Below are 56,686 nucleotides of genomic sequence, written 5' to 3'. Positions count from 1 at the left end.
GATTCCGCTTCATTTTTTTCCACCGTGGTTGCGCCGCGAATGCCTCGCACCTTCATTTTATTCCTCCTTCAATCGCCGCAACGCTTCGCGAATCACACGCTCCTCGACACCTTTTTTCACTTCCACCGTGCCGATGCCTTTGGGTAGAACAAACACGTATTCCCCTTGCCGCGCTTTTTTGTCCCTGCGCATCAGGGTGAGCAATTCCTCATCGGAGAGCGGCTCATCCAAGGTGACGGGCAAACCGTACAACGCGAGCAAACGCCGGGTGAAACCGGACACGTCCCGTGCCGTCCCCACCAGCTCACCCAAAATCGCTTCCCCCACCATTCCAATTGCCACTGCCTCGCCATGCGTCCAACGGCGGTAGCCTGTCGCCGCCTCCAACGCATGGCCAATGGTGTGACCGTAGTTCAAAATGGCGCGCAGACCGGATTCCCGTTCGTCCCGGGCTACTACCTGTGCTTTAATGGCGCATCCGCGTACGATCGCTTCCGTCAGCAGCGTCGGGTCCCTCCGCAACAGCGCTTCATGGTGTTGCTCCAGCCACATCGCGAAATCCGCGTCAGCGATCAGTGCGTGTTTGATCACCTCGGCGAAGCCGGAAGCCAGCTCCCGTTCTGGCAGTGTGGCGAGCGTATCCACGTCGAACAACACCAATTCAGGCTGATGAAACGCACCGATCATATTTTTTCCCAGCGGATGGTTGACCCCGGTTTTCCCGCCTACACTGCTGTCGTGCGCCAACAGCGTCGTGGGGAGTTGCACAAACCGGATGCCGCGCATGTAAACAGCCGCTAAAAACCCGGCCAAATCCCCGACCACCCCGCCGCCGAGCGCCAACACCGCGCTGTCCCGATCCATACCGAAGCGAATCGCTTCTTCCACTAGCCGGGACAACTGATCCAGACTTTTGGAAGCCTCTCCCGCCGGCACCACGCTCATTTGAACCCGGTAACCGGCCGACTCCAACGGTGTCAGCACGCGTTTGCCGTAATGCGGCGCCACACTGGAATCGGTCACGACCAACAGAGAATGTGCAGGCGTGATGTGACGCAGTTGAAGCCAACGGGGTAAATCCGCATACAAACCGGAACCAACCACGATGGGATAGGACCGATCGCCCAACGCCACTTCCAACGTGCGCATGATCAAAATCTCGCCGCCCTTTCCCTGTACCGCTTCAGTTCATCCAGCAATTCATCCATCGTGTCGCTGGAAAATTTCTCGGTCAACGCCCGGGCCACTTCCCATGCCACCACATTTTCCGCGACGACACAGGCGGCGGGCACGGCACAGCTGTCCGAGCGCTCGATACTGGCCAAAAAGGGTTCCTTGCTGTCGATGTCCACACTCCTGAGTGGTTTGTACAGCGTAGGGATCGGTTTCATCACACCGCGTACCACAATCGGCTCGCCCGTCGTCATTCCGCCCTCAAATCCGCCGAGACGGTTGGTACGACGGTAATACCCGCGGGATTCATCCCACATGATCTCGTCATGAACTTGAGATCCTTTCAACCGGGCCGCTTCAAACCCGATACCGATCTCCACGCCTTTGAACGCCTGGATGCTGACGATTGCCTGGGCGATCCGTGCATCCAGCTTCCGATCCCAATGCACGTGCGATCCCAACCCGACCGGCACGCCCTCGACGATCACTTCCACGATGCCGCCCAGGGTATCCCCTTCTTTTTTTGCTTCATCGATCAAACGGATCATTTCCTTTTCAGCCTCCGGGTCCAGACAACGAACCGGGGAAGCCTCAGCACGCGCCACACATTCTTCCAGCGGCAAGTCCACCGGTTGAGCCGTCACTCCCCCAATGCTCACCACATGACCGGCGATGCGAATGCCGCACGTCTCCAACAGCTGGCGCGCCACCGCTCCCGCGGCCACCCGGGCTGCCGTTTCCCTCGCACTGGAACGTTCCAACACATCACGCATGTCCCGATGATTGTATTTGATCGCACCGTTGAGATCCGCATGACCGGGGCGCGGCCGGGAGATTCGCCGTTTTTCCGCTTCTTCCGGTACAGGATCCAAGCTCATGATTTTGCGCCAATGCTGGAAGTCCTTGTTTTCGATCACTAACGTGACCGGCGCTCCGGTCGTTTGTCCGAACCGTACACCCGAGAGAACCTGGACTTGGTCGGACTCGATCTGCATCCGGCGTCCGCGTCCGTATCCTTTTTGGCGCCGGGCCAGCTGTTCGTCCACCTTTTCTTTGGAGAACGGCATACGGCTCGGCAATCCTTCAATAATCACCGTCAATTGGGGGCCATGCGATTCCCCCGCCGTCAAATACCTCATCGTGATCTTCCTCTCCACTTTCGCGCTTTTTAGCTTCTAATTGCTAAAGTATGTTGGTTGCTTGTAATGATACCATACGATGAACCACCTGAAAACGCCTTACCTGTTCCCATCATTGTACAAGAGAAGACGGCATGCTCTCAATACACAAAAAACCGGTGTCTTTTTGACACCGGTGAACGGAAAATTCGTCTCCACACCGAACTCTTAATCCAAGGACGCCAAATCCATCAGCATGAAATGCGCATCTTCCTCAGCAGCGATCTCGATGCTGGAGAGATCAGTTATACGGGCAGTATCTCCCGTTTTTAACGTATGTTCCCCGCTCAACTTTATCCGACCTTCGATCAGAAACAGATACATCAAGCGTCCGTCTTCCTGTTCATGCGTCAATGAACGCCCCGCATCCAACTGCGACAGATACACTGTGACATCCTGATGAATCGACAGTGCGCCTTCCCGGGGCGTGCCGGAGACAACCGGCAGTAACCGGTTGTGTTGCGCTTCTTTAGGAAATGATGCTTGTTCCCAGGAAGGAGTCAGTCCCCTGCGTTCAGGATAAAACCAGATTTGCAGAAAATGGACCGGTCGGTCTTGCGAGTGATTGTACTCCGAATGAAAAATGCCGGTTCCCGCCGTCATCCGTTGTACCTCACCGGCGCGGAGCAAACCTTGGTTACCCATACTGTCCCGGTGCTCCAACACACCGTCGATCACATAGCTGATGATTTCCATGTCCGCGTGGGGATGCATACCGAAACCTTTTCCCGGCTGCACGATGTCGTCGTTAAACACACGGAGCGGCCCGAAATTGAGATTGTTTGGGTCATAATACTCCGCAAACGAGAAACTGTGCCGTGTCTTTAACCAACCATGGTCGGCCGTATATCTTTCTTCAGATGGAATAATGCGAATCATGGCTCCTCACCTCAATCAAACTGCAGAATCAAATGGCTTAATGAACCGTACTGATAACTTTGATGGCACACCCGAGCCGTACGGTTGTCAACACCGGCTCCCATCGCGATAAACAGCGGCAAAAAGTGTTCGGCATCCGATGTGGCACGGAGGGCATGCGGTACCAAGTGTTGATAATCGAAAAGCGAAACGGTGTCCCATTCCCGGATACGGTCGATCAGCCAATCATCAAATTCCTTCGCCCATTCATCGGTTTGACCCTGATCATAAAAGTTCATATAACGGAAATTGTGAACCGTGGCGCCACTGGCGATAATCAGGATGTTACGCCTTTTCAAGGAGGAAAGGGCTGCCCCGATCCGGTACTGCTCCTCAGGTGATAGAGAGGGATTGACGGAAGCCGCAATCACCGGGATGTCGGCCGCCGGGTACATATGGCGCAATATCACCCACACCCCGTGATCCAGCCCCCGATGTGCATTCAGCATCGCCTCAATCTCGTGATCCCGTAGCAGCTTCTGCACTTCTTTGGCGACATTGACCGATCCTTTTGCAGGATAAGTAATCTCGTACAATTCTTTTGGAAAACCACCAAAATCGTGGATGGTATCCTGGGCCTCATCTGTGGCCGTCAATGTCAGCGTCTCGCTTACCCAATGGGCGGTGAATACGAGGATCGCCTCGGGTTGATCCAGTTGTTCCCCCAACCGTCGCAAGTCCCGGGTGTATTCGATGTCCTGCACGGCAAGGAGCGGTGACCCGTGAGCGATGAACAAAGAAGAGGTCAATTTACTTTCCTCCTTAACCGATCAAAACGTGGGAACCGGGTCCGATCAAGGCCACTCCAATTGCCACCGCAATCAGAACCACATTGTATTCGATTCCTCCGGCAGTGATCCAGTAACCGTTTTTCCCGTGCACTTTGAAGATAGCAACCAACATGGTCAGTACGATCAGCGCCGCTCCTAAACTCGTTCCTACACCAGCCGCAAACAATGCCCCACCGATCAACTCAGACAAACCGGCCAGCAACGCCATCCACCAACCGGGACGCAATCCGATCGATTCCATCCACCCGGCCGTTCCTTTCAACCCATGGCCGCCGAACCAACCGAACAGCTTTTGCGCACCATGACCCATAAACGTCAAGCCTACCACCAATCGAATAATCAACAATCCCAGATTCATCATGCCCCATCACTCTCCTTTTGTTTATTGCTATATTTTTATCAGTTATTTACTTTGCATCTGTATCATACGATGATAACTTACTTTTGTCAAGTAACTATGTTAAAATAAAATCCAGGAGGTGATGGTGATGCACCCACATCCTCTTTGTCCCAAATTCGAAGCTGCTTTTGAACTACTGGGGAAGCGGTGGACCGGATTGATCATCCGGGTACTGATGGACGGTCCCCGACGGTTTCGTGACATCTCCGACAGCATTCCTCAAATGAGCGATAAAATGCTGTCCGAACGTTTCAAGGAATTGGAAGCCGCCGGGGTGTTAAAACGCAACATTTATCCGGAAAAGCCCGTGCGGATCGAATATGCGCTTACCGAAAAGGGAAAAGCACTGCGACCGGTGATGGATGCCGTTCAAGCATGGGCCGAAGAATGGGTGGATTCGGAAGGGGAAAAATGAGGATTCGGAGGAGGTCAACCATCTGCGAGGACAGCGGTCGGATAACAATTTCAGCCCGGAGTGATTTCCGGGCTGTTGTTTATCCGATCCATTTGTTGATCGTTTTGTCGTAGGTGATCAGTTCCTGCTCACCAAACCAGAGATTGATTTCCCGTTCCGCGCTTTCCGGGGAATCAGAGCCGTGGATGATGTTCATCCCCACACTGATGCCGAAATCACCGCGAATCGTACCCGGTGCGGCATCAGCGGGATTGGTTTTGCCCATCATTTGCCGGGCTCCAGCGATCACGTTTTGTCCTTGCCACACCATGGCGAACACCGGACCTGACGTGATGAAATCCACCAATTCACCGAAGAACGGCTTCTCTTTGTGCTCGGCATAATGCTTTTCAGCCAGCTCCCGGGAAACCGTCATCAATTTGGCCGCCACGAGCTGATACCCTTTTTTCTCGAAGCGCGACACAATTTCGCCGATGAGTCCGCGTTGTACCCCATCCGGCTTCACCATCACAAACGTCTTTTCCATGGTTTCGCCTCCATGCTATGTAAATCGCCATTGAAAGGGCTACCATGCGGTAGCCCAACGGAATTGTACCAGATTCAGCTGGTCAAAAGCAAACATGTTATCAGAAACTTAACGGACAAGTTCCTTTGTAGCGAAAGTGAGCACACATCCTAATACGTGCGTGTACCGACAAACCTGGCAATCATACGCAACGATTCTCGCGCAGTGCACGGCGGCAAGACGTCCACCATCGACAGCGCCTTCTCCAAATACCGTTCGGCCAGGTTGAGCGAAAACGGTATCCCCTCAGCATGACGGACGCGTGCCAACACTTCGTCCAACGACACTTCTTCACCACGTGAACGCAAAAACGCCAAAATCCGTTCACGATCCTCCCTTTTCCCGAACTGCAAAGTATGAATGACCGGCAATGTCACGTTTCCCTGACGCAAATCACTCCCGGCTGGCTTGCCGAGTTGCTGTTCGTTACCGGTCAGATCCAACACGTCGTCAGTAATCTGAAACGCCATGCCCACATAATATCCGTATCGGTATAATACCCGCACAATCTCCTCGGATGCGTTGCTTGCCAGTGCTCCCAATTGGCAGCTGATCGCCATCAGGAGCGCCGTTTTCCGCTTGATTCGGTGCAGATAACGCAGCAAATGCTGACCGGGGTTGTAAAAATCGCGGATCTGTTCGATTTCCCCCCGGCACATCTGCACGATCGCACGGGACAATATATGGTGAATCCGCGGCTGACCGATCTGGGCAACCACTTCCAAGGCGCGGGCAAATATGAAATCCCCGGTGTACATGGCTACACGGTTGTCCCATTGAGCCTTCACCGTTTTTCTCCCCCGTCGGGTCTCCGCATCGTCGATCACATCATCATGCACCAGTGTGGCCATGTGAATCAGCTCCAGAGGGACGGCGATCCTTTTCAAACGCTCCAGATCATACTTGCCGAACCGCCCTGACAACAATACAAAAACAGGTCGGAGCCGTTTCCCACCAGCATGGAGCAAGTGGCCGGCCGACGCCGCCAGCTGGCTGTCCCGGGATGCGACCGTTGCCGACAGTTCCTGCTCAATCGATTCTAAGTCATTTTTCAGATCCTCATAAATTTCATGGAGTCTCATGACATTCACCTTGGTTCGCCCGTACTTGTGCCCGCAGGCAAATCCAACACCTCAATCCGCACATTCGGGGATAACAGCCCGATCTCGGCGGCACGCCGATAGTATGCTTCCAGCCCTTCCAGTTGAGGCTGGCGCAAATCATAACACAATCCATTGTAATAATTCCGCCAGAACGCCTCATCACCACCCAATTGACGCTGCGCCTCGCGGATAACCGGTGTGGGATCGAGGCGGCTCTGTTCTTTGCTGGCAAAGAACCGTTCATATACGGCATACAACAGATCAGGCCGCTCTTCCACTACTTCTCTGCGCACCGCCCAAACCGCAAACACCATGTCCAATCCGGTCCGTTGGTACCATTCCCACCCCAGATCCAACACGCGGTATCCCGGATTGTCCCACTGAGCCCGAATGGCATCGTCACCGATCAACAAGGCTGCATCCGCCTGCTCCATCATGTCGCCGAGCGAAGGCGGCATGGTGACGTATTCGGGATTTCCCCGCTCAAATCCATTGAGCAGTACCTTGAGCAACGCCACTGACGAAGCCGAGGTGTTGGTAAGCGCGATTTTGGCCGAACGAAGATCGGACAAAGCCGCATCACGCGTAAACAAAAAAATGGAACCGACCCGTCCCCTGGCACTGACTGATAAATCCGGCAAAAGGACGTAGTTCGGATACTGATCGGCATAAGCGAAAGAAGAAATGGGCCCCATGTCGATCTCCCCGGCGGCCATGAGCCGGTTCAGTTGGGACGGCACCATGGGCACCAGCTCCACAGGTAGCCCATCTGAATCAAAATAATGATACAGTGGTAAAACATTCGTAAACGCGATTCGACCGATCCGCAGGGGTCTCATCGCCTTCCCTCCCATCGTCGATACAATTGATGCGGAACCGACATCTGATCAAGCGCCTTACCGGCCACGAACCTCACGATGTCGTCCAGTGTTTCGGGACGGTGGTAGAAAGCCGGCATTGCCGGAACGATTTTGACGCCGATTCTGGAGAGACGTAACATGTTTTCCAAGTGGATAGAAGACAACGGCGTCTCGCGCGGTACCAATACGAGCGGACGCCCTTCCTTGATCATCACGTCCGCTGCCCGCTCCAAGAGATTGGTGGACAATCCCGCAGCCAGCTTCGCCAATGTCCCCATCGAACAGGGGATCACCACCATCCCGTCCACCGGATAAGAACCCGAGGCGATCGAAGCCCCGATATCCTTGATCGGATGATGGACCAGCCGTCCGGGCAGATTCCGCCACCGATCACGAAAAGCCCCCTCCCGGGCGGACACGTCCCAATCGTGCTCTTCCTTCAGTACCCGCCAGGCGGCTTCGGTCACCACCAGATGAACTTCGTGTCCCTGACGAAGCAGTTCTTCCAACAAACACAATGCATAGGGGGCGCCGCTCGCCCCCGTCATGCCCACCACAAACCGTTTGGCACTCATCTCAATATCACATCCGCCATCGCAAAGAGAAACACAATCACGCTCAATACGCCGTTCATCGTGAAAAAGGCTGTGTTCAGACGGGATAAATCGTCGGGTGACACGATTCGGTGCTCATAATACAGAATCGCTAATGCGATCAAGACGCCGGCACCGTACCACGCACTGAGCGGTGTGATCTGGATCAGCAAAATCAGGCCGATGGCGGTTCCGACATGCATCCATGCCGAATAACGGAGTGCACGGGCCAGACCGAATCGTGCAGGAATGGAATATAACCCTTCCTGGCGATCGAAATCGATGTCTTGACACGCATAGATGACATCAAACCCTGCCGTCCACAACGCCACCGTCACAAACAACAGCCAAGCCGTCCCATCCAGTTGCCCGGTGGCTGCCACCCACCCGCCCATGGGGGCCAAACCGATCGCCGCACCCAGCACCAAATGACAAGCCCAGGTAAACCGCTTGGTATAGGAGTAAACGGTCAACACCAACACAGCGATTGGCATCAGCTGGACGGCCAATGGGTTCAGTTGCCAGGCGGCCACAAACAGCAATAGGAACGAGACAAGCACAAAGACCCAAACGGCCGGAACGGAAATTTTTCCCGCCGGAATCTCCCGCTGTGTCGTTCGCGGGTTTTTCGCGTCGATATGGCGGTCGATCAGCCGGTTGAGCGCCATCGCCGCACTGCGCGCACCCACCATGGCCACGGTGATCCAACCGACTTCTCGCCAGGTGGGCAAACCTCCCTCCACCATCACATTCCCCAATACGGCACCCAGATAGGCGAATGGCAAAGCAAACACGGTATGTTCAAACTTGATCATATTGAGAATGATCCTGAGCTTTTGCCACCATCTCATCCTGCATCGACCTTTCTATCTCTCATACATCCCGTTTCTTGATGCCGATGTGCACAGCCGCAATCCCGCCGGTCAACGGAAAGACCCGCACCGATTCAAATACACCTTCTTCTTCCATGATGCGCGCCAATTCCTTGTAATCGGGAAATTGAGCCAATGATTCCGGCAACCAACGGTATTGCTCGTACCGTCCTGCCAACCATTTGCCCAGCAAGGGCAGAATCCGTCGAAAGTACAGATAGTACACCGCGCGAAACGGCGCCCAGGTCGGCTTGGACAATTCCAGGGAAACGACCTGACCGCCCGGCTTGACCACACGGGCCATTTCGCGCAACACGTGACGATAATCCGGCACGTTGCGCAAGGCGAAGCCGATCGTCGCATGGTCGAAGGTGTTGTCTGCAAAAGGCAATGCCATCGCGTTGCCGTGAATCAAACGGATTTGCTGGTCAAGTCCCCTTTCGCCAATTTTTCTTTCCGCCACTTTCAGCATGTTTTGGCTGAAATCCAGCCCCACGATCTCTCCCGTTCCCGACGCCTCCGCCAGCGCGATCGCCCAGTCGCCCGTCCCGCAACAGACGTCAATGGCGGTATCGCCCGGCTTGACCGCCATCACCTTCATGGTGAACTTGCGCCATGCCTTGTGACGCCTGAAACTGAGGATCGTGTTCATCCGGTCATATCGATGTGCGATACTTTCAAAGACACTGTGGACAAACTGTTCTTTCGACCGAGACATTTGATCCTGATCCACCGACATGATTTCACCCTTCCCGGAGTAGCGGCTCTCCCAATACCGGAGCAAATCTACGCTGGATCGCCTCCGCCCATTCTTGGCGCTCTTCCGACAGCTTCATTCCTTCCAGCCAAGATTGGATTTCCTCCAACAAAACGGCCGGAACCGAATCGTCGGACAACCACGGAAATGTCTCTTTCACGCGGGGCGAGACGAGGTAATCGAGCGCCATCAAACGCTCCGCCAGCGGGCGCCATGAATGGTCCCACCGGTTTTCTGCATGAAAAAAATCGGCCAACGCCGCAAGCAATTCGCCCCGGATTCGCCGAATCAATGGAAGCCACACCGAGGATGACGTTCGTGTATCGTCGCGCAACGCATACAAACGCATTTTCGCTTCGTTGATGCGGCAGGTTGCCTGGGCCAAACATGCTACGGCTTCCACTTCTCCCTGCTCGCTCAATAAACGGTAAAACTGACTGGAATAATAATCACCGGCCAAGACGGTGAGTTGACGTATGCGCATTTGCTCTTCCGTTTTCGGCTTGTCCAGCGAGACCGTTTCGTGAATGTCCAAGGCCATTTGCAATAAAGCAGTCGCCGTACACAACCGGCGAATCCGCGAAATGGGCAGTTCATGCGACTTCAACATCATATAAAGTACCTGTACAAAAAAAGATGGCACATGAGGTCGGCCGAGACAGCGCTTGACAAACGGGTTTTCTGCATATTGAGCGATCTCTTCCACGATGGATTCCCATTCGGTATGTACGGACGTCATGTCGCGCCCCCCACCTACAGACAAATCGATGACATGTTCTTCTTGTCCAGTATACCATAATTTTGACGAAGCGACACGAATCACCTCTTCCTGAAGGGATCATCAGTATCGTTTCACCTCAAAGAACCGTTCCAGATATTGCTGGTACGACCGTTCGGACTCCTGTTGCACCGCGGGACTCTTACGCAAATCCCCCCGTGTCGCCCGCACTGTCATCAGTGGTGCGGGAGTGGCCGGCGATGCATCATATACCGTCAGACGAACCGATTCCACATTGTCCGTCTGTGTAAGTGTACGTTGTATCAAAAGGTACATTTCCCGATACCGCTCATTCGTCAAACGGGTGGTCGACAAATCCAGTGTTAAACTGTTGCGCTCCCACTCTACGTGGTGAAGCCGCATATTCATCGATTGACGGGATAGAAAATCGACCAACGTTCCTTCCGTCAAATGCATCGGCTGTTCCACCCGAAAAACGGGAAGAGAACCGCTCCCATGCTTTGATAACACCGGTGCCAATGACAACAATGCCGCCAACATCACGGACAAAAACACCGACGCAAACAACGCCCGGGCCAAGCGCTTCAATGCCCATCCCCCTTTTCCCGTCCTGAGATCATTGTATCGGAACGGTGGGGAAATCATGCCTCCCGGTGTTCACTCTTCCGTATCGATCGTTCCATATCGCGTCAAAATGGTCGCTTTGCCGCGAACCTTGATCGCCGAAGTGTGTTCCGTAAATTGCGCGATCATCACTTCTCCTTTGTCCAGCTTTTCCGAGTGATGAAACCGCGTATCCTTACCCCGTGTCAACCCGATCACGTTGACCCCGTTTTCTTTCGCCTTGATCACGATATAATCGCTTGTAATCGGTTCCATCCCCATCGCCTCCTCTATTGATCAATCACACTATGCCTTAATCGCCGACACCTTGTCAATGGAGAATCGACAATAAAAGAAAAGACCCTCCGACCGTTTCGGAGAGTCTGGTTTGGTCGGGCTAGCCGGATTTGAACCGACGACCTCTTGCGCCCCATGCAAGCGCGCTACCAAGCTGCGCCATAGCCCGACATCGTTCCAAGATATATTCTGATACAGAAGCGACGTTTATAAATATATCTCGGAACTGTGTTTCTGTCAAGAGATGTCGGGCAAATTTTTTTAGCGAATCCCGATCAGGCTGAGCGCCTCCGCACGGGCTGCTGCATTTTCGGCGAATATGCCACGAACGGCCGATGTGACGGTTTTGGAGCCCGGCTTTTTCACGCCCCGCATCGTCATGCACATATGTTCGGCCTCCACCACGACAATCACGCCGTGAGGATCCAGTTTTTCCATGATTGCATCCGCCACGGTGGCAGTGATGCGCTCCTGCAGTTGCGGACGTCGTGCAACAGCCTCCACCGCCCGAGCCAATTTGCTGAGACCGGTCACACGACCGCCACGTGGAATGTATCCGACATGTGCTTTTCCGTAAAACGGAACCAAATGGTGTTCGCACATGGAGAAAAACGGAATGTCCTTCACCAATACCAATTCTTCATGGTCTTCGCTGAATATGACCGAAAAATATTCGCCGGGATCCTGATCCAATCCGGCAAACACTTCCTCATACATTCGTGCCACACGAGCTGGCGTATCCCTCAGACCTTCCCGATCCGGATCCTCTCCGATCGCCTCCAAGATCATCCGCACCGCGGTCTGAATCTTTTCGTGATCCACTCGCATATTTTATTTCGCCTCCACATAGTCTGTCCGTTTGAGCCTGATTCCTATCCCGACTGTCCGCTGGCGCAAATCATCGAAACGTCCCCGCCATTATACCATAAAATAAAAAGGCCCGGGATACGGGCCTTGACGTTCATATGTACCCCCACAGGCCGAATACCTGTGATTAGTACTTTTCATTACTTGTTCACTTCGTCCTTCAGCGCTTTGCCCGGTTTGAAAGCCGGAACCTTGCTGGCCGGAATGGTGATTTCTTTTCCGGTTTGCGGGTTGCGCCCTTTACGGGCAGCGCGTTCACGGACTTCAAAGTTGCCAAACCCGATCAGTTGCACTTTCTCACCGTTTTTCAGCGCTTCGGTGATGGCTTCCAACACGGCCTCAACGGATTGGGTGGCATCTTTCTTCGTCATTTGGGTTTTTTCCGCCACTTTGGCAATCAATTCCGTCTTGTTCACAACCCTCACCTCCTCTCTCACGAGACCCCCTTCTTTCACCGCCTACCGCACCTTCCAAATCTGGAAAGTAGGCGATCCTAAGGCGGTCGTGAGGGACAAACCTATAGTAATACAGACAGTGGGGAGAATTCAAGGGGATTCGCGTGTTTCTTTGCGAAAAACAAAGCAAAAAAAGCACTCCGAATGAGCGCTTTTTGAAAATGAATCCATTTTTATAAGATGATGGCGATCAGTCCGCCCGAACCTTCATTGATGATCCGCTCCAATGTCTCTTGTAGTTTGTACCGGGCATTTTCCGGCATCATCGACAATTTGGCTTGAATGCCTTCCCTTACGATTGAATTGAGCGACCTGCCGAAAATGTCCGATTCCCAAATTTTCAGAGGATCCTGTTCAAAGTCGCGCATCAGGTAGTTGACCAGTTCTTCGCTCTGCCTTTCCGATCCGATGATGGGGGCAAACTCGGAATGCACGTTCACCTTGATCATATGAATCGACGGTGCTGTCGCCTTGAGCCGGACCCCAAATCGGGAACCCTGTTTGATCAGTTCCGGCTCATCCAGCGTCATTTCGTCCAGCGTAGGCGCGGCTACCCCGTAACCAGTTGTCCGGACCATCTTCAGCGCTTCGGCTACCTTGTCATATTCCTTTTTGGCCCGCGTGAACTCCACCATCAACTCCAATAGGTGATCCTTACCGCGAATTTCAACTCCGACCACCTCAGTCAGAATTCGATCGTACAACTCATCCGGCGCGTAAAGATCGATCTCGGCAATCCCTTGACCCATGTCCATGCCGGAAAGAGCGGCCCGGTCGATAAAGTCGTAGTGCGCGAATTGTTCCACCACAGCATCGACATCGCGCAGACGACGGATATCCTTCACCGTTTCACGGACGGAGTTCTCAAATTCCTGGCGCAGCCAGTGGTCCTCATCCAGCACCATCACCCAGCTCGGCAGATTGACGTTCACTTCATGAACCGGAAACTCGAAGAGCACTTCTTTCATCACTTGCAGGATCTCTTCTTCACCCATATTGGCCACTGACAGCGCCATCACGGGGATGTCGTATTTCTCGGTCAGCTCCTGTCGGAGTGCCTGCGTTTTCTCCGAATAGGGACGGTTTGAATTGAGTACCATGATGAACGGCTTGCCGACTTCTTTCAGCTCCTCGACCACCCGCTCCTCCACTTCTTCATACGCATAGCGGGGGATGTCGGTAATGCTGCCGTCCGTCGTCACCACCACACCCAACGTGGAATGCTCCTGAATCACCTTGCGCGTGCCGACTTCGGCCGCTTCCTGGAAAGGAACGGGATCGTCAAACCAAGGGGTGTTGATCATACGTGGGCCGTTATCATCCTCATAACCTTTGGCCCCTTCGATCGCGTAGCCGACGCAGTCCACTAAACGGACATTGATGTCCAATCCTTCGCTGACATGAATGTTGACCGCCTGATTGGGAACGAATTTGGGCTCGATCGTCGTGATCGTCTTGCCCGCCCCACTATGCGGCAGCTCATCAGTTGCCCGAATGCGTTCGGATTCTTCGCTGATGTTGGGTATCACTACTTGTTCCATAAACCGCTTGATAAACGTCGACTTCCCGGTGCGCACCGCACCGACCACCCCGAGGTAAATATCCCCTCCCGTTCGTTCCGCAATATCTTTGAAGATATCGATTTTTTTCACGAGAACCCCTCCTTCAATGGTTCCGTTACCATGATCAACGGAAATGTCGCCGGTGCGAAAAGGGCGCTCCCCTCCCCTCCGCTGTTCCCGTACGATTTTTGGACACTATAAATATATGAGGTCATTTCCCCTTTATGATACCGGTCAAAAAAAAGAGCCGCATTTTGCGGCTGAGAATCGGACAAGCGGTTGAAACCTCCCGTGATTTCGAGTGTGTATCTGGTAATTCCGTGAGGACGCAGGTGGAGCGAACCCGGGAAAGCATTCGGACAATACTCAGCATACAGGCTCTAGCAGAGGAGGGTCCGAATTTCCCGTTGTGAGCTTCAGACGGGAAATCGGAGCCCGTTGGACTTTTACCGCTGATCACCAACGAAACGGCGATTGGGGAGTTTGATCATCTTTTTCTTGTAGTTTGGTGCGAAACCCGACGACTTTCACCGATGCTGACAGCCTTCCAAGCAGAAAAGCGGCCAATACCAACACCACGGTCAATGCATTTGTCTCCATCCGCCTCAATCCTTTGCGTTTAAAATCAGATCCGTTTGCTTTCACATGTATGAATACCAGGAGACAAATATGCTTAGCGTGATCACCCCGTGACTTGCCCAGTGAATATCATCCGCATCGGAAACCGTTACCGCCTGACTGATCACACAACTTAGCCAACGGATTTACCGGACACGTTCCAAGACCGGCTCCCCTTTTTTCAACCGCATCGGTGGTGTATGCGCCGGAAGGTACAACGACTGTTTTTCCAACCACCCTACCATGTCGGTCCCTTCGGGGAGACGCTTCGAAGACTGCTGCAGGTATTGCATGACATCCATTCGGTAATCCACGTACAGCCGCCCTTTGTCGTCAATCAACAGAGGAAGCTGCAAATGAGGATGGTATGGACTGGGAATCGTCACCGGGTCCGTCTGCAACACCCGGTAGTCGATCGTATAGAACCCATTGCCTACCACGGAGGCGAATGGCCATTTTCCGTTTTTCTCACGATAAACCTGTATGGCCGGCTGAAGCTCCCGCAGCTTTTCCGTCACCCGCAAATCATACAGACGGACCGCCAACTGCTTGTCCACCACCGTCAGCACATAGAGGAAATCCCCACCCTCCTCAAACGCACTGGGCGGAATCTGGCTGATATAACCTTGCAGTTTGGAAAAATCGATGATGTATTTCCCATACAAAAATGGTGCTTGCGGCGCCCTTTCCTTGATGGGCAACCGATTCCTCTCATTTTTTCGATACGCATCCACCGCTGCCTGTACCGTCGACACATGCTGAGGGAGATGTGCGACGTCCTGACGCAGATTCTGGGGATACATGCACCCCGTCATCATCAGAAAGCTGACGAATACACTGATCCACCCGATCCACCGTTTCATCGTCCATCCTCCTCTTACAAAAACGAGCGCAACCCGAACAAAAAAGCCAATATGAAGGCCAAGAAGGCAAAAATTTTCCAGAACCCCTGCCAGATTCTCCTCTGGCTCAATCTGGACAGTGCGATCAGAAAATTGGCCAACACCAACAAAAACAGCGCCATCATCACATCCACGATATCGTTCCCTCCCCGTTTCTCCTACAGTATAGCAAATCCACGGATGCCTACCAACGAAACGGGCGACTGTCCTTACTCTTCTCTGGTGCAAACGCATAGGATAGGATGACAAAAGCCCGAGTGGAGGAAATTTCGTTGAAACCGAAAAATACGCGTATCAAAAAAGCAAAACCGAGTCCCCGTCGTCGCGCGCAAACTCGCAAGCCCCGACAATCCCCGACCAAACCGGTTCAAGCCGAACCGCTCTCTTCTCTCAATCTCGCCAGCATCATTTCCGGGTTTGCCAATGTCCGTTCGACCATCCAAGACTTAAGTCAATCAATCCAGCGGATCGAACGCATCATGGATTCGGCGTTTCGAATGTTTGAACTGGCTCAAACCTATATGGGCAACAGAAATGGGCCACGCCGCCCTCTCTTTCCCTTTGGTCCGCCCGGAGGCTTCCGAAACCGTCCACCGTCTCTGCCGTTTTCAGACGACAACCGCGATAATCCCGGTCCTTTTTCTCCGCCGGGATTATCGGGCAATCTCGATTTGAGTCAACTGTGGAATCTGCTGCAATCCCCGATATTGCAAAGCCTTCTGAGATCGTTTGCCAAAGTGAGCGAATTGCCCGGACCCGAAGATGAGCGACAGCAAAAACAGGGGTAACGCTAGTTGCGTTACCCCTTTCATTTACCCCATTACCGCTTCAGCCAACTGAGTCTGGTCCCTAACCCGAATTCTAAGAGCTGATTTGGATCGGTAATGGTGAGCTGTACTTTCAGGATATGACGTTCTCCACAATCCTGGCACCCAACCAATCGCCCAATCCTACCATCCCTGTACAATTTCCTCCATCTCATTTGTCTTGCCGCGACACATCAAATCCTCGACCGCTTGGCGAGGATCTTTCCGGTCGAACAGCACTGCGTGCAATTCGTTGGTGATGGGCATCTCCACCTGATATTGCTGGGCCAAACGGTAAGCGGCCCGGGTCGTTTTCACACCCTCGACCACCATCCCCATACGTTCGAGTACCTCATCTAAGCTCATGCCCTGGCTGAGCATGTGACCCGCACGCCAGTTACGGCTGTGACGACTGGTGCACGTGACCACCAGGTCCCCCACACCAGCCAGTCCGGCAAATGTGATCGGACGGGCCCCCATCGCCATGCCCAATCGGGTAATCTCAGCCAACCCGCGTGTGACCAAGGCGGCTTTGGCATTGTCTCCGAAGCCCAGTCCGTCAGATAAACCCGCACCCAATGCGATGATATTTTTGAGTGATCCCCCGATTTCCACTCCCACCATATCGGGATTGGTGTAGACGCGGAAATACGGATTGATCAGGTAGGACTGAGCCAGCTCTGCCGTTTGTTGCCGCTCGGATGAAACCACAACAGTCGTGGGTGATTTTTTCGCCACTTCTTCCGCATGGCTCGGTCCTGACAATACCGCTATCTTCTCCCGAAGCCCGGTTGGCAGTTCTTCCTTCAACACTTCCGACATCCGTTTGAGTGAATCCAGTTCAAATCCTTTTGACGCATGGATAATCAAGGCGTCCTTCCGCAAATGGGGTGCCGCCGCACGCGCCACTTCACGCATCGACTGCGACGGAACCACGAAAAGCACCATCTCCCGGTCGCGTATCGCTCCTTCTATTGATGTCGTGGCACGAATGGACCGGGGCAAATGGACATCGGGTATGTATCGGGAATTGCGGTGATGCTCATTGATTTCCTGCACCGTAGATTCCCGTCGTGCCCACATGATCACTTCAAAACCATTGTCCGCCAATACCGTCGCCAAGACAGTTCCCCAACTGCCCGCTCCCAGCACGGCGGCCGTTTTCTTTCCCATGGACTTCCCTCCATCCGATCATTCCTATCATCGATCCTTCGATTCCAACCGGCGTTCAGTTCCAGCAAGCAACGCGCGAATGTTGCGGGAATGACGGATGACGGCCAGCAGTGCGATCACCAGACTCACCGAAAAATACGGTGAAGGATAGCCGATCCAGCCAATCATGATCGGCAAACCGACAACGAAGATCAACGAGCCAAGCGAAACATAACGCGTCAAGATGATGGAGGCGATAGCGAAAATCCCGGCAATCAGTGCTGCCTGAAAAGTCAGAACCGCCATCACACCGATAGTGGTGGCAATACCCTTTCCTCCGCGAAAGCCCAGGAATATCGGCCAATTATGCCCCACAATCGCCGCCAAGCCGCACAAGATCATGGCAGCAGGGGAGCCGTCCAACCAGTACCCCAAACCGACTGCCAGCATTCCCTTGACGCCGTCCAACAGAAAAACCAAGGCAGCCGGCCCTTTTCCCACTACACGCAATGTATTGGTGGCTCCCGCATTGCCGCTGCCATATTGCCGGATATCGATCCCCCTGGCCAACCGTACGATTACATAGCTGAAACTGATGGAACCGATGAGATAAGACAACAATACTGCTAGGCCAATCATAATCGTCTCCCCTCAAACCACGTGTTTCCTCTTGTTCTATTCGTTTCGTTTACGCAACAACAACCGTATGGGCGTTCCGTGGAAACCGAACGCTTCGCGCAGCCGATTTTCCAGATACCGTTGATAACTGAAATGCGCCAGCTCGGGATCATTGACAAACAACACGAATGTCGGCGGTTTCACGGACACCTGGGTGCCATACAAAATCCGCAGACGTTTCCCTTTGTCCGAAGGTGGTGGTGTCGTCAGTACGGCATCGGTCAACACTTCGTTCAGCACAGAAGTGGACACGCGCATCGCATGCTGTTCGGCTACCTCATTCACCATCGGCAAAATTGTATGCACCCGCCGCTTCGTTTTTGCCGAGACGAACAGGCTGGGCGCATAATCCATGAAGTGGAACTCGTCCCGAATCTCCCGGCGAAAACGGTCCATCGTCTTGTCATCTTTTTCGACCGCGTCCCACTTATTCACCACAAAAATGGATGCCCGTCCGGCTTCATGCGCATAACCGGCAATCCGCTTGTCCTGCTCGGCAATTCCACGTTCCCCGTCCAACACCACCAAGACGACATCGGAACGTTCAATTGCTTTGAGCGCACGGAGCACGCTGTACTTCTCGGTGGTTTCGTACACCCGTCCTTTTTTACGCATACCTGCAGTATCGATCAGTACATACTTTTGTCCGTCCCGCTCAAACGGCGTGTCGATCGCGTCCCGGGTTGTACCCGCCACCGGACTGACAATCACGCGTTCTTCTCCCAAGATCGCATTCACCAACGACGATTTGCCGACGTTGGGCCGTCCGATCAAACAGACACGAATCGTATCCTCGTCGTATTCTTCCTCTTCCAGATCGGGGAACAACTCGACGATGCGGTCCAGCAAATCACCCGTCCCCGTACCATGCAAGGCAGAGATCGGAAACACATCTCCAAATCCCATTTGGTAAAAATCATAAATTACTTCCCGATGGCTGGGATGATCCACCTTGTTCACCCCGACGACCACCGGTTTGTTGGAACGATGAAGCAGACGCGCCACTTCTTCGTCGGTCGCGGTCATCCCTGCCTGACCGTCGACGAGAAACAGAATGACGTGTGCCTCTTCGATCGCCAACTCGGCCTGATGTCGGATATGCTCCAACATCTCGTCATCGCCGCCAAACTCCAATCCACCAGTGTCAATCAGATGGAAGGAGCGCCCGTTCCATTCACCTCGGCAATAGATCCGATCCCGGGTGATCCCTGGTTTATCTTCCACGATCGCGATTCTTTCCCCTGCTATTCGGTTGAAAATGGTCGATTTCCCCACATTGGGTCGACCTACAATGGCTACTACTGGCAAACTCATCTGCTACCTCTCCTCAGATCGTACAAATCCGAACCTGTCAGCCAGACATACCTTATCTTATCCGTAAAAACACGATTAATCAACCAGAAACCGGCCTCAACTGCTTTCTCCAACCCTGGGGGATGTTTTCCCATCCTGGATACACTTGTGGGAAACCGTCCGCCCTCGTTATTCGGATCTGTGAATGACCGGACACACCCTTGACAAATCCATGGCTTCTCCTGCCCCATGTAACTGCTGTTTTACCTGTTTCACCAAAGCGACCAATGTCGGGTAACTGCGTGTGATACCCCAAGCTGCGATCGGGCGGCCGATGAAACTAAGACCATAACGCCGAGACAAAGCTCCTCCCACTTTGGTCATGAACGTGATACAGTGCAACGCGCCAACAAAGTGAAAAGACTCGGGATCGGCTCCCTCCAACGCCAACATCGACTTGATCGTTTGAAGCGCTGCCGCGGACTGGCCACCCAAGCCCAATGTATATACGCAAAACCCTTTTTCGTCCTTTCCTTTGTAAAAAAGAGACCCGAGATATCGGTCGTCGGATCGATCGAAATCGGGTAGTGCCATAATCTCGTGCACCCCGGGAATCCGTGAATCCGGCAGTTTCCCCAAATGAATGGCGGCGGCGATCACGGAAGAATGGGCACTGCCGTAACAATGGTAGATGATGTTCACCGTTTCAGCTCCTTTGCCACTTGCGGAAACAGGCGCTGCACTTGTTTTTCCAGCTCCCGCCATGACCGCACACGTGGACTGCGGGATGTCAAAAGGATCATTTCCCAGTCAAGCGGAGAAGATCCGACCAGCGGCAGGAAATAATGGAGTGCCCTCTCCACGATCTTTCCGTTTTGTCTGACACCCCCGAAAAACAAAGCATGACCATCCTCACTCGAACCGGCGGGCCACAACCGGCCCACCTGTGCCCAATCCATGCCTGTTTTTCGTCCCCATGTTACGACGTCCGCCGGTACCCCATCTTTCTGCCAGCGATGGGAATCCCCATAAGCCGCCACCAACGCAGCAGCTCCGTCATCCTCACTGAGATAAATCCTTCTTTTCACGAATGCTTCACGACGATGATGGTCTCCGGCTCCAGTTCATGTACCATCCCGTCCAATATTTGGCCCAGAGTCGCACCCAACTTCTGCACCTCTTCTGTTGATTGTGCCAAAAATACGGGAACCGCGCCATTGCCTATACGGTTAGGTTTACAGGAAACAACAGCCAATATCGATTGCGCAATGGTGATATCGATCATGACTATCCCCTCCTGACCGACGAAGTGTTGCGATGCTGGGTCTCTGCCGGCATACGGATGGCACTTTCCAGTACGGGTACACGAGCCACGGCCTCGAGGATTTTTTGCTCATCCTTTTCATGCGGTAACACCAAAATTCCTAATCGTCCGTCATCCAGCTTTCGTTTGGCGATCGGTACCAATCCGGCATCCCCGGTATCGCGGTAGACCCCCAGTCTGGCCGAAACATCGTGTAGAATCGCCTGTCGTTGTCCCAGGTTGGCCAAGGTAACCACACTAACGCCATCCAACGGCCGAACCACCACACCCACCCCGTGTTGTTCAATCCTTTCCCGATCCTTTTTCAGTCCCACGTTCATCAAATGAATGTCGTCCACAAACAGGTTAGCCCCCTCCCAACGCAAGTTTCCGAGGCGGATTTCAGCAATTTCCCGCAGGACTTTCCCCGTGCGCAGTCGGGCTGCCGCGAGGATCATGACCAATCCCGTGATTACGCCACCGTACCAGCGATGGCTGATCACCACGGCAAGGGAAGTGATAAACGAAGAAAAAATGACTAAATAGTTTCGCCCCTCAAATACCATGGCGATTCCCTCGATATAAGAAGCACCACGAGGCACCAGTTCCATATGATCCAGTTTGGACATTGTTTCACGTTCCATGTTGCGTACTTCGCGAAATTGTTGTGCTGCCAGGGCCAAAAACGTGATGGCCGTATAGTTGCGGTCCAACAATGCGGGGACAGCAACTGCACCCATACCAGCGGCGATCAGCCCCAACGACAAATGCATCACGTGCCCGTGCGGGTATGTGGGGTAGTGTCGATAATCCGTCCGCAACATGAGGAGTCGTGTCACAAAACCGGCCAACACACCGATGATCACCGCCCACGTATACAGATCCAAACGCATCAGCCCTTGCATCATCCAATCAAAACCTCCCCATCCTGATCAACGCGTTGTTCGAAACAGCCGTACACGAACCCAATCGACCGCAGATTTCCCACACACATGCACGGTCAACCATCCCGCCAGGAAGAGCATCACCATATCCATCCATGCCCCGTGTCCGATTTGAAGCGGCCGAAACATCTGGCGATGAAGCATCAACCATATTCCGTCTGCTATTAACAGTCCACCCAGAACGGCGACTGTTCGATCAATCCAGTTTTTGTGCCCTGTCCACAAAAGCAACCATAGCAAACCCAACATGACCCCATGGACCCAGATGCCCGTAAATGACGGACGAGTCCAGGACCATTCCCTGATCAGAAAGAAAACCACACCGGTCATTGCTATACTTACCAACAGCTTTCCCCATTCATGAAGATCACTTTTGGTCAACAATACCAAAAATCCCGCCGCCAACCACAACCAGGATAATTGAACATGCACATCCGGCGTGATTTGCACTTCCAACGGAAATACCAATCCCCATGATAACAACCATCTTCGGAATCGTTTTGCATCTTCCACGTGAAATGCTTGATGGATCTGCGGCAACCAACCGGTGACTGATAAAATCCATACGGTCCAGACGCAAAGTTGCGCCGGAATACCCGGTGCCAATGTCAAAACGCTCCTTTAAATGAAAAAATGATTCCATCTCACCGTATCATGTAGTATGCGCCTTGATCCGTTTTTTAGCATGAAAAAAACCGGCGAGTGAAAGCTCGCCGGTTTTCGGGCCTTGGCCGGAAGACTTATTTCAAGCGGCGGAGTTGGTCACCAAACACATCGCCCAACGTGACATTCAATCCGCCGTTATTGTTGTTTCGATCGATGTTTTGCAATTCTTTGCGCGCTTCTTCCTGTTCGGCATCTTTGATGCTGAGGCTGATCCGTTTTTGTTCCGGCATCATATCCAGCACCTTAACGCGCACTTCTTGCCCTTCTTCCAATACTTCCGCCGGTGTAGCGATATGCTTACGGGAAATTTGCGAGATGTGAACCAAGCCTTCCACGCCCGGATACACTTCGACAAAGGCGCCGAAGGAGACCAGACGTTTTACGGTACCGGTAACCACATCGCCGGTTTTGATCTCATCCCCCACTTTTTCCCACGGACCCGGTTGCGTTTCCTTGATGCTCAGGCTGATCCGCTCGTTGTCGCGGTCCACTTTAAGTACTTTCACCTGTACTTTGTCACCTTCGGTCAGCACGTCGGACGGATGTTCCACCCGGTTCCAAGCCAACTCGGACACATGAACCAGACCATCCACGCCCCCGATATCCACGAAAGCGCCGAAGTCGGTAATCCGTTGAACGGTTCCTTCGATCACTTGACCTTCCTGCAAGCTCTCGAGGGTGGCTTGTTTCTTCTTCTCTGCTTCCTCTTCCAAAACCGCTTTATGGGACAGGATCAGCTTGTTTTTGGAAGGATCGATTTCGATGACTTTCAGCGGCAAGGTGCGTCCTTTGTAATCGGAGAAATCTTCCACAAAATGACGCTCCACCAAGGAGGCCGGGATAAAGCCACGAACGCCGACATCTACGACCAGACCGCCTTTGACGATGTCAGCCACGGTCGCTTCCAGCGTTTCACCGGATTCAAATTTCCGTTGCAGTTCCGCCCAAGCGCGTTCGGCATCCACCGCACGTTTGGACAGGATCAATTTATCTTCCTCGTCGTTGACGCGCAGCACTTTGACCTCCACTTCCTGTCCTTCCTGCAAAACGTCGGACACTCGATCCACATGGAGGCTGGACAACTCTGAAATCGGGATCACACCGTCAAATTTGTATCCGACGTCCACCAATGCCTGGTTGTCCTCCACCTTGGTCACTTTGCCCTTGACCACATCTCCACGCTTCAACGGAGTCACTTCTGCCATTTCGGATTTCATTTCTTCCACCATGACGACAACCTCCTCATTTCCCTGCAAGCTGATCAGTCAATCTATCCTCTCCAAAAATTAGAGAGCGAATGAATACGAACGACCCGCTCGCCAATCGGCATTCGACGAGCTGATCCCGATGACAGGGATCGTTTTACGTGATGGCTGTTCCTTCCCCATCACAACCCCTTACGATCCGGCATTTGATCGAAAACAAACGGGTGATTCTCACTGATTCACAAGAATGGGGAAATGCCCACTCCCGGATTTTTTAAGAAGAAATGCGCTTTCTTCCTTTCAGGATACCCAACACCATCGGGATCAGAATGACCACTACACCGATCATTCCGACGACTGCACCTATTTTTCCCAATCGCCAAGCAACAGAGAGCAGGAAGAAACCGACTAAAACGAGGGGTATCATTCGCGGAAGCCGTTTGACGACCGTCAGCGGTTGCTGCCGCAAACGGAGTGACAACAGGAGCCATATAACCAGAACCGCCCCTATCATCACTTTCATTGTTTGCTTCCTTCCTCAATCAGATGGCGGATTTCCTGCATGATCCGTTTGGTCGCTTCCTTGGTCGTCTCTGTGCTCACCTTGGCCTTTAACCACGGTGTCAGATCAACGGGGGCACCGAAACGGACACGGATGGGACGAAACAATCGGTACGGGCCGATGATCGCTGCCGGTACGACGGTCGCATTGCTTTTTAAAGCGAGGAATGCCGCACCAGGTCTGCCATCACCCAATTTCCCGGTTTTTGAACGTGTCCCTTCCGGAAAAATGACCAAAACCCGATTCTGTTCCAACAGTGTCAGAGCCTGTTTGATTGCACGTTTATCGGATGCTCCCCGTTTGACGGGAAACGCTCCCAAAGCTTGTATCAGCCGCCCGAGCAGCGGTACGCGAAACAACTCCTCTTTGGCCATGAAATGCACCTTGCGCTGAAGTGCCGAACCGACCAACGGAGGATCGAGATTTCCGATATGATTGCAACAGACGATAACAGGGCCGTTAGAAGGGATGTGATGCGCCCCATCAACTTTCCAACGGTACACCAAGGTGAAAAAACAACGGCACACCCAACGCGCAAATAGATATAACATCTTACTCTCCACCGCCCACTTTGGTTCGACAGAGTTCCAAAATTCGCTCCACCACATCGTTGATGGAATGGGACGTGGTGTCGATTTCCACTGCATCATCCGCTTTGCGCAAGGGGGCGTGTTCCCGAGTGGTGTCTGCTTCGTCCCGTCGTTGGATCGCCTCTTTCAATTCCTCCAAATCCGCGGTAAAACCGCGACGCATCATTTCCAAATAACGCCGACGGGCCCGCTCCTCGATGGAAGCGGTCAAAAACACTTTCACATCGGCATCGGGCAACACGTAGGTGCCAATGTCCCGGCCATCCATGACGACGCCGGTCGTTTGTGCAATGGCCCGTTGTTTCTCCACTAATGCCTCCCGGACACCGGGGATTCGGGCCACTGCCGACACGTGGGCTGTCACCTCGGGGGAGCGGATCTCTTCGGTTACACGGACACCGTCCACCCAAATGTCTGTCGGCTGAATATCGATTTTGGTCCGCTGCGCCAAACGCGTCACGGCCAATTCATCCGACGGATCCACCTGCTCGCGCAGGACTTTCCAAGTGATCGCCCGATACATGGCACCGGTATCGACGTATGTGAGTCCCAGTCGTTCCGCTACTTGTCGGGCGACCGTACTCTTCCCGGCACCTGCCGGGCCGTCGATCGCGACTGAAAAAGACTTCATGCACATGATTCCTCCCGTGACTTGCTCCAAACGACTAAAGCACCAGAGGCGCCATCGTGGGCTTCTCGCTTCATCTGACGTGGCAACCCACTTCCATCCACGATGGCTTCCGTCCAAGCCTGGATAAGCGGGATGAAATGAAAACGAGCAGGTCGAGCCTGCTCGATTGTGGATAACTTTATTCGATTCAACTCGATTTCAAGTGATCCCCTATCGAAAAACTCCGACCGTGAGACAGACAGCGATTTCGCAATCCGCTATGTATTCCTTTGTTGTCAACTCTGATTTTAGGTTACCACAAAACCCAATCCCGCGCAATGACCTTCTCCATTTTTTTCTGTCATTTTCCCCATGGGTTAAGTAGTATCTTTGTCCACGTCCAAAATAGAACAAAGGACAGGGACCGAATCCCTGGAGAATTCCCGGGATCAACGGTCCCATTTCATATTTCGCTTACGTAATGGAATGGATCGTCACAGCGTTGTCGTATCAGCCTTTTTCACTTTATCAACGAATTCTTCCCGTCCGTTGTCCGCATTGATAAAAATGCGGTACTGGTCGTCTCCCAACCATCCGACAAACTCGTAGCACAGGACGGGATTGCCGTCTTCGCCATAGATGACCGCAAGATTGCTCTTCTCCAGATTGAGCCGGGGATTGACCGCCTTTTCCGCCTGCTTCGCAGACAGACGGGGACGGTAAACTTGTTTCATCACAGGATGATTGAACACGTAATCATTGGCTTGCAGCGCCATGATCTCTCCATTGTCCAACGCTACCTTCACCGTGACGGATTCCGGGTAAATCAACGCTCCCCGTTCTTGGTGGACAAACGTAAATGTAGCCGTCCGTTGCGAGGAATCATACGAAATGGCTCGCATCGTTGGATAGCCCAGCCGGTTTAAAAACCGCATTGCACGCTGCTGTGCTTCCCCGATTGACAACCGTTGCCGCTCCACCGGTCTGTCGAACATCAACCACACCAAATAACCGCCCTTTTTGGTGAAGTCCGCATAGACCATGTGACCATCCTCCCGCTTCAAACGGGCGGAGTACGTTTGAAAGTCCCCTTTGCGGTTTTCCGTCACGACAATGCCCCGCGTCGTCGGTCGACCCAGCACAAACGCCAGTTTGTTTTTCACCTCCTGCACCGTTGCCGGCTTTCCGGGAAGCCGTACATATTGTTGTTTTTTCCTGGCTTCCTGGTTGTGGATGGTGGGTCCCCAATCCACTTCGGAATAAGCATCCATCGTATTGTCCACTTTGCGGAACCCATCAATGATGGTCGTATCCATCTTCTTCCCTTCCGTGGCCTGCGCCAATTCCACGTCCATCCAACGCAAATTGCGCGACAACACCTGGGACTGCACTTTTTGCAAATCCGTCTGCACTTGACTGGCCCGTTCGTACAATGCCCGGAGTGTTCCCCACTCTTTATCCGTCAACGGTTGTTTATCAAGATCCCTTAATCCGATGTGAAATGTGAAATTGCCCACCTTGGACAGAAAATCTTCCGTCTTGTTAAATGGCATCAATGTGAGCGGCAGTTGTGCGAGATCACTCTGCGCGGCATAAGTGAGCCGCCAGACATTGGTCAAGCAGTTTGCCATGGACGGTCGCGTTTGCAGAACCAATGTTTTGCCCAATTCATCCTGCAATTGATCCATGTGAAAATTAAGCTCGTGAAAAGCCCGCTGATACTGGTTTTCCGCTTTGATCAGTACTGCATTCTTATCCTGGTTCTCTTGATAACCCCACACCACCGTACCGATCAGCGCGATCACGGCGATGGGAAACAATATCGCAGCTATGCGTCTGTACACGTCATGACTCCTCCCTCTTTAACGGCAGAAAATATGTTTGCCGATCCGTTTGACCTGCGGACGATTCCAGATCCATCCGGATGTGGCTGTAGCCGGATTGAAATAGTACAAACATCCTGGCACCGGATTCCATCCGTTGATCGCGTCCATCGCTGCTTTTTTGGCGGTGGCATTAGGGGTCAACCAAATTTGACCGTCCGATACCGCCGTAAACGCTCCGGGCTGGAAGATGACACCCGGGATACTGTTGGGAAACCTGGGTGACGCCACTCGATTCAGAATGACGGCGCCGATGGCGACCTGCCCGATATACGGCTCTCCTCTTGCTTCCCCGTAAATGGCATTGGCGAGCAACTGGATATCGTTTACAGAATACTTTCCGCTGTATTTACCTACATGGGCGGCGGAAGTGTCAAGGGAACCGGTGATACAGAAAATTAGAGTGAAACAACCGACCAAGAGTAATACGCGCACCGGAAACTTCCGCTTCATGATTTCCCCTCCATGCCGACTGAAATTTCCTTTGGAGGTAGTCTGAACCGATGATTCCCCCTTTATGCAACAAAAAAAAGCCGGTTGCAACCGGCTGTAACTAGTTGACAGTGTCTTGTGAGACACCGTCTCTGAGAAACATTCAAGTGAAGCATGTAGTTTGTCAGCATCGCTCGGTGTGGATATCAAAGTCGGTTTGATTATCACACAAACATTGCTTAAAACCTGTTTCGATTTGTCCCTTTCTCATGCGACCTTTGAGTATGAACCGTTCTCCACACCGTTTGCAACGAATCCGTACCCAGTATTTGTCTTTGCTCATAATCCGTTCACCCTGCTCCGTTCCCATCGTGTATCATCATTATTACCCAAATTCACAACCTACGATACAGATACTTTACCCGATATGTGTTCGGCAATTTTTTCCCCATGGAAGCGCCCATTTTCGATGAAAATCTTGTTGGCATCATGTCCTGCCGCGATTACTCCCGCGATATAAAGACCCGGTACGTTGGTCTCCATGGTGTCGGGATTATGGGTTGGCTCTCCCGTTTCCGGATCGAACGTCACACCCAATCTTTCCATCAGGGAACGGTCCGGTCGGTATCCCGTCATCGCAAATACCGCGTCATTGGCAATTTCCAATCGCCGGCCATCCTGTTCCAGAACGACTGAATCTGGTTTGATTTCCCGTACTTCGCTGTTCCAATACATAGTGATCCAGCCTTTGCGGATCGCACTTTCGATTACCGGCTTCAACCACGCTTTGACACTGTCGGTAAACGCCGAGCGGCGATAGGACATCGTCACTTTTGCCCCGGCCCGATGGAGCTCCAACGCGGCGATCACCGCCGAGTTTTTCCCTCCGACCACCAACACTTCCAATCCGGAAAACGGATGTCCTTCCTCAAAATAATGGTGCACTTTGGGCAGATCTTCTCCGGGAATGCCCATCAGGTTGGGATTGTCGTAATAACCGGTGGCAATGACGACATGACGGGTTCGATAACGAAGGGATTGACCGTTTTTCTCCGTCAGCACCTCAAAAATGCCATCGTCGCTTTTATCCACGCGTACCACTTTTTCGTACGTATGAATGCGTAAATCAAATTTCTCCGCTACCGTGCGATAATAGACCAACGCCTCATGACGGGTCGGCTTTTCACGCGCGGTCACGAACGGTACATCCCCGATTTCCAGCAATTCCGGCGTGCTGAAAAAGGTCATGTGTGTGGGAAAATGATAAATCGAATTGACCAAGCATCCTTTTTCAATCACCAACGGGGAAAGCCCCCGGTTTTTGGCTTCCACCGCAACGGACAATCCGCACGGTCCCGCTCCGATGATGATCAGGTCTTCCATCGTTTCACCACCCCTGATAATGAAAACACCCTGAGACAGGGTGTTTTCTGTTCAGCATTTCTTTATTATTATATTATACCCAACCACGGAAACGGGAGGCTTCGGCCATTTTTCGAACGCCCACCATGTATGCGGCAAGGCGCATGTCCACGTTGCGGGATTGCGCTGTATGGTAGACGTTTTCAAACGCTTTGACCATGATTTCTTCCAGTTTCCGCTCCACTTCTTCTTCGGACCAGTAATAGCCCTGATTGTTCTGTACCCATTCGAAATACGAAACCGTCACGCCGCCTGCACTGGCCAACACGTCAGGTACAAGCAAAATCCCCCGCTCGTGCAGGATGCGTGTCGCTTCCAAGGTGGTCGGGCCGTTGGCCGCTTCGACGACAATGTCGGCACGTATGCGATGCGCATTGGACGCGGTGATTTGGTTTTCCACCGCAGCCGGTACCAAGATGTCACAATCCAACTCCAGCAATTCCTGGTTGGTGATTGTATCTTTAAACAGCTTGGTTACCGTGCCGAACGAATCACGTCGATCGAGAAGATAGTCGATATCCAAGCCGTTTTCATCATACAAACCGCCGTAGGCATCAGAAATACCGATAATCTTGGCCCCCGCATCACTCATGAACTTCGCGAGGAAGCTGCCGGCATTGCCGAACCCTTGGATCACGACCCTGGCGTTTTTGATGTCCAGGTTGCGCTTCTTGGCCGCTTCGCGGATCATGATCGTCACGCCTTTGGCCGTCGCCGTCTCCCTGCCTCGAGATCCTCCCAGCACCAGCGGTTTGCCGGTGATGAATCCGGGAGAGTCAAATTCGCGGATTCGGCTGTATTCATCCATCATCCACGCCATGATTTGTGAGTTGGTAAACACATCCGGCGCGGGAATATCTTTGGTTGGACCTACAATTTGGCTGATTGCACGAACATAGCCGCGTGAAAGCCGTTCCAATTCACGGAAGGACATCTGCCGCGGATCGCAGACGATACCGCCTTTCCCACCACCGTACGGCAGATCCACAATTCCCGCTTTCAAACTCATCCAAATCGAAAGCGCTTTCACTTCATTTTCCGTTACATCCGGGTGAAAACGCACGCCTCCTTTGGTTGGACCGACCGCGTCGTTGTGCTGTGCGCGGTAGCCGGTAAACACCTTGACGGAACCATCGTCCATCCGTACCGGAATCCGGACCGTCAACACGCGCAAGGGCTCCTTCAACAGTTCGTAGACATGCTCCGGATAACCCAGCTTTTCCAGCGCCTGTTTGATCACGACCTGCGTGGATGCGAGTACGTCGAGGTTTTCTTTCGATTCCACGGATTCGTTGGTCCTCTCAGACTGTTGTCCCATCCCTAACCACCTCAAAAAAAAAGTTCCCATCAGTTCAATGCTCAGTATACACTTTTTTTCGAAAAAACATGGGGCGTCCTTACACAGTATACAACACATCCTCCATGGAAGGAACACCATTTGTCTTGACGAATCCATGAAAGGAATCAAAATCGATTTTAGGGAACGCTTACTGGAAACAGAGAAAATAGTGAAAGAACATCGCCGGCATCCGTATCCCCTTGGGATCGTGCCGGCCGGAAGAAAGGATCGAACCACATGACGCGAACAGCTTTACTTGTTTTCGCCCATCCCGATGATGAAACGTTTACGTGTGGCGGGACCATCGCCAAATACGCCAAAGATCCCGGGGTGCGAATCGTACTGTATTGCGCCACGCGGGGCGAAGCCGGCAAGGTGGGAGATCCTCCCTTGTGCCGTCCTGAAGAGTTGGGCAATGTGCGCGAAAGCGAATTGGCACGTGCAGCGGAAATTCTCGGTATCGATACAGTCATCCAGCGAGATTTCGGCGACGGGAAGCTATCACAATTGCCCGATGATGTGTTGGTCAAGGACATTTTGCAAGTGATGGAGAAAGTTCACCCTGACGTCATCGTCACTTTCCCGCCTGAAGGCATCTCGGGCCATGCCGACCACCGCGCATTGCACCAAGCTGTCGTGCAAGCCTGTAATCAGGCAAAAAACCGCCTGAATTTCAAATTGTACTATATAGTCATCCCTCAATCAGCAGTACCTGAAGGAGGATCCATTTACACCACACCTGACGATGCCATCACCACATCTGTCGATGTGACGGCCCAACGGCCAGCGATAATGGAAGCATTGCGCCAACACCGCACCCAGCATTTATCCATCGAACGCGTGTTTCCGGGCGTGTTGGCCGGGGATTGGCAACGTCTGCGCACGACGGAATATTATCAACTGGCAATGCAAAACGGTCGCTGGCTGTTACGACCGGATTTGACGGAAACAGATTGGTGGGGATGAGTTTCTCGAAAACCAACCTGAATAAACAAGAGGGGCCAACTTCCCTTTCACATCAGGAGTCGGCCCCTCTTACTTGTATAAACTTCAAACATACGCACCGGACCGATGCGTACGTCTATTTACCAAAATAGCGGTTCAATTGCTCGATTGCATGTTCCATCATCACCGGTTTTCCGTATTCAGCCAACATATGTTCGGTCACTGTAGAAGGCTCTCCGAATTCGGTCAGAATAGCGATGACGGCTTGCAGATCATCCGTTTGGATTTCTTCGTCAAATACGAGGAAGTATTGATTCTGGTAAGCGTACACCTTGCCGCCCCCGCGGATCAAAGACTTCAAGCGGATCGCCGCCTGAACGAGGTCTTCGAAATCGGAAAAGCGGAAAATGATCTGCTCACTTTCCTCCAGCGTCACTTCTAACTCATACATGTCGTCCACATCGAGATCGTCATCTGTCTCAGGGGTACGACCGCGGGTGACGACAACCACCATCCCCTGCGTCGGAAGGGCAAACACTTCTACCGCCACAGGCCCCGAAATCTCGAACCCCAGCTCTTGATACGCCTGTTCCATCATGTCGTTGAACAGTTCGTGCACCTTGGGGATATCTCGCCACATGTCCTCTTTGTTGATCCCACGATCTAGTAGATCGTCCATGGATAAGTAGAAGCGGACCTTGTCACGTCCTAAACGCTCGACGCGCATGGGTTTACCCTCCCTCGCTGGAGACCTGCTCCATACAGCGTATGAGGGTGAATTCCGTTTCGTTACGCAATCAGGTCTCCATTTTTCTCTCTTTAATTCCATAATACATCATATGTGCGGGAAATGCACCTAACTAAACATCCTGCTGCATATAAAAAAAGAACCCTTTGGACGGGTTTTCGTCGAATCCGCATGCCAATCATATGGAGGGGGCACCCGGAATCGAACCGGGGATAAGGGATTTGCAGTCCCGTGCCTTACCACTTGGCTATGCCCCCATGTTTGGCAGGGGCGGTAGGAATCGAACCCACACTAGAGGTTTTGGAGACCTCCGTTCTACCATTAAACTACGCCCCTGCGTGATGGTAGCGGCGGAGGGCCTCGAACCCCCGACCTTACGGGTATGAACCGTACGCTCTAGCCAACTGAGCTACGCCGCCACACATGGCGGAGAGAGCGGGATTCGAACCCGCGCGGGGTCATTCGACCCCCTAACGGTTTAGCAAACCGTCCCCTTCGGCCACTTGGGTATCTCTCCGCTTCTAGTGATGTGACAATTTTTATCTTAGTATGATTGTCTGACTGTGTCAAGGGGGATTTGGGGAGGTATCAGAGAGCCCTTTCGCCGCGTCCCGCCTAGAAGTAGCTTTATAGTTCCCCCACCCGAGCGCTCGCCACTTTCGATAGAGGAGCCACCCTTCCCGCCCCCCAAACAGCATCAAGAACGTTATGGCGTGTCCTCCCAGCTGAGAGATCCCGTACCATCCCAATCCGACCCCGGCCGCACAGCGAATCAACTCACGCCGGCGGAGGGGATGACTCCATGGAAACGGCCACTCCCACATCCGGACAAAGGAACGGATGATCCATCGAGCCACCACAAACGAACAAGGCAGAAAACTGGCCATAAAAAACCAATACGGCCATGATAAATACCGTTGCCAACCCTGCCGATCATCCGGAAACAACCACACCGTCACCAACCACCACCCGGTCACACCGGCCAACTCCAGCCATCCCCGCAAACGCATCCGTTTCCCTCCTCCGTCTTTTTCCATGTATATCGCGAACGGGTTCGCGGAATAACACTTCATTGAAGCCCATCCGATTCCAAAAGGATTCGAACGCCGGTGATACAATCGATGACAAAATGAGCAATGATTGCGGGAACCAGTGATCCGCTCCATTCGACCAACACGCCGAACCCCAGACTGACTGCAAACACCAACAACATCAGCGGAATTCGCTTCCAATAGCGAAAATGTACCAGAGTGAACAACAGACTGGAACCCCACAGCCCGATCAAAGATTGTAAAGCACCGCGAAACAAGAGCTCTTCCGCCACCGCTACCAGACAAGCGATCCACACGATGTGTACAAGCGAGCGCCCTTGAAACAACAACCGGTTGATCCCACCGTCATCCCACCAATGAGCGGGAGCCATTCTTGTCAACACAATGTCCACTGCTACCACCAACAGCCCAAAGCCCAGTCCGCTCCCCCACAGAACGGGATCTTGCCAGTAAAACAGGCAACGCCATCCTTCATCCACCCACTGTAGAAGGATAAAGCCTGTCAGCATCAATATTGCTTGTGACGCATACAAATGGAACAACAGCCGGCGGGAATCGACTTTTTGATTGGACTGCAACACGTTTCACCCCTTTATGTCTTACATTCCCAACAATCGGCAAAATTCATGGTAGTTTGCCCGTTTTCGTTCATCGACTTGCAATTCTATACAACTCGTTCTAAAATGGGGTGTGAAACAGATTAGGTTCTATTGGGGACTATATGGGAGGAGATTTTTTCACATGCGTACTTGGGTAGACAAAGACACTTGCATCGCTTGTGGTGCTTGCGGCGCGACCGCTCCTGACGTGTACGACTACGACGAAGACGGCATCGCTTACGTCATCCTGGACGACAACACCGGTACGGCTGATGTGCCGGAAGAACTGTGGGACGATGTGCGCGATGCACAAGAAGGTTGCCCCACAGACTCCATCAAAGTAGAAGAATAAACCGACGAAAAGCTGCTCGATCAGAGCAGCTTTTTTCAGGTCAATCAGTGTCAGCATCCAGATACAGGCGTACCGCCGCCAGCCCGTCATCCACGTTGACAACGCGACGAAATCCCTGGTTGAGCAGGTAATTGGCGGCATATATGCTGCGGATGCCATGGGCACAAAGCACATACACCGTTTTGTCCCGTTCCAGCTCGTGCAACCGATTGGGAAGATGTTGCAGTGGGATCAAGACCGCACCGTCCAGATGATCCACTTCCCATTCCTCAGGTTCACGCACATCCAAGACAATCCCGTCCAGTTCTCCTCTCCGGTATCGACGGGCGAACATTTCCGGTGATATATGGTACTGCTCCTGAGAATCCATCCCAACGCCTCTTTCCTTTGGAGTCTCCCATCCATTGTATCATGATTTCAACCAAAACGGGTTTGCTTCCGAACGTCAATCCGACTACAATGGTGGTTAGAGCGAGACTGACAATTCCGATGGTCCCGTTCGGTGGAAACTTCTGTACATAAGGAGGATAAACAAATCATGGCTCAACAAGAATTGATCGTGGATGCCTTTATTGAAATTCCGTCCGGCAGTCAAAACAAGTACGAATACGACAAGGAAAAAGGTGTGTTCCGTCTGGACCGCGTGTTGTACTCTCCTATGCACTACCCGACTGAATACGGATATCTGGAATCCACCCTGGCCGAAGACGGCGATCCGTTGGACATCCTGGTATTGACCACCTTCCCCACCTTCCCGGGATGCGTCATCCGCTCGCGCGTGATCGGTGTTCTGTTGATGTCCGACGATAAAGGCCAAGATGAAAAACTGTTGGCGGTACCTGCAGACGACCCGCGTTGGGATCACGTGAAATCCTTGGATGACGTCGCTCCGCACGTGTTGAAAGAAATCGAGCACTTTTTCCAAGTATACAAGGATCTGGAGAACAAAGAAACCAAAATCGAAGGCTGGAAGGATGCCCAATTTGCAGCAGACCTGTATCAAGCCTGCCTCAAACGTTATCAAGAGCAGAAGTAATGCAAAGCCCCGGCAAAAGCCGGGGTTTCTTGTTACCTAACCATCCTTTTATCCGCCTATATAGGACATTTCCACCTTTTTGCGGTCGCGGACCCGGGTGTTTTTTAATCGCTCATCGGAATAGCGGTCCCGTCGATGGTTCCAGACGTCGCGGATGCGTGCCTCCAGTTCGTCGTCGCTCTCTCCCGAGCGCAACGGGCCGCGGAGGTCGTATCCCTCGGAAGCGAACAGACAGGTGTACAGCCGTCCGTCGGCGGACAGTCGCGCCCGGGTGCAAGTGGAACAAAAGGATTCCGTCACCGAGGAGATCACCCCGACCTCCTCATCTGTTCCTCGGTAACGGTAGCGGGAAGCGACTTCGCCGTAATAATTGGGTTCCACCGGTTCCAAGGGCATTTCCTTGTGAATCCGCTCGATGATCTCCCGTTTGGACACCACCTGATCCAAGTTCCACCCGTTACTGTTGCCCACGTCCATAAATTCGATGAAGCGCAGAATATGCCCCGTTCCGCGAAAATGGCGGGCCATGGGGATGATCTGCCCGTCATTGACACCCTTTTGGACAACCATGTTGACCTTTACCTTCAGTCCGGCCTGACTGGCCGCCTCGATTCCCTCCAACACTGGTCGGACAGCGGACCGCCCCCCGTTTATTTTGGCAAAGATTTCGTCGTCAAGCGCATCCAAACTGACGTTGACCCGCTGCAGTCCGGCTTCTTTAAGGGCGCGGGCGTGCTTGGCGAGTAAGGAGCCATTGGTCGTCAGGGCAATATCTCGAATCCCTTTCACGCTGGACAGCATCCGGATCAGATCGGGCAGCCCTTTTCTGAGCAGGGGTTCGCCTCCGGTGATCCGGATCTTTTCTACGCCCAGCTTGACAAAGATCCGCACCAATCGGGTGATTTCCTCAAATCGGAGAAGCGCCTTCCGCGAGAGAAACTGGTAATCGGGGCCAAACACTTCTTCAGGCATGCAGTACCGGCAACGAAAATTGCAACGGTCCGTCACGGAAATACGCAAATCCCGAAGCGGACGGCCCAATGCATCTTTGATTTCAGCCATCTTCTCACGCTGCTCTCACTTCGTAGCAGCCTTGTCACCTCTCATTCTCTTCATTTTTCCGAGACAACACACTTTGAGAACGTTTAGTTTATGTTTCTCGGTCGTTATATGGCGGTTGGGATTCCGATTCCTTTAGTGAGATGTTAGGAGTTGTGGTGACGAAGACTCCCACTATGTAAAATCATGAGAGCGAGAGGTGAAACTAGGGTACCGGTAGCCGGTATACGCTCATGCGGATAAATATATGCAAGAGCAGAAGGAAAACATCGGTGGTGTGATGACACACCTTGGATAGTTTGGTTCATTCTGTTCCCAAGCGATCCCCGCGTCTCCCACGAACCATGTTCGAACTGCTGTCACGCGGACGGAAGGCAAGTCTCCTGGCACTTTCATAAGCCTGTGGGGTGTCAATATCCAGTACGACACCCGGATCTTCCACTGACAGAATCGTCCGGTGCCGTACAGTACGAAGAACCTCCTTCGCTCCCCCATCCCCCTTCAGTCTTGCCAAATTCATCGACCTGATATTGCCCAAAAAAACGGGGTGACCGGGGATACCCCGGAAGCACGGCCGGACGACAATGGGCTCAGGCTCTCGAAGGGTGCGAAGCTGTTTGAGGCCGCTTTCAAAGATCCACCGGATCGTTTCTACCGCAACCAGCGGTTGATCGCCCAAAAACACCATCGCCGATTGGTATCGGCCTTCTCCGATTGCCAACCCGGCCAAAAGGGACGTACTCTGTCCAGCGGCGTAATCCCGGTTGACCACCCAGCGGAAGCGATCGTCCTCTATCCGGATCAAGCGCCGGATCTCCTTCGCCCGGTGACCGATCACGGCAACCACCTCCGGGAAGGGGAGTGTAAGCGTCTTCCGGATTACCTGCTCCAACAACGGCATGCCTCCCCAGTCGAGGAGTTGTTTCGGTGTCCCCATTCTCGAAGATGTCCCCGCAGCGAGGATCAGAGCAAACACACCGCTCTCCATGGTCAACACCTTTCGGCATCAGTTTTCAAAATTGCCACGGCACCCAGCCATCTCCTCACCTCAATAACGAACCCATCACAACCAGAGGTACACCGGCCGCGATCATTTTCGGACGGGTTGATGAATGTTGTCCCTCCCCCGCAAAAACCCGCCTGCACAACCCTTTCTAAACGCCAGGATCTCCGACAATATGCTGATTGCCACCTCCTGCGGGGTCTCGGCGCCAATATCTAAGCCGACGGGGTTATACATCCGGGCCAGCTTCTCTTCCCCGAAGGTTACCCCTTCCTTTTCCAATGCCTCCAACATCCGTTGACAGCGGGATCGTGGCCCGAGCACGCCCACATAAGGAGCGGGTGAGTTCAAGGCAAGACGGATGGCGACCCGGTCACGCTCCAGATGGTGGTTCATCACAACAACATACGTCCGTTTTCCGATAATCACCCGCTCCTCCCATAAACCCGCATCGGCCAGAATGATCCGGGCTCCCGGAAAGCGATCCTCCGTGGCGTAGGCCGGGCGCGGATCGACCACCGTCGTTTTGAACCCCGACTGGACGGCTAATTTCACCAGAGGGATCGCGTCATGGCCAGCTCCGAAAATCATCAGTTCCGACGGAGGGAGGTTGACGTCGACGAAAACCTCCGCTTGCCTGCCTCCGGGCAAGGAAAATATGCAGGTCTCCGATTGGGGATGCAAGGTGTCCAGTTTTTTCCGTGCCCATTCAACAGCCAACCTGTTCAATGCCTCATCTCCCAGGTCTCCGAGGGGTTCGCCGTTTTCTGGAATGAAGAGACGGACCCCGGAAGGAAGATCCGGAGAAGGAGAAAACGCCAGCAACGTGCACAACACGGCCGCCTGCTCTTCCTTGAGACATTCAGTCCACGCGGCAAAGGGGTCTTTCCCCGGGTTACGCCGACCATTTTCATTCCGTACGTTCATGAGGATGCCTCCTTCCCCGCGAACCCCCGCTCCTTCACATCCTTTCCATCGGATGATCGGGGAACATCCGCTTCGTTTGTCGTCTCGTTCCACGAAACCGGCTCAATCAAGACATCGACGGTACCCGGGCACCCCAGCCCCAATCCCCACACGAGATCCTCATCCAAATCGTAACGTTTCATCACAGGGTGACCGTCGGCCATCACTTGTTTGGCCACTTCTGCTACGTCCGGTTCCAGGCAGCCGCCAGAGATCACACCTGTCATTTTTCCTTCCTCGTCGATCAGCATTTTTGCACCTTCCCGGCGATAGGCGGATCCCTTCACGCGGACAACGGTGGCCAACGCCATCTTTCTGCCCGCCCGTCTCCCCTCTTCCATTGCCAGAGCGATTTCCTGATTCTCTTTCACGTCCGTTATCACCTCCGGTAATGGATGTATGAGGCTAATTGCTGGGAGGAGGCCGGATAAAGGCCCCGAAATGCTCCCTAGATGATCGGATCAGCTTTCACTTCCCTGTAAAAGTCAATACGGGTTTCATTGAGGCACTACATGTGTATGCACGGTAAATGGGGTCACTGGCGAAGAGACAGGTCGGAAAACCTGACCTTCAACCGCCTCTCGCCAGCTGTCCAAGTCGTGTACATCGACGAACCGATGGATGTATGGCATCGCCACGGACATTCCGCTCGAGATTGGCTCATAGCCCGGGTCGCCGAGCAGGGGATTGAGCCAAACCACATGCCGCACGCGTTCGGAAAGCGTCTTCATAGCGGAGCGCAGGCGCTCGGGATGACCGGCGTCAAACCCGTCCGACGCGATGATCACAGAAGTATGTTGCAGCAACAGACCGCCATATCTGTGCTGCAGCTCCTCAAGCGCTTCTCCGATGCGCGTCCCGCCCTTCAGTTCTGCCAGTTCCGAGACTGGAATTCCCTGTACCGCTTTGCGCGCTACCAGATGTGTGACGCGCTTGAGCCAAGTTGAGAAGACGAACACCTCGCAGCGCAGGCGCAGACGCGTAAACGACCACGCGAGAGAAGTCATGAACGGGGCGTGCTCCTTCATCGATCCGGAAATGTCGATCATAAGCACAACCGACGGCCGATCTGGTCGGTACTGTTGCCAATGCAGACGGAGCGGTTCTCCCGCGTAACGAACGCTCTCGCGCATCGTCGCGCGCAGATTCACCCGATCGCGCCCACCACGGCGAAACCGTCGTCCCGGCGGGCGGTCGAATTGCCGTACAGCCCGCTTGGAGACGGCCAACACCGCGCGCAGCTGAGACGGATCGGCCTGCAGGGCGTAGCGTTCTCCCTGACTCGGACTGGATCCCGGCTGCATGGAGAAACTCACTGTGGGCGGGCGATCCTGCGTCTCGGTCAAACCACGCGAATGTCCAGACCGCTCATCCGCCTGAATCCGTTTCTTTTCTTCCAGCCTCGTACCCGGGTTCAAAAAGTGACGTTTGAACAGATGAGGAAACGAACCCCACTCAACCGGCGAACGGGCGTAGACAGAGCGCAGCGCAAACATAAGTCCCTCCGGCACTGACAGGTCCGCCTCCGCCAAGCACCTGAGCGCGGTCAATGTCTCCGGCGTGCCAACGCGAAACCCGTGTTTTCGCAAAAAAGGGGTAAAATCCTGAACCTGACGAATCACCGCTGCGGTCATCCCCGTCAGTCCGTTCAGGTCTATGCGTTCCACAACAAGGCCAGTCCTTTCTCTCGTACCAGTTCCAGGTCTTCCTGTGTCTTCAACAAGCATCCGAGCGTCAGGCGGGTGACTGATTCGTCCAGCTCTCCTGCCGCCAGATCGGCAACCGCACGCGCCCAATCGATCGACTCTGCCAATCCGGGCGGTTTGAGGAGCGACCACTTTCGCAACCGGCGCACCGCGCGCGCAATCTGACGGGCGACAGTCGGAGCCACGTCGGGTACATGAAGGGCAATGATAGCCGCCTCCTGCTCTACACTCGGATAATCTAACCAATAGTAGAGACAGCGCCTCCGCAATGCATCCGATAAATCGCGCGTGCGATTGGACGTCAGAATCACCGTTGGTGGCACTTCAGCCCGAAACGAACCACGTTCCGGAATGGTGATCTGAAACTCTGACAGAAACTCCAGCAATAGAGCTTCAAATTCCTCGTCCGCCCGATCCACCTCATCGATCAACAGAACGGGGGCGGGCTTTGTCTTCAAAGCACGCAGCAATGGCCGTTCAATCAAGAAGTGGTCGGTATAGATGTCAGGCGCCGCACCCCCGGCCTCACCGGAAAACGTGGCCCTGGTCAGCAACAGCTGTTTGGGGTAATCCCAATCGTACAGAGCATGTGCAGCATCCAAACCCTCGTAGCATTGCAGTCGAATCAACTCCACACCGCGAACCACCGACACTGCCTTGGCCAGCTCGGTTTTACCGACACCGGCCGGCCCCTCCAACAGCAGTGGTCGGTTCAAACGCTGTGCCAGGTAAAGAACCATAGCCAGTCCTTCGTCAGCCACGTACTTGGCATTCTGCAAACATTTCCGCAACTTCTCCACACGATCGTCCACCATTCCGTCCCTCCGCACGGCATCCCCGGATTGTCAATCAGTCGACTCAGGTTCCGCCGTCTCCGTCGACGTCGCTGCCACCTGTTCTGACACAGACGAGAGCGCTTCGCGCAAATTGGCGAACAGCTTTTCCGTGATCTTTCTGGCTTCATTGTCAATCATCCGACCGCCGAGACTGGCGATCGGCCCGCTGATCGCAGCGTCACACCGCCAATCCAGTTTCGTTCCACCACTTTCCGTATCACTGAGCGTCAGTTTCGCCTTCATATCGACACGGCTGCCCATACCCCCGCCTCGTACGGAGAGTTCAGCAGACTCTTCCGGCTCGGTCACGGTCACTTCAACCGTCAAGTTGAACTTGCCTCGAACGGGCCCAACACCGACACGGACAAGCGTGTGAAAACGGGTCTCGCTCTCCACATCCAACTTCAAAAGATCTGGAACACACGGCCCCATCCGCTGCGGATCCATGACGAACTCCCACACAGTCTGACGCGGCAAATCGATGACAAAGTCTCCTTGATACGTGCGCAACTGTATCCCTCCTTGCCGGAATCGATCGACTTCACTTTATCGGGCAATCGCGTACGTTTCCGGTTCTTGTTGAAACTTCCGTAAACAGTGAGGACAACAGAATCCGTACGTCTTTCCTTCATGCACCGTACGATAAGGCGTGCTATCGAGATCGACACGCATTCCGCAGACCGGATCGACACCCGTCCCCAGCCGCTGCGACGTGGACACGTGCGCAGCCTTCTCGGCAGACGTCTCAGAGATACTCATATTGGATGGTGGGTGGTAGCGGACCTCCACCTGACGGCGCCGCCTCTCGATCATCTGTGCGAAGATGCTGAGTGCGATCTCCTGCGGTCCCACAGCGCCGATGTCGTAACCGGCAGGCGCGACGACGAAATCGCAAAACTCTGCCGACGCTCCCGCGCTGAGCAGCGCTTCCCGCAATGAGCGCCAGCGTTTCGGACTGATGACCACACCGGCGTAAGCCAGCGGGAACTTCTGAAGCGCCAGCAGTCCAACGTCGTCGTATTGCCCCATCGTCGCCACCACCGCGTACATCTTGGGCTCATACACCTGTGACAAGTTTCGTTTCAACCGTTCTGCCGGATCATCGCCATTCTCTTCCATTTGCTCCAAGGCCAGACGCCGAGAAAACCACCCAAACTTCGGGGCCAGTTCCTCCAACGCCAAGGCAACGGGAGAATCTCCGATCACGACCAGGAGCGGATCCGGTAACTTCGGTTCGATAAACAATTCCACCTCGCCCTCTGATTGGCAGGTCATCGGCAAAACCGTTACCCCCTCCTCCACCTCGGCGGGTGGATTGGCGGTAATGAGCAGTAATTGGCTCTGGCCCGTTTTGAGACACTGCTGAGCTTGATCTGTCACCAATCCACGTGTACATTGACCTCCGACAAATCCGAACATCCGGCCGTCGGAAGTAACAACAGCCTTGTCACCCACGTTGGCCGAACTGGGTCGGACACGACGAACCACGGTCACCACAGCGTAAGGTTCCCGTCGCTCCTCCAACAAGCGAATCTCGTCCGGTATCGTGTGCATCCGCGTGATCCGGCAGAGGAACCCCCTGCCGGAACCACCTCCTTACCCATCTTTTTCTGTGAATCCTGCGCCTGCCCATACCGGATCATCCGCTCCTGCGCTGATCGACGCAAAAACAAGCCGGGGGCGGCCCTCACGCGGTCGGGAGAAGCCGTCTTTCGCCCCGTCCGTCCTCTGTTCAAGCTGTGTCACTCGGTCACTCCATGCTCGCGCAGGATTTTCCACACCTTCCACGGGAATATGGGCATGTCAATATGTTCGACCCCCAGCGGTGCCAGGGCGTCCACCACCGCGTTTACAAACGCCGCCGGCGAGCCAACGTTCGGTGACTCACCCACACCCTTCGCCCCGATAGGATGGTGAGGTGAGGGCGTCACGGTCCGATCGGTCTCCCACTTCGGGGTGTCCAACGCGGTCGGGACCAAGTAATCCATCCAGTTCGTCGCCAGACAGTTTCCGTCCTCGTCGAAGGGAATATCCTGCATGAACGCAATCGCAAAGCCTTCCGTCAATCCCCCGTGCACCTGTCCCTCAACGATCATTGGGTTGATCACGGTGCCACAATCGTCGACAGCGAGAAAACGGCGAACTTTGACTGCGCCCGTTCCCTTGTCGATGTCGACGACCGCGATATATGCTCCGTGAGGAAAAGTGAGATTGGGTGGATCATAATAGTACGTAGCTTCCAGCCCTGGCTCCATTCCCTCCGGCACATTGGTGTACGCCGCAAATGCGATGTCTTTCATCGTGACAGTCCTGCTGGCAAGGCCTTTGGCGGAAAATGCTACGCCATCAAAAACCACATCCTCTTCCCCCACTTCCAGCAGGTGTGCCGCAATTTTCTTTGCCTTTTCGCGGATCCGCCGGGCGCAGAGCGCAGCGGCACCACCGGCAGTCGGGGTGGATCGGCTGGCGTAGGTTCCCAGTCCGTAAGGGGCGGTATCGGTATCCCCCTCTTCGACGATGACATCGTCCGTACTTAGCCCCAACTCCTGTGCGATAATCTGGGCGAACGTCGTCTCATGCCCCTGACCCTGATGGCGTACCCCCAACCGGGCAATCACTTTTCCCGTCGGATGGACGCGAATTTGGGCGCTGTCGAACATCTTGATCCCCATGATGTCGAAGGTGTGGCTAGGCCCCGCACCGACAACCTCGGTGAAGGTGGAAATACCGATGCCCATCAATTCCCCGCGGGCCCGCTTTTCTGCCTGTTCCTTGCGTAACTCTTCGTAGCCGATTTTCTCCAACGCCAGAGCCAGCGTTTTCTCGTAGTCGCCGCTGTCATAGGTCCAGCCCGTCGGCGACTTATACGGGAACTGTTCCTTACGGATGAAGTTGCGTTTCCGCAACTCAGCTGGATCGACGCCTACACGGCGAGCGAGTACATCCATCACGCGCTCGATCAAATACGCAGCCTCGGTCACACGGAACGAACAGCGGTAGGCGACCCCGCCTGGAGCCTTGTTCGTATACACGCCGTCGACCTCGACGAACGCTTCCTTGAAGTTGTAGGAGCCCGTAACGATGCTGAACAATCCAGCCGGGAATTTGGACGGATCGGCCGCTGCGTCAAAGGCTCCGTGATCGGCAATCGTTTTTACCCGCAGCGCCAACACCCGCCCGTCTTCCTCAGCGGCGATCTCGGCAGTCATATGGTAATCACGCGCAAAGCCAGTACTGGTGGTGTTTTCGGTGCGCGTTTCGATCCACTTGACGGGTTTGCCCAGCTTGAGCGAGGCCACGACTGCGCAAACATATCCGGGATAAACGGGGACCTTGTTGCCGAAACCGCCCCCGACGTCCGGCGAAATCACGCGAATCTGGTGCTCCGGCAGGCCGCTGACCAACGACAAGACAGTGCGGTGGGCATGCGGTGCCTGGGACGTCACGTACCATGTCAGCTTGCCGGTCGCCGTATTGTAGTCGGCGATACAGCCGCACGGTTCGAGCGGCGACGGATGGACGCGGGGAAAACGCACATCCTGCTTGACCACCACCGGCGCGTTCCGGAACAGTTCTTCCGTCGCTTCCTTGTCGCCCGCCTCCCAGTGAAAAATGAGGTTGGACTTCTGCTCCCTGTCCTCACGCAGAATCGGAGCGTCCGGCTCAAGCGCCTTGAACGGATCGACGACAACGGGAAGCGGTTCGTAATCGACATAGACAAGCTGTGCGGCATCTACAGCCTGCTCGCGCGTCTCGGCGATAACCGCAGCCACCTCCTGATACTGATACAGCACCTTCCCGGTCGCCAGCACCATTTGTTGGTCATTGGCCATGGTAGGCATCCAGGCCAAGTTCATGGCCGCCAGATCTTCACCGGTGATCACCAGCTTGACGCCCGGCGCTTGCATCGCCTCCGAAGTATCTATGCTCTTGATCCGAGCATGCGCGTACGGACTGCGAACCAAACACATGTACAGCATACCGGGTAACACGATATCATCGATATAACGACCCTTGCCGCGGATGAAACGCGGGTCCTCCTTACGCCCGACGGACTTCCCCAATGGGCGCAACTCAGTCTGACGAACTGCCACTGGCTGCCACCTCCTTGGAAGGTTCAGCAGATGCATCGGCCAATTTTGACGCAGCCGATCGGATGGCTTTCACGATGTTCATATATCCCGTGCAACGGCAGAGGTTTCCAGAAATGCCCCTCCGGATCTCCTCTTCCGACGGGTCCGGATTAGTTTGCAACAGAGCGTAACCGGACATCAGCATACCAGGAGTACAGTAGCCGCATTGCAGACCATGCTCCTCCCAAAAAGCCGTTTGCAACGGATGCAACTCGCCATCCTGTTCCAACCCTTCGACTGTCATCACATCACGTCCGTCTGCCTGAACAGCCAACACCGTACACGATTTGACTGCCTTGCCGTCGAGTAGTACCGTGCAGGCACCGCAACTGGTCGTATCGCATCCAACGTGTGTACCGGTAAGCCCCAGGTCATCCCGCAAATAGTAGACCAGCAGCTTCCGCGGCTCCACATCTGATTCATATGTCTGCCCGTTGACGCGAACCCGGATCTTCATCGGAGTACCACCTCTCCCTGCAGTTCTTTGGCGATATCGGACAATCCCCGCTTGGCGAACACGCGCAGGACGTCTCTTTTGTACTCCGCGCTGCCGCGCAGATCGTCCGTTGGATCGGAATCTTCCGGAACCAAGCGGGAGACAGCCTCAATCGTCTCCGGAGTCAGTTTCTTGCCCAGCAAATACTCCTCCGCACGCTTCCCGCGCAACGGAACCGGACCGCAGGCGCAAATGCCAAATCCCGCCACGGTTACGATCCCATCGGAATCCAGCTCAACGTGGATGGCGAGTCCCGCAATCGCAAAGTCGCCGGCTTTCCGTTCAATCTTCAAATACCGTCCGGCTGCTCTGCCCGTCGGCGTCGGAACGAGTACCGCCGTGGCAATCTCGTTCTCCTCCAGCGCCGGGGTAAACGTGTCCACGAAAAAGTCGTCGATGGGAATCTGCCGTTTCCCACCGGGACCAACCGCCTCCACTTGGGCATGCAATGCCAACATGGCCGCCCCCCAGTCAGAGGCTGGATCGGCGTGCGCCAGCGACCCGCAGACCGTGCCCAAGTTGCGCACCAGAGGATCGGCAATCCAGACGGCTGTTTCGGCCAACAACGGATACCGATCCCTCAACTCAGCCGCATGCTCCAGCTCCGAGTGTCTGGTCAACGCTCCGATCCGAAGGAAACTGTTTTCCTCCCGCCACCCTTTTAACTCGTCAATGCCGTTGATGTCGATCAGGATCGGTGGCGCGGCCACGCGCAGTTTCATCATCGGCAGCAGACTTTGTCCTCCTGCGAGCAACTTCGCGTCGTAGCCGTATCGCTGCAACAGTTCGACCGCTTCCCCCAGTGTGGTAGGAGCAATGTACTCAAACGAGTTCGGAAACAACGCAGAACCTCCTTTGCTTGTAGTTGCGTTGCGGCAGCGGACGAATGGACGTTGTCAATCCCGAACATTTTACAGATCGGCCTGACTTGATTGTCTGCAACAATGAGAGTCACGATGATCATCCTAGAACTCGCAAATACCCCGACAACTTTTTGGTACTCAGTAGAAATGCAAGCGTTTTCATAGAAGGGTGAGTTATAGAAAGGTAAGTTGGGGAAAGATGGAATTTGGATCCGGATCAATTTCAGAAGTAACGTATTTCGCGACCGATCCTGAGTCGTCTTAACGCCGGACGCCCACAACGCTTTTGGATGAGGTGTTCTCCTATTTTTATAATAAGGAGAATAAACAATATAGTCAATTATTTTTACCTGTTTATAATTATGAAAAGTATGGGACAGAAAGACTCACCGACCGCTTCAATTTTCAAGTCAATCGTTAGTATCCATCGTCAAGCAACACGGCTTCCACTTCAGCCGGAGCATCTCTAATGCTGTTTCAGACGAGCCGCGTGCCTGTTTCCCCACATCTCTCCATCTCCCCGGGCATCTCTCGCAGTCGAGAGACAGGAGACAACAAAATCCAACCCATGGCTGAAAGCGTGCCCAATGCACCGATCACCAACGTAATCCGCAAACCGAAATACGAGCCCAGCATCCCGCCCAACAAAGCCCCGAATGGGGCGGCGGCCGTCACGATGAAACGATAGCAGGCATTGACCCGACCCAGTATGTGTTCAGGTATGATCGCCTGCCGCAAACTGATCACATGCACATTGGAAACCACCAGACCCACTCCGCTGAGAAAAAAGGAGAGCATAAGCGCCGGCACCGTCACATACCACGGTCCACCTACGGCCGGCACCAACAATGGGGCGACACATGCCACCCACATCGCACCCGTGATCGAACGGCCGACGGTCAACCGACGCCCGATCCAACCGGCAAGCAACGAGCCCGCCAACGCTCCCACGCTGGAAGCGGCCATGATCCAACCCAACCAGTCCGGTCCGAGGTGCAACTCCCGCGTCATGAACAATACGTACACAGCCCAACAAACCTGACTGAAAAAATTGTAGGTGGCCGCCTCCCCCGCGATGGCGCGGAGATACGGATCGGACAATACGATGTGTATCCCCTCCCCGATACCGGAAAATAACGGCGGTACAGACGAACAAGACGGTGTCGGTTCTTTTTTTCGGATCGCTGCGAGGAAACAGGCGGAAAGCAGATAAGATACCGCATCCAGCAGGATGACGATCGGGGCGGTCATCATGCCGATCAACACACCGGCCAAACCGGGACCACCAATTTGCGCGATCGAAGCGCTGACTTGCAGTTTGCTGTTTCCTTCCACCAACCTTTCCCTGTCCACCAATGAAGGCAAATACGACTGATACGCCAAGTCGAAGCACACGGTCAACACCCCTACTGACAACGTGACAAAATACAAATACTCAATCCGGAGGATGCCGAGCAGGGCACTGACCGGGATGAACCCGAGCAGCACCGCCCGTCCGATATTGGCGACGATCAGGATCGGTCGGCGTTTGACACGGTCCACCCAAACACCGACCCACAGCGTCAGCAGCAGATACGGCAGTAAGGGAGCGGCATTGAGCATGCCCATCTGAGCCGGAGTCGCCCCAAGCGTGTCCGCAGCCGCCAGCGGCAATGCCAACGCGGTGATTTGCGTGCCGAACAGCGAGATCGTTTCCCCTGTCCAAAACTTCAGGAAGTCCGCCTCTCTCCACAATCCGCTCATTGGCCCGTTTGATTTGCACATGTGCTTCCCACCTTGTTTGTAATCATCTAAATTATTTATACTTATTACAACAAATGAGGATTCTCATCCTTTCGATGACAAAGGGGAAGTGTTTCATGCGATTTTTGTTCATGGATTTTCTCAACAGCGAATGGCGAGACGGGATTCGAGACGACTCCCTGGAAGACCGATTGGACAAGCCCGGCTGGTGGGAAAATGTGATGGCTGATTGGGGGATGACAGTGAACCGACCGATCACAGAGACGGATCGAAAAGAGTTAAAAGCGCTCCGTTCTCGGCTACGTGTTTGGGTGGAAAAATTGGCTGAGGGAAAACAATTAAATGAAGAGGACTTACATCAAATCAACACATACTTGCGCCAAGTCCCAGTTTACAGAGTATTGGACTCGAAAAATGGCGGATATGGCTGGAAACTGCTTCCCGACCAATCGGACTGGCGATGGGTAGCTTCGGAAATCGTCGCCTCCTTGGCCGAATTGCTCGTCCGGCATGATGCGGGACGCATCCGAATTTGTGAAAACCGCCAATGTTTGTGGGTGTTTTACGACGAAAGCAGAAACCGAAGCCGCCGCTGGTGCGATCACCGCACATGCGGAAACCGGATGAACGTGCGCAAACACCGCCAGCGGAAACGGCACAGCAAAGGAGGACAACCGGAAAATGAATGAATCGAAGCAAACCATTTAACAAAATAATTTCGACCAAATTCAATCAGCTCATCTTCAAGCTCCGTATCCTCATCTTCCTCCTCGTCTAACTGTAACTCATCAAAGTCGATGTATTGAGTAAGATCCACCGAGATTATATGGAGTGGATGAGGATAGGGGTGCGAGATACTTTCGACTGAATAGGCCACCACAGCTAAAAACTCACCATCCAGCTCAGTATCAAAAAAGAGACAATTCGTTTTTCAAGATGATTTTTTGCTAAAACTTCCTTTATACCGACAAGAGTTTTTTCCTTCTTCTCATGAATACTTTCCATCACTTTTTCCCTTAAAAGTTGCCAATCCAACTTATTCACCTCTTAGACCCCCATCCCGAGATATCTATACAATTTCAGTCATGCCGGCGCTCGCTTTCATCCCAACCCTGAAGGACTGGGTTTTCCCGCTCGCTCTTGATAAAAAAACAGGACACCGTCAAACACGATGTCCACTAAACCCACATCATTCTTCCGGCAGCAACAACCCCAACTGTCGTGACAACTCGTAATGCAAGGATTGGACACCCGCGGAAAAGCGAATGACAACCTTGCGTCCGGGGGCGACCCCGCCGATCGGCGCCACTTCGATGACCTCTCCTTCTCCCCATTTAACGTGCCGGATCCGATCACCCACGCGGACGGCCTCGCCGTGAAACTTCTGCTGCGGCTGCGGACGCCGTGATGAAGATACCGATACAGACACGGATGGCATCCGCTTCCCTTCCTCGGCCGTTCCCTCCTTCCGATCCGATCCGCCTGCAAATCCCATCTCCCGCAAAAACGGAGACGGTGCCACCCGTTTGCCTTGACGTGTCCGACTGACCGACAGGAACAGCTCCCTTCTCGCCCGCGTGATGCCCACATACAACAATCTCCGTTCCTCTTCCCACGCTTCCGCTTTTTTGTGTTCAGGCACCTGCAAACTGCGTCGATGCGGAAGTACCATGCTATGTAGGCCAATCAGGAATACACGGTCAAATTCCAGCCCTTTCGCCCGGTGAAACGTCATCAAGTGCACACGGGGTTGTTCCGGTCGATGGGATACGACCTCATTCACTTTGGTAACATGGTGCAACAGCTCGTCCCGACCGGAAAACTGAGTCGCCGCTACCGCCAGCTCCTCCACAGGTTCCTTCACCGCGGATTCGTCATTGCCGGTATCTTGGGCAAACGATGAGAGAAACGCATCGTAACCGATTTGTTCCCGGATATAGGCAACTGCCTCTGAGGCATTCATCCCTCGCAACGCTGCCACATCCATAGCCAACTTCTGCAACAGCCGCCGCTGGTAGGATTCCAAACCGGGAAGATCCGCCAATGCTTGTAACAGCGATTGACCCGTCTTTTGGGAGATTGTCCACACCTGATCCATCCAATCCTCCCCGAACAGATACCGCTTCGGTTTGTTGATGATCCGTACCAGTGCATCCAAATCGTTCGGATTATCTGCCAACCGCAGATAAGCCATGACGTCGAGCACTTGCCAACGACGGTAAAAAGACGCATCCCCCTCCGCCACCGCAAACGGCACATCCGCCCGCACCAACGCGTCGATCATCGCGCGGGCCTGGGTCGACGTCCGATACAGTACCGCCGTTTCCACCCCGTCGTCCAATCGGGCGAGAATCTGCCGCGCCTCTTCTTCCTCGTCGGCCGGCTCCATCCACACCGGGTCGGGTCCCTGTTTGCCTGTACCGGTCAATGTTTTTTCTTGTCTGCGGCGATTATGGCGAATCAATCGTTGGCCCAGTGCGATGACTGATTCGGTGGAGCGGTAATTGGTGGACAGTACAATGGTTCGGCAGGGAGAAAACCATGTGCGAACCTCCTGCATCAATCGCGGGTCACTGCCGCGAAAGGAATAGATCGCCTGATCGTCATCCCCGACGACAAACAGATTGCCGCTGGGCGGAGCAAGTATACGCAATGTCTCAAATTGCACCCGGTTGATGTCCTGAAATTCATCTACCAGGACATGTTCCCAATAACCGCACCACACGGATTGTTGCCGGGGGTCCTGAAGCAATCGATACGTTTCAACGAGGATGTCGTCGTAATCCCACACTCCGCTCAGTTGTTTGCGCGATTCATACGCTTGGTACAGGTCGCGAAACAGGATGTTCTTCTCCTTTTTCACCTTTAACCGATCGGGCAAGATCAAATTCCCTTTGCACAAACCGATCTGGTTGAGCAAAGTGGATACCGCCTCATCATCGGCCAGCTGTTCCCGCTCGATCAACAGTTGCCGCAACCACTGCGTCTGCTCCGTTTCCTTCAGCAAACGCGGAACGGAACGTCCTGACCGACGCAACAGGGATAAAAAAAGGGAATGAAATGTGCCGATCCACAATCCGCTGAGCGGTCTTCCCGCCGCTTGCACCAAACGATTTTTCATTTCCCTTGCGGCGGCACGCGTGAAGGTGACCACCATCAGCCGTTCGGGTGACACCCCTTGTTCCAACAAATACAGCACACGGCGCGTCAACACCGTCGTTTTGCCGCTTCCAGGACCCGCAAACACAACAGCAGCCCCTTCCCCGTGCGTCACTGCAGCCTTCTGACTGTCGTTGAGATCCGCCGTCAAAAAGGTCCCGGTTCCCTGCATGCTCCCCCCTCCTTCATCTCCAATTTCCGAGACAAGTCCGATATGGCGCCCCTCCATCGTATCACAAAGAAAATTGAGCTGAACAGAGAGCGAAGACAATTCGGCCACTTTTCACGCCAAGACAAGCGAATAACGAACGTTCCATTCCTCAACGACAATAAACGTTCACATTTTAAGCTGTTGACACCTTTATGTGTCCATGGTAAAGTAAATCCCAAACTTTCCGATAAGCTTGAATCCCGTGTTAACAGCGAGGATGGAGCCAAGCGGTAAAACGGAACCCTCAGAGAGCCGGTGGTTGCTGCGAACCGGTGGTCCGTTGCCGTGGAGCACTCTGGAGCTGTCCGGCTGAACCCTTGAGCAGGCAGTAGGCCGGAACGGCGGAGCCGTTATCCCAGGGTCGCCTTTGGGCAGACCCACCGAGGCTGCAAGTGCAAACTTGCGGCGAATGAGGGTGGCACCACGAGCCTCTCGTCCCTCACCTGCCATAGGAGTAGGTGTGCAGACGAGAGGCTTTTTGATTGTGTTCAAATTTCGGGAGGAGGAAACAGTATGCCGCTCGCAGACAAAACGCATTTGCGCATCCCTGGTCCCACACCGATCCCCCCTCGGGTGCAATGGGCCATGAATCAACCGATGATCGGACATCGCAGCGGGGAATGTTCCCGTTTGGTGGTAGAAAACAGCCGACGGTTACAACCCGTGTTCGGAACAGACCAACCGGTACTCATCGTCACCGGCAGCGGGACGTCGGCTCTGGAAGCGGCCGTCGTAAACGCGGTCGCCCCCGGAGAGGAAGCGGCCGTTGTCGTCACGGGCGCGTTTGGTGATCGATTCGCCAAGATCGTCACGCGCTACGGGATTACGTTGCGTCGTTTGGACATTCCCTGGAGTGAAGCCTGTCAACCGGAAGTACTGGCTGAGTTCCTCCAGCAGCATCCGCAGGTCAAAGCGGTATTTCTCACCTACTGCGAAACGTCCACTGGTGTGCTCAACCCGATCCGTGAGCTTGCCCGTACCGTTCACCAACATTCCGACGCGCTTGTGATCGTCGACGGCGTCAGCTGTTTGGGTGCAGTGGACTGCCGGATGGACGAATGGGGCGTCGACATCATGGTGACCGGTTCACAAAAAGCATTGATGTTGCCACCCGGTCTGGCATTTATCGCTGTCAGCGACCGGGCATGGGAAGTGATCGAGCGCAATCCACGGTCACGGTTTTACCTGGACCTCATCGCCTATCGCGACAATTTGACCAAGCAGACTACCCCATACACACCGGCCGTTTCATTGCTGTTCGGCTTGAAAGAAGTGCTCAACCTGATCCAAGAAGAAGGATTTTCCGCCATCGTGGCGCGCCACCGCCTGATGATGGAGATGTCACGCGCCGGGATTCGCGCATTGGGTTTGGAACTGTTGGCCCCGGATGCGTTCGCTTCTCCCACCGTAACCGCGGTCAAAGGCGGAGGGCAACTGGATGTGGAAGCATTCCGGAAAGAATTGCGCCAGATCGGCGTCGTCGTCGCCGGTGGACAACAACACCTGAAAGGAAAGATTTTCCGCATCGGTCACATGGGGTACTGCGATCCGCTGGACGTATTGACCGTTTTCAACGCCATCGAACTGGCATTGTTCCGCCTGGGCGTGCCGGTTGAACTGGGTTCCGCCGTAAAAGCTTGCGAGGAGGTATGGGCAAATGTATCGCGTACTCATCACGGATCCGCTCAGTGATCAAGGCATTGAGCGTCTGCTCGAGGCAGAAGACGTAGAGGTCGTGAAAAAGACTGGCCTGAGCCCTGAGGAATTGTTGGTCGAGATTGAACATGCCGACGCTTTGCTCGTCCGCAGCCAGACCAAGGTCACCGCCGAAGTGATCCAGGCCGGCAAAAAACTAAAAGCCATCGGCCGCGCCGGGGTGGGTGTCGACAACATCGATGTTGCCGCTGCCACCAGCCGCGGAGTGGTGGTGGTGAACGCACCGGACGGCAACACGATCTCCACAGCGGAACACACCTTTGCCATGTTGATCGCACTGGCGCGCAATATTCCGCAAGCATACCGGTCGACCATCAGTGGCGAATGGAAACGGAAGCAGTTCGTCGGCGTGGAACTGCGCAAGAAAACCCTCGGGATCGTAGGTTTGGGCCGCATCGGAACAGAGGTGGCCAAACGGGCTCACGCATTCGGCATGAAAGTGGTCGCTTTCGACCCGTATCTGACTGCGGAACGTGCCAAAAAAATCGGCGTCACCCAGGCCACCTTGGACGAATTGTACGCCCAAGCGGATTTTATTACCGTTCATACGCCTTTGACCAAAGAAACCCGCCACCTGATCAACCAGGAAGCGTTTGAAAAAATGAAAACCGGCGTACGCATCGTCAACTGCGCCCGCGGCGGTATCATTGACGAGCACGCGCTGTTGGAAGCGATCCAGACCGGAAAAGTGGCTGGTGCCGCGCTGGACGTGTTTGAACAAGAACCGCCCGGCAATCACCCGCTATTCGACTTGCCGCAGGTGATCGTCACCCCGCATTTGGGCGCCTCCACCGTGGAAGCTCAAGAGAACGTAGCGATTGACGTATCGGAAGAGATCCTTCACATCTTGCGGGGTGAACCGTTTAAAAACGCCGTCAACCTGCCGTCCATCCCGGTGGAGTTGCAGGAAAAACTGGCGCCGTATCAAACCCTGGCCGAAAGCCTCGGCCGGTTTATCGCCCAGGCTGCGCCGGGTGCGTTGCATACGGTGACCGTCACGTATTCGGGCGAACTGACGGAACTGGACACCGCACCGCTCACCCGAATGATCATCAAGGGCGCCCTGTCCTATCACCTGTCTGACGTCAACTATGTGAATGCATCATTCCTGGCGCAACAGCGCGGTGTGAACATCACCGAACAAAAAACGTCGCAAACGCGCGGATTCACCAACCTGATCACTGTGGAGATCACCACCGATCAAGAACAGCGGAAAGTATCAGGCACCCTGCTCAACGGCTTCGGACCGCGCATCGTCAAAGTGGATGAGTATCCGATCGACGTAGTACCGGAAGGACATTTGCTGCTTATCCAGCACCAGGACCAACCCGGCGTGATCGGTCGGGTGGGTACCCTTCTCGGGACCCGTAACGTCAACATCGCCTCGATGCAGGTGGGACGCAAACAAATCGGAGGACAAGCCATCATGATGTTGACCGTCGACAAACCGGTCTCCCCCGACATCCTGGCGCAGTTGGCGCAATTGGACGATATTCGTTCAGTCAGGGAAATCGATCTTTAAACTACTCCGGCCCGTTCAGCAGCTGATACAGATAAGATTCTTCTCCCAACAATGGACTCCTTCGCCAAAGCGAAGGAGTTTTGTTTGATGTTCAGTGCCTGCCGCTCGCCTTGTCTCCTTCGCTCGGCGCGTGTTACCATGACGATATTGATCAGACATGACGTTTCACACACACAGCCTAAGGAGGGAGTTATACATGAGCGAACAACGCGTTGCCGTCGTTACAGGTGCCAGCAAAGGATTGGGCAAAGCGATCACCTTGCGGCTGGCAGAAGGCGGTATCACTGTCGTGGCATGCGCACGCAGTGAAGGATTGTTAAAGGAATTGGCCAAAAATAATCCGGAACGGATCCTTCCGTTTGTCTGCGATGTAACCAAAGAGGCGGAAGTGCGGGATGCGATCGCCTACACTGTGGAGACATGCGGTCGATTGGACATCTTGGTCAACAACGCCGGATTGGGCCGATTCGCTCCCGTTCACGAATTGTCCGTAGAGGATTGGGATGCCATGATGAACGTCAACCTCAAAGGCGCCTTTCTTTTCTCAAAACATGCGATCCCGCATCTGATCCGACATAAGGGACATATCGTCAACATCTCCAGCGTTGCCGGTACAGTCACCTTTGCGGGAGGCGGCGCCTACTGTGCTTCCAAATTCGGCCTGATGGCATTGAACGACGTGCTGACGCAGGAATTGAAACCACATGAAGTGAAAGTGACGGCGATTTGCCCCGGATCGATTAAAACGGAGTTTTTCGGGGGTTCCGTCAAACCGTACTACCTTGAACCGGAACACGTCGCGGAAACGGTTTGGCATGTCGTCACCGCACCGCCCGGTGTCATTTACAATCAGGTGATCATGCGCCCGCAAGTCCCGCCGACAGAGCAAAAGAAATGAAAAAATGGACGCGGATCAACCGCGTCCTTTTTCACTCTCTCCCGTTGCGTCGGTGGGAGTGCCGATCGGAAGCTGCACCACAAACGTCGTGCCTTCGCCCACCTTGCTGGTGACGGTCACATTTCCGCCATGGGCATTGACGATATGCTTGACAATCGCCAGTCCCAATCCCGTTCCCGCCTGCCCACGGGTCCGGGCTTTGTCCGCTTTGTAAAACCGTTCGAAGATGAACGGCAAATCTTCCTCTGGGATACCGGAGCCCGTATCCTGAACGATGAGGCGCACGGAACCGTTGGTCCGCATCGCCTGCAGGGACACCCTGCCGCCCCGGGACGTATGGCGGATCGCATTGTCCACCAAATTGGTCAACACTTGCTCCATTTTGTCTTCATCCCAATAGACAGTTGGCAGATCCGGCTCCACTTCGCCCTCAAGCTGCACACCTTGTTCCCGGGCGATCGTGTGGAACTTGCGCAACAGACGTTCCACCAATTCCGACACCCGCAAGCTGGAGCGCACGATTTCGATATGTCCCGCTTCCATCCGCGCCAAATCCAGCAGCTCCCGTACCAAACGTCCCATTCGTAACGATTCGTCGTGAATCACCTGTACCAATTCACGCCGTTCTTCGGGTGACTGGGCGATATCGTCCAACAGTGCTTCGCTATACCCCTGAAGCATGGCCAGTGGTGTACGCAATTCATGAGAGACGTTGGCGACGAAATCCTTGCGCAACTTGTCCAAGCGACGCTCATCCGTCACATCGCGCAACACGGCCACCACGCCGCGTACCTGTTCATTCGCATACAGCGGGGCCATCACCACCGCCCATGTACGTCCGTGCGCTTCGATATCGCCGAAGTGTTCCTGTTCGTCCTCGACGACCGTCTCAAAAATCTCCCGCAAGGGCAATGGTAAGCGTTCTTTTGGGTCGTCCGAGAGGGTTTCCGACATTTCGTCCGCCCAGGCGGCCAAGAATCGTTCGGCCGGTGGGTTGGTGAGAACAACGCGCCCATTGGCATCCAGCGTGATCACACCATCGGCCATACTGCGCAAAATACTGGCCAACTGTTCTTTTTCATGGGAGAGA

64 protein-coding genes, 5 tRNA genes, 1 pseudogene and 1 other annotated feature (2 of these 71 only partly in view) are annotated in these 56,686 nt (G+C 54.0%); of the genes and pseudogenes, 9 read left to right on the top strand and 61 right to left on the bottom strand.

Features of this window, described 5'->3' with window-relative positions:
* The 6 genes from aroH to KI215_RS07830 form a co-directional block, all read right to left on the bottom strand.
* Positions 1 to 56: the 5' end (the start) of a chorismate mutase gene (gene aroH, locus KI215_RS07855; protein WP_212774961.1), read on the bottom strand. Its footprint begins 364 nt before the window's first position; 56 of the gene's 420 nt are visible here — the first part of the coding sequence; the start codon lies at positions 54 to 56; its stop codon lies beyond the left edge, outside the window.
* Position 57: 1 nt separating this feature from the next.
* Positions 58 to 1,149 (bottom strand): 3-dehydroquinate synthase, encoded by a 1,092-nt coding sequence (gene aroB, locus KI215_RS07850; RefSeq protein ID WP_212775118.1) that lies wholly within the window; start codon positions 1,147 to 1,149, stop codon positions 58 to 60.
* 2 nt (positions 1,150 to 1,151) lie between these two features.
* A complete protein-coding gene (gene aroC / locus KI215_RS07845; protein WP_212774960.1) occupies positions 1,152 to 2,312 on the bottom strand; it encodes a chorismate synthase in 1,161 nt (386 codons plus the stop codon).
* 207 nt (positions 2,313 to 2,519) lie between these two features.
* Complete coding sequence (locus tag KI215_RS07840) at positions 2,520 to 3,230, bottom strand: pirin family protein (protein WP_212774959.1); 711 nt, start codon at positions 3,228 to 3,230, stop codon at positions 2,520 to 2,522.
* Positions 3,231 to 3,241: 11 nt separating this feature from the next.
* The gene (locus KI215_RS07835) at positions 3,242 to 4,018 is read right to left on the bottom strand and encodes a DODA-type extradiol aromatic ring-opening family dioxygenase (RefSeq protein ID WP_212774958.1); all 777 of its coding nucleotides are present in this window, start codon (positions 4,016 to 4,018) and stop codon (positions 3,242 to 3,244) included.
* 13 nt (positions 4,019 to 4,031) lie between these two features.
* Complete coding sequence (locus tag KI215_RS07830) at positions 4,032 to 4,421, bottom strand: DoxX family protein (protein ID WP_212774957.1); 390 nt, start codon at positions 4,419 to 4,421, stop codon at positions 4,032 to 4,034.
* A 127-nt stretch (positions 4,422 to 4,548) separates the two neighbouring features.
* On the opposite strand from KI215_RS07830, the gene KI215_RS07825 reads away from it, so the two are divergent.
* On the top strand, positions 4,549 to 4,875 hold the full coding sequence (locus tag KI215_RS07825) for a winged helix-turn-helix transcriptional regulator (RefSeq protein WP_212774956.1): 327 nt from the start codon (positions 4,549 to 4,551) through the stop codon (positions 4,873 to 4,875).
* Positions 4,876 to 4,954: 79 nt separating this feature from the next.
* Here the strand turns inward: KI215_RS07825 and ndk are convergent, their stop codons facing one another.
* The 16 genes from ndk to KI215_RS07745 all read right to left on the bottom strand — a co-directional run bounded on the left by ndk (position 4,955) and on the right by KI215_RS07745 (position 15,802).
* A complete protein-coding gene (ndk, locus tag KI215_RS07820; RefSeq protein WP_212774955.1) occupies positions 4,955 to 5,401 on the bottom strand; it encodes a nucleoside-diphosphate kinase in 447 nt (148 codons plus the stop codon).
* Positions 5,402 to 5,550: 149 nt separating this feature from the next.
* Positions 5,551 to 6,522: a polyprenyl synthetase family protein gene (locus tag KI215_RS07815; protein WP_212774954.1), complete on the bottom strand. Its 972-nt coding sequence runs from the start codon at positions 6,520 to 6,522 to the stop codon at positions 5,551 to 5,553.
* Between the two features lie 5 nt (positions 6,523 to 6,527).
* A complete protein-coding gene (locus tag KI215_RS07810; protein WP_212774953.1) occupies positions 6,528 to 7,382 on the bottom strand; it encodes a menaquinone biosynthetic enzyme MqnA/MqnD family protein in 855 nt (284 codons plus the stop codon).
* Positions 7,379 to 7,978, bottom strand: a complete 600-nt coding sequence (locus KI215_RS07805) for a UbiX family flavin prenyltransferase (protein WP_212774952.1) — start codon at positions 7,976 to 7,978, stop codon at positions 7,379 to 7,381. Before KI215_RS07805 ends, KI215_RS07810 begins: the two co-directional genes overlap by 4 nt.
* Positions 7,975 to 8,811, bottom strand: a complete 837-nt coding sequence (locus KI215_RS07800; protein ID WP_246512243.1) for a UbiA-like polyprenyltransferase — start codon at positions 8,809 to 8,811, stop codon at positions 7,975 to 7,977. Before KI215_RS07800 ends, KI215_RS07805 begins: the two co-directional genes overlap by 4 nt.
* 58 nt (positions 8,812 to 8,869) lie before the next feature.
* The gene (locus KI215_RS07795; protein ID WP_275956748.1) at positions 8,870 to 9,607 is read right to left on the bottom strand and encodes a demethylmenaquinone methyltransferase; all 738 of its coding nucleotides are present in this window, start codon (positions 9,605 to 9,607) and stop codon (positions 8,870 to 8,872) included.
* A 4-nt stretch (positions 9,608 to 9,611) separates the two neighbouring features.
* Entirely contained in the window at positions 9,612 to 10,364 is a 753-nt protein-coding gene (locus tag KI215_RS07790; RefSeq protein WP_212774950.1) for a heptaprenyl diphosphate synthase component 1, read from the bottom strand.
* A gap of 102 nt (positions 10,365 to 10,466) precedes the next feature.
* The gene (locus KI215_RS07785; RefSeq protein ID WP_212774949.1) at positions 10,467 to 10,952 is read right to left on the bottom strand and encodes a hypothetical protein; all 486 of its coding nucleotides are present in this window, start codon (positions 10,950 to 10,952) and stop codon (positions 10,467 to 10,469) included.
* 69 nt (positions 10,953 to 11,021) lie between these two features.
* A complete protein-coding gene (gene mtrB / locus KI215_RS07780; protein WP_212774948.1) occupies positions 11,022 to 11,243 on the bottom strand; it encodes a trp RNA-binding attenuation protein MtrB in 222 nt (73 codons plus the stop codon).
* Between the two features lie 113 nt (positions 11,244 to 11,356).
* Positions 11,357 to 11,433 (bottom strand) — tRNA-Pro (locus KI215_RS07775).
* Positions 11,434 to 11,525: 92 nt separating this feature from the next.
* Complete coding sequence (gene folE / locus KI215_RS07770) at positions 11,526 to 12,092, bottom strand: GTP cyclohydrolase I FolE (protein WP_212774947.1); 567 nt, start codon at positions 12,090 to 12,092, stop codon at positions 11,526 to 11,528.
* A 179-nt stretch (positions 12,093 to 12,271) separates the two neighbouring features.
* A complete protein-coding gene (locus KI215_RS07765; protein ID WP_205494954.1) occupies positions 12,272 to 12,547 on the bottom strand; it encodes an HU family DNA-binding protein in 276 nt (91 codons plus the stop codon).
* 212 nt (positions 12,548 to 12,759) lie between these two features.
* Positions 12,760 to 14,238: a stage IV sporulation protein A gene (gene spoIVA / locus KI215_RS07760; protein WP_212774946.1), complete on the bottom strand. Its 1,479-nt coding sequence runs from the start codon at positions 14,236 to 14,238 to the stop codon at positions 12,760 to 12,762.
* 366 nt (positions 14,239 to 14,604) lie between these two features.
* Positions 14,605 to 14,748 carry a hypothetical protein gene (locus KI215_RS07755; RefSeq protein WP_212774945.1) on the bottom strand — a complete coding sequence of 48 codons (144 nt, stop codon included), beginning with the start codon at positions 14,746 to 14,748 and terminating at the stop codon, positions 14,605 to 14,607.
* 164 nt (positions 14,749 to 14,912) lie between these two features.
* Positions 14,913 to 15,629, bottom strand: a complete 717-nt coding sequence (locus KI215_RS07750; RefSeq protein ID WP_212774944.1) for a hypothetical protein — start codon at positions 15,627 to 15,629, stop codon at positions 14,913 to 14,915.
* Between the two features lie 14 nt (positions 15,630 to 15,643).
* Positions 15,644 to 15,802, bottom strand: coding sequence for a hypothetical protein (locus KI215_RS07745; RefSeq protein ID WP_212774943.1), 159 nt, complete (start codon positions 15,800 to 15,802; stop codon positions 15,644 to 15,646).
* Between the two features lie 138 nt (positions 15,803 to 15,940).
* On the opposite strand from KI215_RS07745, the gene KI215_RS07740 reads away from it, so the two are divergent.
* Entirely contained in the window at positions 15,941 to 16,456 is a 516-nt protein-coding gene (locus KI215_RS07740; protein WP_212774942.1) for a hypothetical protein, read from the top strand.
* 162 nt (positions 16,457 to 16,618) lie between these two features.
* On the opposite strand, the gene KI215_RS07735 is transcribed toward KI215_RS07740, so the two are convergent.
* The 16 genes and pseudogenes from KI215_RS07735 to KI215_RS07660 all read right to left on the bottom strand — a co-directional run bounded on the left by KI215_RS07735 (position 16,619) and on the right by KI215_RS07660 (position 30,532).
* On the bottom strand, positions 16,619 to 17,647 hold the full coding sequence (locus KI215_RS07735) for an NAD(P)H-dependent glycerol-3-phosphate dehydrogenase (RefSeq protein WP_212774941.1): 1,029 nt from the start codon (positions 17,645 to 17,647) through the stop codon (positions 16,619 to 16,621).
* 27 nt (positions 17,648 to 17,674) lie between these two features.
* Positions 17,675 to 18,265, bottom strand: coding sequence for a glycerol-3-phosphate 1-O-acyltransferase PlsY (gene plsY, locus KI215_RS07730; RefSeq protein WP_212774940.1), 591 nt, complete (start codon positions 18,263 to 18,265; stop codon positions 17,675 to 17,677).
* Between the two features lie 36 nt (positions 18,266 to 18,301).
* On the bottom strand, positions 18,302 to 19,618 hold the full coding sequence (gene der / locus KI215_RS07725) for a ribosome biogenesis GTPase Der (protein WP_212774939.1): 1,317 nt from the start codon (positions 19,616 to 19,618) through the stop codon (positions 18,302 to 18,304).
* Positions 19,619 to 19,786: 168 nt separating this feature from the next.
* Positions 19,787 to 20,299, bottom strand: coding sequence for a DUF3189 family protein (locus tag KI215_RS07720; protein ID WP_212774938.1), 513 nt, complete (start codon positions 20,297 to 20,299; stop codon positions 19,787 to 19,789).
* Positions 20,296 to 20,685, bottom strand: coding sequence for a hypothetical protein (locus tag KI215_RS07715; protein ID WP_212774937.1), 390 nt, complete (start codon positions 20,683 to 20,685; stop codon positions 20,296 to 20,298). Before KI215_RS07715 ends, KI215_RS07720 begins: the two co-directional genes overlap by 4 nt.
* Entirely contained in the window at positions 20,682 to 20,882 is a 201-nt protein-coding gene (locus KI215_RS07710; protein ID WP_212774936.1) for a capping complex subunit for YIEGIA, read from the bottom strand. Before KI215_RS07710 ends, KI215_RS07715 begins: the two co-directional genes overlap by 4 nt.
* A gap of 2 nt (positions 20,883 to 20,884) precedes the next feature.
* Positions 20,885 to 21,808 carry a YIEGIA family protein gene (locus KI215_RS07705; protein ID WP_212774935.1) on the bottom strand — a complete coding sequence of 308 codons (924 nt, stop codon included), beginning with the start codon at positions 21,806 to 21,808 and terminating at the stop codon, positions 20,885 to 20,887.
* Positions 21,809 to 21,832: 24 nt separating this feature from the next.
* On the bottom strand, positions 21,833 to 22,450 hold the full coding sequence (locus tag KI215_RS07700) for a YphA family membrane protein (protein WP_212774934.1): 618 nt from the start codon (positions 22,448 to 22,450) through the stop codon (positions 21,833 to 21,835).
* Positions 22,451 to 22,584: 134 nt separating this feature from the next.
* Positions 22,585 to 23,739: a 30S ribosomal protein S1 gene (gene rpsA / locus KI215_RS07695; protein ID WP_212774933.1), complete on the bottom strand. Its 1,155-nt coding sequence runs from the start codon at positions 23,737 to 23,739 to the stop codon at positions 22,585 to 22,587.
* Positions 23,740 to 23,989: 250 nt separating this feature from the next.
* Positions 23,990 to 24,238: a hypothetical protein gene (locus KI215_RS07690; RefSeq protein WP_212774932.1), complete on the bottom strand. Its 249-nt coding sequence runs from the start codon at positions 24,236 to 24,238 to the stop codon at positions 23,990 to 23,992.
* Positions 24,235 to 24,828: a lysophospholipid acyltransferase family protein gene (locus KI215_RS07685; protein ID WP_212774931.1), complete on the bottom strand. Its 594-nt coding sequence runs from the start codon at positions 24,826 to 24,828 to the stop codon at positions 24,235 to 24,237. Before KI215_RS07685 ends, KI215_RS07690 begins: the two co-directional genes overlap by 4 nt.
* Before the next feature lies 1 nt (position 24,829).
* Positions 24,830 to 25,498 (bottom strand): (d)CMP kinase, encoded by a 669-nt coding sequence (cmk, locus tag KI215_RS07680; RefSeq protein WP_212774930.1) that lies wholly within the window; start codon positions 25,496 to 25,498, stop codon positions 24,830 to 24,832.
* Positions 25,499 to 25,971: 473 nt separating this feature from the next.
* Positions 25,972 to 27,321, bottom strand: coding sequence for a germination protein YpeB (gene ypeB / locus KI215_RS07675; RefSeq protein ID WP_212774929.1), 1,350 nt, complete (start codon positions 27,319 to 27,321; stop codon positions 25,972 to 25,974).
* 18 nt (positions 27,322 to 27,339) lie between these two features.
* Positions 27,340 to 27,693: pseudogene (locus tag KI215_RS07670) on the bottom strand (cell wall hydrolase); the annotation flags it as partial.
* A 501-nt stretch (positions 27,694 to 28,194) separates the two neighbouring features.
* On the bottom strand, positions 28,195 to 29,175 hold the full coding sequence (locus KI215_RS07665) for a YpdA family putative bacillithiol disulfide reductase (protein ID WP_212774927.1): 981 nt from the start codon (positions 29,173 to 29,175) through the stop codon (positions 28,195 to 28,197).
* 73 nt (positions 29,176 to 29,248) lie between these two features.
* The gene (locus KI215_RS07660) at positions 29,249 to 30,532 is read right to left on the bottom strand and encodes a Glu/Leu/Phe/Val family dehydrogenase (RefSeq protein WP_212774926.1); all 1,284 of its coding nucleotides are present in this window, start codon (positions 30,530 to 30,532) and stop codon (positions 29,249 to 29,251) included.
* A gap of 258 nt (positions 30,533 to 30,790) precedes the next feature.
* Between KI215_RS07660 and KI215_RS07655 the strand changes: the two genes are divergently transcribed.
* Entirely contained in the window at positions 30,791 to 31,519 is a 729-nt protein-coding gene (locus KI215_RS07655; RefSeq protein WP_212774925.1) for a PIG-L deacetylase family protein, read from the top strand.
* A gap of 115 nt (positions 31,520 to 31,634) precedes the next feature.
* Here the strand turns inward: KI215_RS07655 and KI215_RS07650 are convergent, their stop codons facing one another.
* The 7 genes from KI215_RS07650 to KI215_RS07620 form a co-directional block, all read right to left on the bottom strand.
* Positions 31,635 to 32,225 carry a genetic competence negative regulator gene (locus KI215_RS07650; RefSeq protein WP_212774924.1) on the bottom strand — a complete coding sequence of 197 codons (591 nt, stop codon included), beginning with the start codon at positions 32,223 to 32,225 and terminating at the stop codon, positions 31,635 to 31,637.
* A gap of 204 nt (positions 32,226 to 32,429) precedes the next feature.
* A tRNA-Cys gene (locus KI215_RS07645) sits at positions 32,430 to 32,503 on the bottom strand.
* Between the two features lie 5 nt (positions 32,504 to 32,508).
* Positions 32,509 to 32,582: transfer RNA gene (locus tag KI215_RS07640), tRNA-Trp, on the bottom strand.
* Between the two features lie 6 nt (positions 32,583 to 32,588).
* A tRNA-Met gene (locus tag KI215_RS07635) sits at positions 32,589 to 32,665 on the bottom strand.
* A 5-nt stretch (positions 32,666 to 32,670) separates the two neighbouring features.
* A tRNA-Ser gene (locus KI215_RS07630) sits at positions 32,671 to 32,763 on the bottom strand.
* A gap of 49 nt (positions 32,764 to 32,812) precedes the next feature.
* Positions 32,813 to 33,256: a hypothetical protein gene (locus tag KI215_RS07625; protein WP_212774923.1), complete on the bottom strand. Its 444-nt coding sequence runs from the start codon at positions 33,254 to 33,256 to the stop codon at positions 32,813 to 32,815.
* Positions 33,257 to 33,315: 59 nt separating this feature from the next.
* A complete protein-coding gene (locus KI215_RS07620; RefSeq protein WP_212774922.1) occupies positions 33,316 to 33,876 on the bottom strand; it encodes a CPBP family intramembrane glutamic endopeptidase in 561 nt (186 codons plus the stop codon).
* Positions 33,877 to 34,039: 163 nt separating this feature from the next.
* Between KI215_RS07620 and KI215_RS07615 the strand changes: the two genes are divergently transcribed.
* Positions 34,040 to 34,249, top strand: a complete 210-nt coding sequence (locus tag KI215_RS07615) for a ferredoxin (protein WP_089968348.1) — start codon at positions 34,040 to 34,042, stop codon at positions 34,247 to 34,249.
* Positions 34,250 to 34,289: 40 nt separating this feature from the next.
* On the opposite strand, the gene KI215_RS07610 is transcribed toward KI215_RS07615, so the two are convergent.
* A complete protein-coding gene (locus tag KI215_RS07610) occupies positions 34,290 to 34,619 on the bottom strand; it encodes a rhodanese-like domain-containing protein (RefSeq protein ID WP_246512242.1) in 330 nt (109 codons plus the stop codon).
* A 168-nt stretch (positions 34,620 to 34,787) separates the two neighbouring features.
* Here KI215_RS07610 and KI215_RS07605 point away from each other — a divergent pair, with 168 nt between their 5' ends.
* Positions 34,788 to 35,285, top strand: a complete 498-nt coding sequence (locus KI215_RS07605) for an inorganic diphosphatase (protein ID WP_212774921.1) — start codon at positions 34,788 to 34,790, stop codon at positions 35,283 to 35,285.
* A 48-nt stretch (positions 35,286 to 35,333) separates the two neighbouring features.
* On the opposite strand, the gene moaA is transcribed toward KI215_RS07605, so the two are convergent.
* From moaA to KI215_RS07545, 12 genes are all read right to left on the bottom strand, one after another.
* Positions 35,334 to 36,347: a GTP 3',8-cyclase MoaA gene (moaA, locus tag KI215_RS07600; protein ID WP_212774920.1), complete on the bottom strand. Its 1,014-nt coding sequence runs from the start codon at positions 36,345 to 36,347 to the stop codon at positions 35,334 to 35,336.
* Between the two features lie 301 nt (positions 36,348 to 36,648).
* On the bottom strand, positions 36,649 to 37,332 hold the full coding sequence (locus KI215_RS07595) for a nucleotidyltransferase family protein (protein ID WP_212774919.1): 684 nt from the start codon (positions 37,330 to 37,332) through the stop codon (positions 36,649 to 36,651).
* 102 nt (positions 37,333 to 37,434) lie between these two features.
* On the bottom strand, positions 37,435 to 38,274 hold the full coding sequence (locus KI215_RS07590; protein WP_212774918.1) for an XdhC family protein: 840 nt from the start codon (positions 38,272 to 38,274) through the stop codon (positions 37,435 to 37,437).
* Entirely contained in the window at positions 38,271 to 38,684 is a 414-nt protein-coding gene (locus tag KI215_RS07585; RefSeq protein WP_212774917.1) for an XdhC family protein, read from the bottom strand. The genes KI215_RS07590 and KI215_RS07585 overlap by 4 nt, the downstream gene beginning before the upstream one ends.
* 126 nt (positions 38,685 to 38,810) lie before the next feature.
* A complete protein-coding gene (locus tag KI215_RS07580) occupies positions 38,811 to 39,980 on the bottom strand; it encodes a vWA domain-containing protein (protein ID WP_246512241.1) in 1,170 nt (389 codons plus the stop codon).
* The gene (locus tag KI215_RS07575; protein ID WP_338048336.1) at positions 39,968 to 40,834 is read right to left on the bottom strand and encodes an AAA family ATPase; all 867 of its coding nucleotides are present in this window, start codon (positions 40,832 to 40,834) and stop codon (positions 39,968 to 39,970) included. Before KI215_RS07575 ends, KI215_RS07580 begins: the two co-directional genes overlap by 13 nt.
* A 30-nt stretch (positions 40,835 to 40,864) precedes the next feature.
* Positions 40,865 to 41,365 (bottom strand): SRPBCC family protein, encoded by a 501-nt coding sequence (locus KI215_RS07570; RefSeq protein ID WP_212774915.1) that lies wholly within the window; start codon positions 41,363 to 41,365, stop codon positions 40,865 to 40,867.
* 36 nt (positions 41,366 to 41,401) lie between these two features.
* Complete coding sequence (locus KI215_RS07565) at positions 41,402 to 42,409, bottom strand: XdhC family protein (protein ID WP_212774914.1); 1,008 nt, start codon at positions 42,407 to 42,409, stop codon at positions 41,402 to 41,404.
* Between the two features lie 188 nt (positions 42,410 to 42,597).
* Positions 42,598 to 44,949, bottom strand: coding sequence for an aerobic carbon-monoxide dehydrogenase large subunit (locus tag KI215_RS07560; protein ID WP_212774913.1), 2,352 nt, complete (start codon positions 44,947 to 44,949; stop codon positions 42,598 to 42,600).
* Entirely contained in the window at positions 44,930 to 45,445 is a 516-nt protein-coding gene (locus KI215_RS07555; protein ID WP_212774912.1) for a (2Fe-2S)-binding protein, read from the bottom strand. The genes KI215_RS07560 and KI215_RS07555 overlap by 20 nt, the downstream gene beginning before the upstream one ends.
* The gene (locus KI215_RS07550; RefSeq protein WP_212774911.1) at positions 45,442 to 46,326 is read right to left on the bottom strand and encodes an FAD binding domain-containing protein; all 885 of its coding nucleotides are present in this window, start codon (positions 46,324 to 46,326) and stop codon (positions 45,442 to 45,444) included. Before KI215_RS07550 ends, KI215_RS07555 begins: the two co-directional genes overlap by 4 nt.
* 498 nt (positions 46,327 to 46,824) lie before the next feature.
* Positions 46,825 to 48,111, bottom strand: a complete 1,287-nt coding sequence (locus KI215_RS07545; protein ID WP_212774910.1) for an MFS transporter — start codon at positions 48,109 to 48,111, stop codon at positions 46,825 to 46,827.
* Positions 48,112 to 48,206: 95 nt separating this feature from the next.
* Between KI215_RS07545 and KI215_RS07540 the strand changes: the two genes are divergently transcribed.
* The gene (locus KI215_RS07540) at positions 48,207 to 48,779 is read left to right on the top strand and encodes a CGNR zinc finger domain-containing protein (protein WP_212774909.1); all 573 of its coding nucleotides are present in this window, start codon (positions 48,207 to 48,209) and stop codon (positions 48,777 to 48,779) included.
* Positions 48,780 to 48,972: 193 nt separating this feature from the next.
* Here the strand turns inward: KI215_RS07540 and KI215_RS07535 are convergent, their stop codons facing one another.
* Positions 48,973 to 49,134: a hypothetical protein gene (locus tag KI215_RS07535; RefSeq protein ID WP_212774908.1), complete on the bottom strand. Its 162-nt coding sequence runs from the start codon at positions 49,132 to 49,134 to the stop codon at positions 48,973 to 48,975.
* A 145-nt stretch (positions 49,135 to 49,279) separates the two neighbouring features.
* The gene (locus tag KI215_RS07530; RefSeq protein WP_212774907.1) at positions 49,280 to 51,421 is read right to left on the bottom strand and encodes an ATP-dependent helicase; all 2,142 of its coding nucleotides are present in this window, start codon (positions 51,419 to 51,421) and stop codon (positions 49,280 to 49,282) included.
* Between the two features lie 244 nt (positions 51,422 to 51,665).
* Positions 51,666 to 51,903, top strand: a binding site (T-box leader).
* 70 nt (positions 51,904 to 51,973) lie between these two features.
* Here KI215_RS07530 and KI215_RS07525 point away from each other — a divergent pair.
* The 3 genes from KI215_RS07525 (at position 51,974) to KI215_RS07515 (ending at position 55,596) form a co-directional block, all read left to right on the top strand.
* Positions 51,974 to 53,152 carry a pyridoxal-phosphate-dependent aminotransferase family protein gene (locus tag KI215_RS07525; protein WP_212774906.1) on the top strand — a complete coding sequence of 393 codons (1,179 nt, stop codon included), beginning with the start codon at positions 51,974 to 51,976 and terminating at the stop codon, positions 53,150 to 53,152.
* Positions 53,118 to 54,698 carry a phosphoglycerate dehydrogenase gene (gene serA / locus KI215_RS07520; protein ID WP_212774905.1) on the top strand — a complete coding sequence of 527 codons (1,581 nt, stop codon included), beginning with the start codon at positions 53,118 to 53,120 and terminating at the stop codon, positions 54,696 to 54,698. Before KI215_RS07525 ends, serA begins: the two co-directional genes overlap by 35 nt.
* Positions 54,699 to 54,894: 196 nt before the next feature.
* Positions 54,895 to 55,596 (top strand): SDR family oxidoreductase, encoded by a 702-nt coding sequence (locus tag KI215_RS07515; protein WP_212774904.1) that lies wholly within the window; start codon positions 54,895 to 54,897, stop codon positions 55,594 to 55,596.
* 15 nt (positions 55,597 to 55,611) lie between these two features.
* On the opposite strand, the gene KI215_RS07510 is transcribed toward KI215_RS07515, so the two are convergent.
* On the bottom strand, positions 55,612 to 56,686 hold the 3' portion of the coding sequence (locus KI215_RS07510) for an ATP-binding protein (RefSeq protein WP_420830175.1). 767 nt of this gene lie beyond the right edge of the window; 1,075 of the gene's 1,842 nt are visible here — the last part of the coding sequence; the start codon falls outside the window, past its right edge — the gene reads right to left on this strand; the stop codon is at positions 55,612 to 55,614.

It is taken from the genome of Polycladomyces abyssicola (assembly GCF_018326425.1).
Classification (GTDB): Bacteria; Bacillota; Bacilli; order Thermoactinomycetales; family JIR-001; genus Polycladomyces; species Polycladomyces abyssicola.
This window is presented reverse-complemented; position numbering and strand designations above follow the sequence as displayed.

Excerpts from the sequence above, each read along its gene's own strand:
- aroB (WP_212775118.1), bottom strand. The coding sequence starts at position 1,149 with ATGCGCACGTTGGAAGTGGCGTTGGGCGATCGGTCCTATCCCATCGTG.
- KI215_RS07595 (WP_212774919.1), bottom strand. The coding sequence starts at position 37,332 with ATGGAGAGCGGTGTGTTTGCTCTGATCCTCGCTGCGGGGACATCTTCG.
- KI215_RS07605 (WP_212774921.1), top strand. The coding sequence starts at position 34,788 with ATGGCTCAACAAGAATTGATCGTGGATGCCTTTATTGAAATTCCGTCC.
- KI215_RS07565 (WP_212774914.1), bottom strand. The coding sequence starts at position 42,409 with ATGCACACGATACCGGACGAGATTCGCTTGTTGGAGGAGCGACGGGAA.
- KI215_RS07790 (WP_212774950.1), bottom strand. The coding sequence starts at position 10,364 with ATGACGTCCGTACATACCGAATGGGAATCCATCGTGGAAGAGATCGCT.
- KI215_RS07705 (WP_212774935.1), bottom strand. The coding sequence starts at position 21,808 with ATGATGCAAGGGCTGATGCGTTTGGATCTGTATACGTGGGCGGTGATC.
- KI215_RS07755 (WP_212774945.1), bottom strand. The coding sequence starts at position 14,748 with ATGGAGACAAATGCATTGACCGTGGTGTTGGTATTGGCCGCTTTTCTG.
- KI215_RS07825 (WP_212774956.1), top strand. The coding sequence starts at position 4,549 with ATGCACCCACATCCTCTTTGTCCCAAATTCGAAGCTGCTTTTGAACTA.
- KI215_RS07840 (WP_212774959.1), bottom strand. The coding sequence starts at position 3,230 with ATGATTCGCATTATTCCATCTGAAGAAAGATATACGGCCGACCATGGT.
- KI215_RS07800 (WP_246512243.1), bottom strand. The coding sequence starts at position 8,811 with ATGATCAAGTTTGAACATACCGTGTTTGCTTTGCCATTCGCCTATCTG.
- KI215_RS07515 (WP_212774904.1), top strand. The coding sequence starts at position 54,895 with ATGAGCGAACAACGCGTTGCCGTCGTTACAGGTGCCAGCAAAGGATTG.
- KI215_RS07525 (WP_212774906.1), top strand. The coding sequence starts at position 51,974 with ATGCCGCTCGCAGACAAAACGCATTTGCGCATCCCTGGTCCCACACCG.
- KI215_RS07650 (WP_212774924.1), bottom strand. The coding sequence starts at position 32,225 with ATGCGCGTCGAGCGTTTAGGACGTGACAAGGTCCGCTTCTACTTATCC.
- aroC (WP_212774960.1), bottom strand. The coding sequence starts at position 2,312 with ATGAGGTATTTGACGGCGGGGGAATCGCATGGCCCCCAATTGACGGTG.
- KI215_RS07610 (WP_246512242.1), bottom strand. The coding sequence starts at position 34,619 with ATGGATTCTCAGGAGCAGTACCATATATCACCGGAAATGTTCGCCCGT.
- serA (WP_212774905.1), top strand. The coding sequence starts at position 53,118 with ATGTATCGCGTACTCATCACGGATCCGCTCAGTGATCAAGGCATTGAG.
- KI215_RS07810 (WP_212774953.1), bottom strand. The coding sequence starts at position 7,382 with ATGAGACCCCTGCGGATCGGTCGAATCGCGTTTACGAATGTTTTACCA.
- KI215_RS07805 (WP_212774952.1), bottom strand. The coding sequence starts at position 7,978 with ATGAGTGCCAAACGGTTTGTGGTGGGCATGACGGGGGCGAGCGGCGCC.
- KI215_RS07530 (WP_212774907.1), bottom strand. The coding sequence starts at position 51,421 with ATGCAGGGAACCGGGACCTTTTTGACGGCGGATCTCAACGACAGTCAG.
- KI215_RS07795 (WP_275956748.1), bottom strand. The coding sequence starts at position 9,607 with ATGTCGGTGGATCAGGATCAAATGTCTCGGTCGAAAGAACAGTTTGTC.
- KI215_RS07710 (WP_212774936.1), bottom strand. The coding sequence starts at position 20,882 with ATGATCGATATCACCATTGCGCAATCGATATTGGCTGTTGTTTCCTGT.
- rpsA (WP_212774933.1), bottom strand. The coding sequence starts at position 23,739 with ATGGTGGAAGAAATGAAATCCGAAATGGCAGAAGTGACTCCGTTGAAG.
- KI215_RS07540 (WP_212774909.1), top strand. The coding sequence starts at position 48,207 with ATGCGATTTTTGTTCATGGATTTTCTCAACAGCGAATGGCGAGACGGG.
- KI215_RS07615 (WP_089968348.1), top strand. The coding sequence starts at position 34,040 with ATGCGTACTTGGGTAGACAAAGACACTTGCATCGCTTGTGGTGCTTGC.
- moaA (WP_212774920.1), bottom strand. The coding sequence starts at position 36,347 with ATGGCTGAAATCAAAGATGCATTGGGCCGTCCGCTTCGGGATTTGCGT.
- KI215_RS07625 (WP_212774923.1), bottom strand. The coding sequence starts at position 33,256 with ATGCGTTTGCGGGGATGGCTGGAGTTGGCCGGTGTGACCGGGTGGTGG.
- ndk (WP_212774955.1), bottom strand. The coding sequence starts at position 5,401 with ATGGAAAAGACGTTTGTGATGGTGAAGCCGGATGGGGTACAACGCGGA.
- der (WP_212774939.1), bottom strand. The coding sequence starts at position 19,618 with ATGAGTTTGCCAGTAGTAGCCATTGTAGGTCGACCCAATGTGGGGAAA.
- KI215_RS07690 (WP_212774932.1), bottom strand. The coding sequence starts at position 24,238 with ATGAAAGTGATGATAGGGGCGGTTCTGGTTATATGGCTCCTGTTGTCA.
- KI215_RS07555 (WP_212774912.1), bottom strand. The coding sequence starts at position 45,445 with ATGAAGATCCGGGTTCGCGTCAACGGGCAGACATATGAATCAGATGTG.
- folE (WP_212774947.1), bottom strand. The coding sequence starts at position 12,092 with ATGCGAGTGGATCACGAAAAGATTCAGACCGCGGTGCGGATGATCTTG.
- KI215_RS07575 (WP_338048336.1), bottom strand. The coding sequence starts at position 40,834 with ATGGTGGACGATCGTGTGGAGAAGTTGCGGAAATGTTTGCAGAATGCC.
- KI215_RS07590 (WP_212774918.1), bottom strand. The coding sequence starts at position 38,274 with ATGAACGTACGGAATGAAAATGGTCGGCGTAACCCGGGGAAAGACCCC.
- plsY (WP_212774940.1), bottom strand. The coding sequence starts at position 18,265 with ATGATTGGCCTAGCAGTATTGTTGTCTTATCTCATCGGTTCCATCAGT.
- KI215_RS07735 (WP_212774941.1), bottom strand. The coding sequence starts at position 17,647 with ATGGGAAAGAAAACGGCCGCCGTGCTGGGAGCGGGCAGTTGGGGAACT.
- KI215_RS07685 (WP_212774931.1), bottom strand. The coding sequence starts at position 24,828 with ATGTTATATCTATTTGCGCGTTGGGTGTGCCGTTGTTTTTTCACCTTG.
- cmk (WP_212774930.1), bottom strand. The coding sequence starts at position 25,498 with ATGAAGTCTTTTTCAGTCGCGATCGACGGCCCGGCAGGTGCCGGGAAG.
- KI215_RS07815 (WP_212774954.1), bottom strand. The coding sequence starts at position 6,522 with ATGAGACTCCATGAAATTTATGAGGATCTGAAAAATGACTTAGAATCG.
- KI215_RS07660 (WP_212774926.1), bottom strand. The coding sequence starts at position 30,532 with ATGGGACAACAGTCTGAGAGGACCAACGAATCCGTGGAATCGAAAGAA.
- KI215_RS07830 (WP_212774957.1), bottom strand. The coding sequence starts at position 4,421 with ATGATGAATCTGGGATTGTTGATTATTCGATTGGTGGTAGGCTTGACG.
- KI215_RS07545 (WP_212774910.1), bottom strand. The coding sequence starts at position 48,111 with ATGTGCAAATCAAACGGGCCAATGAGCGGATTGTGGAGAGAGGCGGAC.
- mtrB (WP_212774948.1), bottom strand. The coding sequence starts at position 11,243 with ATGGAACCGATTACAAGCGATTATATCGTGATCAAGGCGAAAGAAAAC.
- KI215_RS07750 (WP_212774944.1), bottom strand. The coding sequence starts at position 15,629 with ATGAAACGGTGGATCGGGTGGATCAGTGTATTCGTCAGCTTTCTGATG.
- KI215_RS07665 (WP_212774927.1), bottom strand. The coding sequence starts at position 29,175 with ATGGAAGACCTGATCATCATCGGAGCGGGACCGTGCGGATTGTCCGTT.
- KI215_RS07655 (WP_212774925.1), top strand. The coding sequence starts at position 30,791 with ATGACGCGAACAGCTTTACTTGTTTTCGCCCATCCCGATGATGAAACG.